The 56457-nt window shown below is 71.4% G+C and carries 54 protein-coding genes (2 of these 54 only partly in view); 31 read left to right on the forward strand and 23 right to left on the reverse strand.

The window, feature by feature from the left end:
• A protein-coding gene (locus C2L58_RS19455; RefSeq protein WP_103339006.1) for an ROK family protein crosses the window boundary here: on the reverse strand, nt 1–1087 show its 5' portion. The gene continues 137 nt to the left of window position 1, outside the view; the window shows 1087 of its 1224 coding nt (coding positions 1–1087); it begins with the start codon at nt 1085–1087; the stop codon falls past the left edge of the window.
• 89 nt (nt 1088–1176) lie between these two features.
• Here C2L58_RS19455 and C2L58_RS19460 point away from each other — a divergent pair, with 89 nt between their 5' ends.
• Together C2L58_RS19460 and C2L58_RS19465 are read left to right on the forward strand one after the other, a co-directional pair.
• Complete coding sequence (locus tag C2L58_RS19460) at nt 1177–1512, forward strand: ArsR/SmtB family transcription factor (RefSeq protein WP_103339421.1); 336 nt, start codon at nt 1177–1179, stop codon at nt 1510–1512.
• Nucleotide 1513: 1 nt separating this feature from the next.
• On the forward strand, nt 1514–1993 hold the full coding sequence (locus C2L58_RS19465) for an SRPBCC family protein (protein WP_103339007.1): 480 nt from the start codon (nt 1514–1516) through the stop codon (nt 1991–1993).
• Here C2L58_RS19465 and C2L58_RS19470 read toward each other — a convergent pair.
• Nucleotides 1962–2930 carry a helix-turn-helix transcriptional regulator gene (locus C2L58_RS19470; RefSeq protein WP_103339008.1) on the reverse strand — a complete coding sequence of 323 codons (969 nt, stop codon included), beginning with the start codon at nt 2928–2930 and terminating at the stop codon, nt 1962–1964. The genes C2L58_RS19465 and C2L58_RS19470 overlap by 32 nt on opposite strands.
• Before the next feature lie 53 nt (nt 2931–2983).
• Between C2L58_RS19470 and C2L58_RS19475 the strand changes: the two genes are divergently transcribed.
• The 5 genes from C2L58_RS19475 to C2L58_RS19495 are packed head-to-tail and all read left to right on the forward strand — an operon-like array spanning nt 2984 to nt 9742.
• A complete protein-coding gene (locus tag C2L58_RS19475) occupies nt 2984–4120 on the forward strand; it encodes an epoxide hydrolase family protein (protein WP_103339009.1) in 1137 nt (378 codons plus the stop codon).
• Nucleotides 4117–5187, forward strand: a complete 1071-nt coding sequence (locus C2L58_RS19480) for a winged helix DNA-binding domain-containing protein (RefSeq protein WP_103339010.1) — start codon at nt 4117–4119, stop codon at nt 5185–5187. Before C2L58_RS19475 ends, C2L58_RS19480 begins: the two co-directional genes overlap by 4 nt.
• Nucleotides 5188–5242: 55 nt before the next feature.
• On the forward strand, nt 5243–8248 hold the full coding sequence (locus tag C2L58_RS19485; RefSeq protein ID WP_103339011.1) for an ATP-binding protein: 3006 nt from the start codon (nt 5243–5245) through the stop codon (nt 8246–8248).
• Between the two features lie 31 nt (nt 8249–8279).
• Entirely contained in the window at nt 8280–9512 is a 1233-nt protein-coding gene (locus C2L58_RS19490; RefSeq protein ID WP_103339012.1) for an FAD-dependent monooxygenase, read from the forward strand.
• Between the two features lie 20 nt (nt 9513–9532).
• On the forward strand, nt 9533–9742 hold the full coding sequence (locus tag C2L58_RS19495) for a DUF2945 domain-containing protein (RefSeq protein WP_103339422.1): 210 nt from the start codon (nt 9533–9535) through the stop codon (nt 9740–9742).
• Nucleotides 9743–9751: 9 nt separating this feature from the next.
• Here C2L58_RS19495 and C2L58_RS19500 read toward each other — a convergent pair whose 3' ends face one another.
• Both C2L58_RS19500 and C2L58_RS19505 read right to left on the reverse strand, forming a co-directional pair.
• Nucleotides 9752–10201 carry an HIT family protein gene (locus C2L58_RS19500; protein WP_103339013.1) on the reverse strand — a complete coding sequence of 150 codons (450 nt, stop codon included), beginning with the start codon at nt 10199–10201 and terminating at the stop codon, nt 9752–9754.
• A 10-nt stretch (nt 10202–10211) separates the two neighbouring features.
• Nucleotides 10212–11330, reverse strand: coding sequence for a helix-turn-helix domain-containing protein (locus C2L58_RS19505; RefSeq protein ID WP_103339014.1), 1119 nt, complete (start codon nt 11328–11330; stop codon nt 10212–10214).
• Between the two features lie 177 nt (nt 11331–11507).
• Here C2L58_RS19505 and C2L58_RS19510 point away from each other — a divergent pair, with 177 nt between their 5' ends.
• Nucleotides 11508–12773 (forward strand): YncE family protein, encoded by a 1266-nt coding sequence (locus C2L58_RS19510; protein WP_103339015.1) that lies wholly within the window; start codon nt 11508–11510, stop codon nt 12771–12773.
• 3 nt (nt 12774–12776) lie between these two features.
• Here C2L58_RS19510 and C2L58_RS19515 read toward each other — a convergent pair whose 3' ends face one another.
• Nucleotides 12777–13190, reverse strand: a complete 414-nt coding sequence (locus tag C2L58_RS19515; protein WP_233225804.1) for a DUF5655 domain-containing protein — start codon at nt 13188–13190, stop codon at nt 12777–12779.
• A gap of 17 nt (nt 13191–13207) precedes the next feature.
• Entirely contained in the window at nt 13208–13684 is a 477-nt protein-coding gene (locus C2L58_RS19520; RefSeq protein ID WP_103339017.1) for a MarR family winged helix-turn-helix transcriptional regulator, read from the reverse strand.
• A 221-nt stretch (nt 13685–13905) separates the two neighbouring features.
• On the opposite strand from C2L58_RS19520, the gene C2L58_RS19525 reads away from it, so the two are divergent.
• A complete protein-coding gene (locus C2L58_RS19525; RefSeq protein WP_103339018.1) occupies nt 13906–14613 on the forward strand; it encodes a DUF4142 domain-containing protein in 708 nt (235 codons plus the stop codon).
• 72 nt (nt 14614–14685) lie between these two features.
• On the opposite strand, the gene C2L58_RS19530 is transcribed toward C2L58_RS19525, so the two are convergent.
• Complete coding sequence (locus C2L58_RS19530; protein WP_103339019.1) at nt 14686–15255, reverse strand: TetR/AcrR family transcriptional regulator; 570 nt, start codon at nt 15253–15255, stop codon at nt 14686–14688.
• A gap of 97 nt (nt 15256–15352) precedes the next feature.
• On the opposite strand from C2L58_RS19530, the gene C2L58_RS19535 reads away from it, so the two are divergent.
• Nucleotides 15353–16528 carry an FAD-dependent monooxygenase gene (locus tag C2L58_RS19535; protein WP_103339020.1) on the forward strand — a complete coding sequence of 392 codons (1176 nt, stop codon included), beginning with the start codon at nt 15353–15355 and terminating at the stop codon, nt 16526–16528.
• Between the two features lie 44 nt (nt 16529–16572).
• Here the strand turns inward: C2L58_RS19535 and C2L58_RS19540 are convergent, their stop codons facing one another.
• Complete coding sequence (locus C2L58_RS19540) at nt 16573–18360, reverse strand: sigma-54-dependent Fis family transcriptional regulator (RefSeq protein ID WP_103339021.1); 1788 nt, start codon at nt 18358–18360, stop codon at nt 16573–16575.
• 138 nt (nt 18361–18498) lie between these two features.
• Between C2L58_RS19540 and C2L58_RS19545 the strand changes: the two genes are divergently transcribed.
• The 9 genes from C2L58_RS19545 (at nt 18499) to groL (ending at nt 27638) form a co-directional block, all read left to right on the forward strand.
• On the forward strand, nt 18499–18738 hold the full coding sequence (locus C2L58_RS19545; protein ID WP_103339022.1) for a hypothetical protein: 240 nt from the start codon (nt 18499–18501) through the stop codon (nt 18736–18738).
• 105 nt (nt 18739–18843) lie between these two features.
• Entirely contained in the window at nt 18844–20493 is a 1650-nt protein-coding gene (locus tag C2L58_RS19550; RefSeq protein WP_103339023.1) for a methane monooxygenase, read from the forward strand.
• A 77-nt stretch (nt 20494–20570) separates the two neighbouring features.
• Nucleotides 20571–21599, forward strand: coding sequence for an NADH:ubiquinone reductase (Na(+)-transporting) subunit F (locus C2L58_RS19555; RefSeq protein ID WP_103339024.1), 1029 nt, complete (start codon nt 20571–20573; stop codon nt 21597–21599).
• An 8-nt stretch (nt 21600–21607) separates the two neighbouring features.
• The gene (locus C2L58_RS19560; RefSeq protein ID WP_103339025.1) at nt 21608–22777 is read left to right on the forward strand and encodes a toluene hydroxylase; all 1170 of its coding nucleotides are present in this window, start codon (nt 21608–21610) and stop codon (nt 22775–22777) included.
• Nucleotides 22774–23145 (forward strand): propane 2-monooxygenase effector subunit MimD, encoded by a 372-nt coding sequence (gene mimD, locus C2L58_RS19565; RefSeq protein WP_103339026.1) that lies wholly within the window; start codon nt 22774–22776, stop codon nt 23143–23145. The genes C2L58_RS19560 and mimD overlap by 4 nt, the downstream gene beginning before the upstream one ends.
• 38 nt (nt 23146–23183) lie before the next feature.
• A complete protein-coding gene (locus tag C2L58_RS19570) occupies nt 23184–24221 on the forward strand; it encodes an amidohydrolase family protein (protein ID WP_103339027.1) in 1038 nt (345 codons plus the stop codon).
• Nucleotides 24218–24913, forward strand: coding sequence for an iron-sulfur cluster assembly protein (locus C2L58_RS19575; RefSeq protein WP_103339028.1), 696 nt, complete (start codon nt 24218–24220; stop codon nt 24911–24913). The genes C2L58_RS19570 and C2L58_RS19575 overlap by 4 nt, the downstream gene beginning before the upstream one ends.
• Nucleotides 24910–25935: an NAD(P)-dependent alcohol dehydrogenase gene (locus C2L58_RS19580; protein ID WP_103339029.1), complete on the forward strand. Its 1026-nt coding sequence runs from the start codon at nt 24910–24912 to the stop codon at nt 25933–25935. Before C2L58_RS19575 ends, C2L58_RS19580 begins: the two co-directional genes overlap by 4 nt.
• 11 nt (nt 25936–25946) lie before the next feature.
• A complete protein-coding gene (gene groL, locus C2L58_RS19585) occupies nt 25947–27638 on the forward strand; it encodes a chaperonin GroEL (RefSeq protein ID WP_103339030.1) in 1692 nt (563 codons plus the stop codon).
• A gap of 76 nt (nt 27639–27714) precedes the next feature.
• Here the strand turns inward: groL and C2L58_RS19590 are convergent, their stop codons facing one another.
• Nucleotides 27715–28314 carry a hypothetical protein gene (locus C2L58_RS19590; RefSeq protein ID WP_103339031.1) on the reverse strand — a complete coding sequence of 200 codons (600 nt, stop codon included), beginning with the start codon at nt 28312–28314 and terminating at the stop codon, nt 27715–27717.
• Nucleotides 28315–28537: 223 nt separating this feature from the next.
• Between C2L58_RS19590 and C2L58_RS19595 the strand changes: the two genes are divergently transcribed.
• From C2L58_RS19595 to C2L58_RS49850, 3 genes are read left to right on the forward strand one after another with little or no spacing between them, the layout of a single operon-like run.
• Entirely contained in the window at nt 28538–29089 is a 552-nt protein-coding gene (locus tag C2L58_RS19595; protein ID WP_233225841.1) for a GNAT family N-acetyltransferase, read from the forward strand.
• On the forward strand, nt 28992–29543 hold the full coding sequence (locus C2L58_RS19600; RefSeq protein WP_441296308.1) for an LmrA/YxaF family transcription factor: 552 nt from the start codon (nt 28992–28994) through the stop codon (nt 29541–29543). The genes C2L58_RS19595 and C2L58_RS19600 overlap by 98 nt, the downstream gene beginning before the upstream one ends.
• A 1-nt stretch (nt 29544) precedes the next feature.
• Nucleotides 29545–29694: a hypothetical protein gene (locus C2L58_RS49850; protein WP_199191336.1), complete on the forward strand. Its 150-nt coding sequence runs from the start codon at nt 29545–29547 to the stop codon at nt 29692–29694.
• On the opposite strand, the gene C2L58_RS19610 is transcribed toward C2L58_RS49850, so the two are convergent.
• Entirely contained in the window at nt 29691–30821 is a 1131-nt protein-coding gene (locus tag C2L58_RS19610; RefSeq protein WP_103339423.1) for an epoxide hydrolase family protein, read from the reverse strand. The two genes, C2L58_RS49850 and C2L58_RS19610, sit on opposite strands and share 4 nt — an antisense overlap.
• A 62-nt stretch (nt 30822–30883) precedes the next feature.
• Between C2L58_RS19610 and C2L58_RS19615 the strand changes: the two genes are divergently transcribed.
• Nucleotides 30884–31840: a helix-turn-helix transcriptional regulator gene (locus tag C2L58_RS19615; RefSeq protein WP_103339033.1), complete on the forward strand. Its 957-nt coding sequence runs from the start codon at nt 30884–30886 to the stop codon at nt 31838–31840.
• Between the two features lie 25 nt (nt 31841–31865).
• Here the strand turns inward: C2L58_RS19615 and C2L58_RS19620 are convergent, their stop codons facing one another.
• From C2L58_RS19620 to C2L58_RS19630, 3 genes are read right to left on the reverse strand one after another with little or no spacing between them, the layout of a single operon-like run.
• A complete protein-coding gene (locus C2L58_RS19620) occupies nt 31866–32648 on the reverse strand; it encodes an SDR family NAD(P)-dependent oxidoreductase (protein ID WP_103339424.1) in 783 nt (260 codons plus the stop codon).
• A 22-nt stretch (nt 32649–32670) separates the two neighbouring features.
• Complete coding sequence (locus C2L58_RS19625) at nt 32671–33654, reverse strand: glutathione S-transferase family protein (protein WP_103339034.1); 984 nt, start codon at nt 33652–33654, stop codon at nt 32671–32673.
• Between the two features lie 8 nt (nt 33655–33662).
• Nucleotides 33663–34139: a MarR family winged helix-turn-helix transcriptional regulator gene (locus C2L58_RS19630; RefSeq protein ID WP_103339035.1), complete on the reverse strand. Its 477-nt coding sequence runs from the start codon at nt 34137–34139 to the stop codon at nt 33663–33665.
• Nucleotides 34140–34243: 104 nt separating this feature from the next.
• Here C2L58_RS19630 and C2L58_RS19635 point away from each other — a divergent pair, with 104 nt between their 5' ends.
• Nucleotides 34244–34801: a YceI family protein gene (locus C2L58_RS19635; protein ID WP_103339036.1), complete on the forward strand. Its 558-nt coding sequence runs from the start codon at nt 34244–34246 to the stop codon at nt 34799–34801.
• 21 nt (nt 34802–34822) lie between these two features.
• Here the strand turns inward: C2L58_RS19635 and C2L58_RS19640 are convergent, their stop codons facing one another.
• The gene (locus C2L58_RS19640; RefSeq protein WP_103339037.1) at nt 34823–35425 is read right to left on the reverse strand and encodes a TetR/AcrR family transcriptional regulator; all 603 of its coding nucleotides are present in this window, start codon (nt 35423–35425) and stop codon (nt 34823–34825) included.
• Between the two features lie 44 nt (nt 35426–35469).
• Here C2L58_RS19640 and C2L58_RS19645 point away from each other — a divergent pair, with 44 nt between their 5' ends.
• Nucleotides 35470–36408 (forward strand): pentapeptide repeat-containing protein, encoded by a 939-nt coding sequence (locus C2L58_RS19645; protein WP_103339038.1) that lies wholly within the window; start codon nt 35470–35472, stop codon nt 36406–36408.
• Here the strand turns inward: C2L58_RS19645 and C2L58_RS19650 are convergent.
• From C2L58_RS19650 to C2L58_RS19670, 5 genes are read right to left on the reverse strand one after another with little or no spacing between them, the layout of a single operon-like run.
• Entirely contained in the window at nt 36395–38398 is a 2004-nt protein-coding gene (locus tag C2L58_RS19650; RefSeq protein WP_103339039.1) for a glycoside hydrolase family 31 protein, read from the reverse strand. The two genes, C2L58_RS19645 and C2L58_RS19650, sit on opposite strands and share 14 nt — an antisense overlap.
• Nucleotides 38399–38417: 19 nt before the next feature.
• The gene (locus tag C2L58_RS19655) at nt 38418–39233 is read right to left on the reverse strand and encodes a carbohydrate ABC transporter permease (protein WP_103339040.1); all 816 of its coding nucleotides are present in this window, start codon (nt 39231–39233) and stop codon (nt 38418–38420) included.
• The gene (locus C2L58_RS19660; RefSeq protein ID WP_103339041.1) at nt 39230–40168 is read right to left on the reverse strand and encodes a carbohydrate ABC transporter permease; all 939 of its coding nucleotides are present in this window, start codon (nt 40166–40168) and stop codon (nt 39230–39232) included. The genes C2L58_RS19655 and C2L58_RS19660 overlap by 4 nt, the downstream gene beginning before the upstream one ends.
• Nucleotides 40165–41397, reverse strand: a complete 1233-nt coding sequence (locus tag C2L58_RS19665; RefSeq protein WP_103339042.1) for a sugar ABC transporter substrate-binding protein — start codon at nt 41395–41397, stop codon at nt 40165–40167. Before C2L58_RS19665 ends, C2L58_RS19660 begins: the two co-directional genes overlap by 4 nt.
• A 52-nt stretch (nt 41398–41449) precedes the next feature.
• Nucleotides 41450–42457 carry a LacI family DNA-binding transcriptional regulator gene (locus C2L58_RS19670; protein WP_103339043.1) on the reverse strand — a complete coding sequence of 336 codons (1008 nt, stop codon included), beginning with the start codon at nt 42455–42457 and terminating at the stop codon, nt 41450–41452.
• 346 nt (nt 42458–42803) lie between these two features.
• Between C2L58_RS19670 and C2L58_RS19675 the strand changes: the two genes are divergently transcribed.
• Nucleotides 42804–45731, forward strand: coding sequence for a glycoside hydrolase family 3 protein (locus tag C2L58_RS19675; protein ID WP_103339044.1), 2928 nt, complete (start codon nt 42804–42806; stop codon nt 45729–45731).
• A 58-nt stretch (nt 45732–45789) separates the two neighbouring features.
• Here the strand turns inward: C2L58_RS19675 and C2L58_RS19680 are convergent, their stop codons facing one another.
• The gene (locus C2L58_RS19680; protein ID WP_103339045.1) at nt 45790–46611 is read right to left on the reverse strand and encodes an SAM-dependent methyltransferase; all 822 of its coding nucleotides are present in this window, start codon (nt 46609–46611) and stop codon (nt 45790–45792) included.
• A 122-nt stretch (nt 46612–46733) separates the two neighbouring features.
• Between C2L58_RS19680 and C2L58_RS19685 the strand changes: the two genes are divergently transcribed.
• The 3 genes from C2L58_RS19685 to C2L58_RS19695 all read left to right on the forward strand — a co-directional run bounded on the left by C2L58_RS19685 (nt 46734) and on the right by C2L58_RS19695 (nt 51411).
• The gene (locus tag C2L58_RS19685) at nt 46734–48065 is read left to right on the forward strand and encodes a cytochrome P450 (RefSeq protein ID WP_103339046.1); all 1332 of its coding nucleotides are present in this window, start codon (nt 46734–46736) and stop codon (nt 48063–48065) included.
• Between the two features lie 61 nt (nt 48066–48126).
• A complete protein-coding gene (locus C2L58_RS19690; RefSeq protein WP_103339047.1) occupies nt 48127–49224 on the forward strand; it encodes an alpha/beta hydrolase in 1098 nt (365 codons plus the stop codon).
• Between the two features lie 84 nt (nt 49225–49308).
• Nucleotides 49309–51411 (forward strand): putative bifunctional diguanylate cyclase/phosphodiesterase, encoded by a 2103-nt coding sequence (locus C2L58_RS19695; RefSeq protein WP_103339048.1) that lies wholly within the window; start codon nt 49309–49311, stop codon nt 51409–51411.
• Between the two features lies 1 nt (nt 51412).
• Here C2L58_RS19695 and C2L58_RS19700 read toward each other — a convergent pair whose 3' ends face one another.
• Nucleotides 51413–52075 carry a nitroreductase family protein gene (locus C2L58_RS19700; RefSeq protein ID WP_103339049.1) on the reverse strand — a complete coding sequence of 221 codons (663 nt, stop codon included), beginning with the start codon at nt 52073–52075 and terminating at the stop codon, nt 51413–51415.
• A 221-nt stretch (nt 52076–52296) separates the two neighbouring features.
• Here C2L58_RS19700 and C2L58_RS19705 point away from each other — a divergent pair, with 221 nt between their 5' ends.
• Nucleotides 52297–52713, forward strand: coding sequence for a hypothetical protein (locus tag C2L58_RS19705; protein ID WP_103339050.1), 417 nt, complete (start codon nt 52297–52299; stop codon nt 52711–52713).
• Nucleotides 52714–52744: 31 nt separating this feature from the next.
• Nucleotides 52745–54847 (forward strand): (Fe-S)-binding protein, encoded by a 2103-nt coding sequence (locus C2L58_RS19710; RefSeq protein WP_103339051.1) that lies wholly within the window; start codon nt 52745–52747, stop codon nt 54845–54847.
• 53 nt (nt 54848–54900) lie between these two features.
• On the opposite strand, the gene C2L58_RS19715 is transcribed toward C2L58_RS19710, so the two are convergent.
• Nucleotides 54901–56214: an MFS transporter gene (locus tag C2L58_RS19715; protein ID WP_103339052.1), complete on the reverse strand. Its 1314-nt coding sequence runs from the start codon at nt 56212–56214 to the stop codon at nt 54901–54903.
• Nucleotides 56215–56355: 141 nt separating this feature from the next.
• Nucleotides 56356–56457, reverse strand: the 3' end of a protein-coding gene (locus tag C2L58_RS19720) for a TetR/AcrR family transcriptional regulator (protein ID WP_103339053.1). It continues 543 nt past the right edge of the window; only the last 102 of its 645 coding nucleotides appear in the window; its start codon lies off the right edge, out of view; the stop codon is at nt 56356–56358.

Here is a 56457-nt window from a genome sequence, read left to right on the forward strand (position 1 = left end):
GGCAGCGCGACCGGTCGCGGACCTCGTCCCGGATGATGGGAAGGCAGCCGGGTACCCGGGTTACACTGCGGTCGACCACCACGAGCACGGCCGGGTTGAGCACTTCGAGCAGGAGCGCCGCCGCCTGGCCGACGAGCCGCGCGCGTTCGTGGAACAACCGCGCCGCCGCGGAATGGCCGGATTCGGCGAGCGCGAGCAATTCCGGAAAGTCCGGGCGCTCGAGCAAACCGCATTCCACGGCCGCGCGAGCGAGCGTTCCTTCCGAGACGGCGGCTTCGAGGCAGCCGGTGCGCCCGCAGCGGCACGGCTCGGTGCTGCCGTCGACCGGCAGGTGCGCGACGGCGCCCGCGGCCGATCGCGGTCCGTGGTGCACGCCGGCGCCGGTGGCGAACGCGGCGTCGACGACGTTGCCGGTGAACAGCTGCACGACGCTGTCCCGGGCGCGCGGGTGCCCGAAGAGCCGTTCGGCGTGCACCAGCGCCCGCGCGTGCCCGTCGACCTCCACCGCCAGCCCGGTGCTGCCGGTCAGGAGGTCGCGGACCGGGACGTTCCGCCAGCCGAGCAGCGGGTGCTCGACGACGGTGCCGGACGCGCGGTCGACCCAGCCGCCGGTGGCGACGCCGAGCCCGAGCGGCTCGCGGTCCGGGGCGTGCCCGAGCAGCAGGTCGTCGAAGATCTCGGCCGCGCGCGCGAGCAGGTCCTCGGCGGCCAGGCCGTCGTGCGGTTCTTCGTGCTGGACCAGCACGTTCCCGCGCAGGTCGAGCAGGGCGACGGTGGCGTGGTGCACGGCCAGGTGCAGCGCGCCGGCGACGTGCCGCCCGGTGTCGAGGTCGACCGGCACGTGCGGCCGTCCGACGCGCCCGCGCGGTTCGGGCCCGGACTCGACGAGTTCGTGCAGCAGCCCGAGCCGGGCCAGCTCGGCGGTGTGCCCGGTGACCGCGGCCGCGGACAGCCCCGTCCGCCGCGCGATGGTGCTGCGCGCGATCGGCCCTCCGTCGAGCACCGCCCGCAGCACGGCGCTCGCGCTGGCGCTGCGCCGGGCGCCGCGCGCATCCGTCCTCTGTGGACTCCTCGCCCGGCTGGTCATCGCCCGATCGTGGCAGACGAACCGGCGCGCGCCCAGTATGCCCAGGATGCGGGCTTGACGCATACCCATATGGGAATATGATGTGCTGCGTGGCACGAGCAGCGACGACGGCGGACACCTTCAACGCGGTCGCCGAACCCCGGCGGCGGCAGATCCTCGACGTCCTGAGGGACGGCGAGCGGTCGGTCGGCGACCTCGTCGACCTGCTCGGCCTGGCCCAGCCCCAGGTCTCGAAGCACCTGCGGGTGCTGCGCGAGGTCGGTGCGGTGGACGTGCGCGGCGACGGCCGCCAGCGGCTCTACCGGCTCAACGGCGCCGCGCTCAAGCCCATCCACGATTGGGTCAAGCGCTACGAACGGACGTGGGCGGAGCGGTTCGACCTGATGGACGACGTCCTCGAGGAACTCAAGGAACAGGAGCAGTGACGTGGAGATCACCACCCCCGCCGACGACCGGATTCTCATCACGCGCGAATTCGACGCGCCGAAACACCTGGTCTACCGCGTGTGGACCACCCCGGAGCTGGTGCGCCGTTGGTGGAGCGGCCACCGCGGGACCACCACCGAGGTCGAACTGGACCTGCGGCCCGGCGGCCGCTGGCGGTACGTGCTGAAGACGAACGACGGCGCCGAGGTCGGCTTCCACGGCGAATACCGCGAGATCGTGCCGGACGAGCGGCTCGTCTACACGGAGGTGTTCGAGATGCCGGGGGTGGACCTCGATTCCGTGGACGGTCCGCTCAACACGGTCACCTTCACCGCCCTCGACGGCGACCGCACGCGCCTGGAACTGCTGACCGAGACCGGGAGCAAGGAACTGCGGGACATGATCCTGCAGTCCGGCATGGAGGTCGGCGCGCGGGAGCAGATGGTGATCATCCAGGAGCTGGCGGACTCCCTGCGGTAGCGGCCCGCAGGAACCGCTCGCCGGTCTTCGCCAGCGCCTCGGCGAGCTCCGGCGCGTCGAGCACTTCGAAGTCCACGTCGAGCATGCCCAGGTAGAGCCCGAGCATCTGCGCGTGGTCGGACCCGAGTTCGGCCACGCAACGGTCCGGGCCCTCGGCGATCAGGTCGACCGCGATCGGCAGCCGCGCCCGGACGTGGTCCACCGGCGCGTGCAGCCGCACCCGGGCGTGGAAGCGCCAGGTCGCCGTGCCCACGCTGCGCTGGACGAACTGCGCGACGTCACCCTCCGGCGGCTCCCGTGGGGCGAAGCGCGGGCCGTTCGGCACCCTCGGCGTCATCCGGTCGACGCGGAAGGTGCGCCAGTCGTCGCGGGCGGTGTCCCAGGCGACCAGGTACCAGCGGCGTCCCCAGGTGACCAGCCGGTGCGGTTCGACGTCGCGGCGGCTCGGCGTCCGCTGGTGGCTCGTGTAGTCGAAGCGCAGCCGCTCGCTCGCCCGGATCGCCGTCGCGATCGCGGTGAGCACGTCCGCGTCGACGGCCGGGCCGGCGCCGGGCACCGCGACCGTCGCGGCCTGCAGTGCCCGCACCCGGTGCCGCAGCCGCGACGGCAGCACCTGCTCCAGTTTGGCGAGCGCGCGCACCGACGTCTCGCCGATGCCGGCGACGCCCGTCGCGGTCCGCAACCCGACCGCGACGGCCACCGCTTCGTCGTCGTCCAGCAGCAGCGGCGGGAGCTGCGCGCCCGCGCCGAGGCGGTAGCCGCCTTGGACGCCGGGGGCGGCCTCGACCGGGTAGCCGAGCTCGCGCAGCTTGCCGATGTCGGTGCGGACGGTGCGCGCGGTGACGCCGAGCCGGCCGGCCAGGTCGGCGCCGGTCCAGTCGCGTCGCGTTTCGAGCAGCGACAGCAGCCGCAGGAGGCGGGCGGAGGTCTGCAACATTCTTCGAGCATCGCACGAAACGCGGAAGGAAATCTTCCGCAATGGCTCCTAGCGTGCTTCCCATGACGAACGAAATCCGCCCCTTCCGCATCGACATCCCGCAGGCCGAGCTGGCCGGCCTGCACCGGCGGCTGGCCTCGGCCCGGTTCGCCGAGCCCGTGCCCGGCGACGAGCCGGACTGGTCCCGTGGCATCCCCACCGACGTCGTCCGGGAGCTGGCCGGGTACTGGCGCGACGGCTTCGACTGGCGTGCCCAGGAAGCGGCGTTCAACGCGTTTCCGCAGTTCACTACCGAGATCGACGGCCAGGTCATCCACTTCCTGCACGTCCGCTCAGCGCAGCCCGACGCGGTGCCACTGCTGCTCACCCACGGCTATCCGAGCTCGGTCGCCGAATTCCTCGACGTCATCGGCCCGCTGACCGAGCCGGGCCCGGACGCCTTCCACGTCGTCGTCCCGTCGCTGCCCGGGTTCGGGTTCTCGACGCCGCTGAGCGGCCCCGGCTGGGAGCTGGCCCGCACGACGGACGCGTTCGCCGAGCTGATGACCCGCCTCGGCTACGACCGGTTCGCCGCGCAGGGCGGCGACATCGGCGCGGGCGTCACCGGGCGGCTCGCCGCGCTGTACCCGGACCGCGTCATCGGCACCCACGTCAACAGCGATCGCGGCACGATCGCGCTGGCCGGTGAGCAGCTGCCGCAGCCGGAGCACCTGTCCGAGACCGAACAGTCCGAATTGGACGCCGCCCGCGAAGCGTGGAAGGCGGGCCGGGGCTACCTCGACCTCCAGTCGCACAAGCCGGAGACGATCGCGGCCGCGCTCACCGATTCCCCGGTCGGGCAGCTGGCCTGGATCGCGGAGAAGTTCGAAGGGTGGACCGGCGGGAACGGAATCGACCGCGACCGGCTGTTGACCAACGTCAGTCTCTATTGGTTCACCCGCAGCGGCGCGAGCGCGGCCCGGTTCCTGTACGAAGCGGCCCACTCGGGACACGGCTGGCTGGCGCCGTCGGACGTCCCGGCCGGCTGGGCGGTGTTCAACAGCTCGCCGGTGGTCCGGCGGATCATGGACCCCGACGAAAAGATCGCGCACTGGTCCGACTTCGCTTCCGGCGGCCACTTCGCGGCGATGGAGGAGCCCGGGCTGCTCGTGGCCGACATCCGCGCGTTCTTCCGCGGGCTGCGGCCGTGAACGTCCGTGCGCTCAACCGGGCGCTGCTCGCGCGACAGCACCTCCTCGAGCGGACGGCCCAGCCGGTCGCCGCGGTGCTCGGGCACCTCGTCGGGATGCAGGCGCAGGCCCCGCTCGCACCGTACGTCGGGTTGTGGACGCGGATCCCGGGCTTCCGGCCGGACGAACTGGCCGCACTGATCACCGGGCGGGAGGCCGTGCGCGCGTCGCTGATGCGGGGGACGGTCCACCTCGTCCTCGCCGAGGACGCGCGGATCCTGCGGCCGCTGGTCCAGCGCGTCGTGGCGAGCGGCTACACCGGGCACTTCGGCCGCCGGATCGGCGACGCCGACCTCGGCGCGGCGGCGGCCGCCGGGCGGGCGTGGCTCGAGGAACGGCCGCGCACCCGGCGGCAGCTGCGGGACCTCCTCGCCGAACGCTGGCCGGACCACGACGCCGAAGCGCTCTCGTACGCGGTCGGCTACTTCGTCCCGACGGCCCAGCTCCCGCCCCGCGGCGTCTGGGGCGCGACCGGCCCGGCCACGCTCACCACCCTGGACGGCTGGCTCGGCCGTCCGTTGGCCGAAAAGCCGCCGATCGAGGACGTCGTGCGGCGCTACTTGCGCGCGTTCGGGCCGGCGTCGGTCGCCGACGTCCAGGCGTGGTCGGGGCTGACGAAGCTGCGGGAAGTCGTGGAGCCGATGGGCCTGCGGACGGTGCGCGCGGAGTCCGGCGAGCTGCTGTACGACGTCGAAGACGGCCTGCTCCCGGACCCGGACACCCCGGCGCCGGCGCGGTTCCTGCCGGAGTACGACAACGTCCTGCTGGCGCACGCCGACCGGGCCCGGGTGCTCCCACCCGGGCGGCGGGTCCCGCTGCCGCCCGGCAACGGCGCTTCGCGGGGAACGCTGCTGGTGGACGGCTTCTCCCGCGCGGACTGGCGACTGCACTCCGACCGACTGGAGGTCACCGCACACGACCGGCTCACGGCGGAGGAGCGGGCGGAGATCACGGCGGAAGGCGAGCGGCTGCTGCAGTTCCTCAACGCGGGAGACCGGTCTGCCGTGGCTGTCGTGAGTGGCAAGTAGGGTTCTAACCCGCTTTACCACTCACGACCGGGGGGCGTGGGCCAGAATCGTCGGCGTGCAGTTCGCCATCCTCGGGCCGGTCGAAGCCCACCGTCCCGACGGGACCCCGGTTGCCTTGGGCGGCCCGCAGCTGCGCGGGCTGCTCGCCCTCCTCGCGCTCGACGCCGGGCGGGTCATCAGTGCCGAGCGGCTGATCGACGGCCTGCACGGCGAGCACCCGCCCGAGGGCGCGGCCGAAGCCCTCCAGTCCCAGGTTTCGCGGCTGCGGCGAAGGCTGCGCGACGGCGGCGCGCCCGAGGGCCTGGTGGAATTCACCCCCGCCGGGTACCGGCTGGCCGTCGATCCCGCCGACGTCGATGCCCACCGGTTCGAGCTGCTCACCGCGCAAGCACGGGAAACCCCCGATCCCGCCACGAAGCTGTCGCTGTTCACCGAAGCGCTCGCGTTGTGGCGCGGCCCGGCCCTCGACGGGCTCGCCGACCCGCCCCGCGCGGCCCGCCTGGCGGAACTGCGGCTGGCCGCGACCGAGGACCGCGTCGAAGCCGGGCTCGCGCTCGGCCACCACGACCGGCTCGTCGCCGAGCTGCGGGAACTGACCGGCGAGCACCCGCTGCGCGAACGCCTGACCGCCCAGCTCGTGCGGGCCCTGCACGGCAGCGGCCGGTCCGCCGAAGCGCTGGCGGTGTTCGCGGAGGTGCGGGAGCGCCTGGCCGACGAACTCGGCGCCGACCCGTCGGCCGAGCTCGCGGACGCGCACACCGCGGTCCTGCGAGCCGCCGCGCCCGTCCCGGCCCGCCGGGTGCCGGTGCCGCTCACCGGGTTCGTCGGCCGCGCCGAGCTCGACCGGCTCACCGCGGCCCTGCGCGACGCCCGGCTCGTCACGCTCACCGGACCGGGCGGCGCGGGCAAGACCCGGCTCGCCGTCGAAGCCGCGGCCCGGGCGGCGGGCGAGGTGTGCTTCGTCGAACTCGCGACGACCACCGAGGTCCCGCGCACCGTCCTGGCCGCGCTGGGCCTGCGCGAACAGGGCGTGCTGACGCCCGGTGCGGCCGCTGACCCGGCCGACCGCCTGGTGGCCGGGCTCGCCGACCGGCCGCTGCTGCTGGTCCTCGACAACTGCGAACACGTCGTCGTCGAGGCCGCGCGGCTGGTCCGGCGCCTGCTGGGCGAGTGCCCCGGCCTGCGCGTGCTGGCCACCAGCCGGGAGGCACTGGGCCTGACCGGCGAGACCCTGGTGCCGGTCGGCACGCTGCCCGCCCGCGCCGCGGCCCGGCTGTTCACCGACCGGGCCGCGGCGGTCGCGCCCGGCGCGGCCCCCGACCCGGACGCGGTCACCCGCATCTGCGCCGCGCTCGACGGCCTCCCGCTGGCCATCGAGCTCGCGGCCGCCCGGCTGCGGTCGCTGTCCGCGGACGACGTCGCCGCCCGGCTCGGCGACCGGTTCCGGCTCCTCTCGCGCGGCGACCGGACCGCCGAGCCGCGGCATCGGACCCTGCGCGGCGTCGTCGAATGGAGCTGGGACCTGCTCGATCCGGAGGAGCGGCTGCTGGCCGGCCGGTTCGCGGTGTTCGCCGGCGGCGCCCGGCCGGAGGCGGTCGAGGCCGTCTGCGACGTCCCCGACGCCGACGCGGTGCTGACCGGCCTGGTCGAGAAGTCCTTCGTCGAGTTCGGCGGCGGCCGGTACCGGATGCTGGAGACCATCCGCGCGTTCTGCGCCGAGCAGGGCGACGACCGGCGCGCGGCGCACGCGCGGTACTTCCTGGACTTCGCGGTGGCCCGCGAGCCGAAGCTGCGTGGCGTGGACCAGCTGACGGCCCTGGCCGAGCTGACCGCCGAACACGCCGACCTGCACGCGGCCCTGCGCTGGAGTGCTGCCGAGGAGCCGGAGACCGCGCTGCGGCTCATCGCGGCGCTGTCCTGGTACTGGTGGCTGAGCGGCCGGCGGAGCGAGGTGACGCCGATCGCGGACACCGTGCTCGCCGCCGTCGGTCCCGAACCGCCGCCGGGACTGGCCGAGGAGTACGTCGTCTGCGTGATCCAGGCGTCGGACACCGACGTCGAGATCGAGCCGATCCTGCGGCGGCTCGACGGGCCGCTCGAGTACCCGTACCTCTTCCTGCTGTGGGCGTTTTCCCCGCGCACCAAGGCCGAGGACGGCGAACGGCTGGCCGCGCTGATCGGCCCGGACGCCTGGTCGCGGGCGTTCGCCCGGATCGGCGACGGCCTCGGCGCGCAGTACCGCGGCCGGATCGCCGAAGCCGAAGCGCACTTTTCGGCGGCGCTGGACGCCTTCCGCACCTTGGGCGACCGCTGGGGTGAAGCGAGCGCGCTGGAGAAACTCGCGGAGTTCGCGGACTGGCGCGGCGACCACGCGCGGTTCCGCGAGCTGATGGACGAGTCCGTCCGGCTGGCCGCCGAACTCGGCGCGGCCGAAGACGCCGCCGACCTGCTGTGCCGCCGCGCCGACGGCGTCCTGCGGCAAGGGGACGCCGAAGCCGCGAAGGCCGACTACGAAGCCGCCGCCGAGCAAGCGCGCGCCGCGGGCACTCCGGTGACCCTCGCCCGGGCCCGCGGCGGCCTGGGCGAGCTCGCCCGGCGAGCGGGCGACCTGGCCACGGCCCGGCGCTGGTACACCTCGGCGCTCGCCCTGGCCGCCGACCCGGTGACCGGCGGCGAGACGCGGATCCGCGTCCACACCGGCTTCGGCTGGACGGCGGCCGCCGAAGGCCACCTCGAGGAGGCGACCGAGCTGCACCAGGAAGCCCTGGCCACGGCGCTGGAACACGCGAACCTGCCCGGCGCGGCCCAGGCGATCGAAGGACTGGCCGGCGTCCTCGCCGGGCGCGACGAGGACGAGCGGGCCGCGTTCCTGCTCGGGGTGGCGGTCGGCCTGCGCGGTGCGCCGGTCAGCGGCGACCCCGATGTCGCGTCGGTGACGGACCGCGTCCGGGCGCGCCTCGGCGCCGGGGCCTATGCCGAGGCGTTCGGCCGCGGTCGCGAACTGCCGCCCGAACAGGCCGTCGAGGAGGCCGGTCAGCGGCGGTTCGCGCTCGGTTCGTGAACGGTCAACGGCGCGGGCGATCCTTCGGGGCATGACGAAGAACATCCTGATCTCCGGCGCCGGCATCGCCGGCCCCGCCCTCGCCTTCTGGCTGCACCGCCACGGCTTCGACGTCACCGTCGTCGAGCGCGCCCCGAGCCTGCGCGAAGGGGGCTACAAGGTCGACATCCGCGGTGTCGCGGTCGACGTCGTCCGCCGGATGGGCCTGCTGGAGCAGGTGCACGCGGCGAGCACCGACATGCGGGGCGCGGCGTTCGTGAACAAGCGCGGCAAGCAGCTGGCCACCCTCGACGCGGACACGTTCGGCTTCCGCCACGGCGACGACACCGAGATCCTGCGCGGCGACCTGTCCCACATCCTGTACGACGCCACGCGGTCGCACACCGAGTACGTCTTCGGCGACTGGATCACCGGCCTCGACCAGCGTCCCGACGGCGTCGAGGTGACGTTCGCCCACGGCGCGCCCCGCCGGTTCGACCTGGTGGTCGGCGCGGACGGCCTGCACTCCGGCGTCCGCGCGCTGGCGTTCGGGCCGGAGGAGGACTACCTGCGCCGTTTCGACGCCTACATCTCGATCTCGACGGTGCCCAACAGCTTCGAGCTGGACCGCTGGGAGCTGCTGCACTCGGCGGCGCCGGGCAAGATGGTGAACGTCTACAGCACCGCGCGGGCGGCCGACGCGAAGGCGGCGTTCTGGTTCACCGCACCCCCGCTGACCTACGACCGCCGCGACGTCGACGGCCAGAAGGCCCTGGTGGCGGACTGGTTCGCTGGCCTGGGCTGGGAAATCCCCGAGCTGCTGGAGGCGATGCGCGAAGCGGACGACTTCTACTTCGACCCGGTGTGCCAGATCGTGCTGGACAAGCTGTCGGCGGGCCGGGTGACGCTGCTCGGCGACGCGGGCTACTGCGCGTCACCGGCGTCGGGCCAGGGCACGAGCCTGGCGCTGGCGGGCGCCTACGTCTTGGCGGGCGAACTGGCCGCGGACTTCTCGGCAGGGCTGACACGGTACGAGGCGTTGATGCGGCCGTTCATCGAGAAGAACCAGGCGCTGGCGAAGACGGCGTTGCGCGGGATCATCCCGCAGTCCCGGGCGTTCGCGTGGTTCAACACCCGGATGATCAAGCTGATGCCGTACCTGCCGGGCCGCAACCGGGTGCTGGAGCAGATGTCCCGCCCGATCCGCGAAGCGGCGAACGCTTTGGAGCTGAAGGACTACGCGGCCGTCGGCCAGTCGTCCATCCGTGACGGGTACGCGCGGTGATCACGGGTACCCGCAGCACCATGACCAAGGAATTCAAGAAGGGCGACCGCGTCCGGTGGGACGCGGGCAACCAGAGCTCCGTCGGCACGGTCGAGGAAAAGCTCACCGAGGACACCCACGCCGGCAAGCGGGACGTCAAAGCCTCACCCGACAACCCGCAGTACCTGGTCCGCAGCGAGAAGTCCGGGAAGACCGCCGTGCACCACCCGGACAAGCTGCACAAGGCTTGAAAACAAGGCCTAACGCGCCGCGCGGACCTTCGCCGCGACCTCCGTCAGCTCCTCCTTCGTCCGCACCTGCCAGTCGGCGTTCATGACGAAGCCGTCGCCCGCGAAGCGGGGGATCACGTGCAGGTGGACGTGGGGGATCTCCTGGCCCGCCGCCTTGCCGTCGGCCAGGAACAGGTTGATCGCCTCGCACTGCAGGTCCGTGCGCCGCAACGCCGCCGCCAGCTCCTGGGCGATCGTGAACAGCCGCGCGCCGTCGGAAGCCGGGAGCGAAGCCAGGTCCGCGTGGTGGGCCCGGGGGAGGACCAGCAGGTGGCCGGTCGTCACCGGCCGCAGGTCGACGATCGCGACGAAGTCGTCGTCCTCGTGCACGAAGGCCGCCGGGGCCTGGCCGGAGCCGATCGCGCAGAAAACGCATTCTCCGGTCGACGTGGTCGCCGGCATGCGGCGGAGTTCAGCCATGCGGGTGACCCTATCGACCGTCGAGCCAGTGGTGCAGGGCCCACCACGACCGGATGGCGTCGAGCACGCGGCCGCCGCTGTTTTCGGCCAAGGCCAGCGGGGTGAGCTCGGCCAGCCGGTCGAGGCGGTACCGGACGGTGTTGGGGTGCAGGTGCAGTGCCTCGGCGGTGGTGCGCAGGCGCTGGCCGTGGTCGAGGTAGGCCAGCGCCGTCGCGGCCAGCTCGCGGTGGAACGCGTTGCCCGGGTCTAGTGCGCCGAGCACGCCGGCGGCGAGCAGGTCCGCCAGCAGCGGCTGGGCCGTCAGCGCGATTTCGCCCGCCAGGTCGGTGAGGTCGTGGTAGCCGGGGCCGGCGATCCGGGCCGCCGCCGTGCAGAGGCGGTGCACCTCCCGCAGCTCGGGCTGGGCGGCCGGGGGCGCGACGACCACCACGACGCCCTGGGCGAGCGCGACGGCGGCGGGCGGGCGGGCCGCCAGGCCGGTCAGCCTGCCCTCGACCAGCCCGTACACCCCGCCGAACTCCAGCAGCGCCTGTTCGAGGGTGCGCGCCCGCGCCGGGTCGCTGACGTCGGACACCACGCAGGAGTACCGGCCTCCGGGCCGCAGTCCCGCCTGCCGGAGCTCTTCCGGTGTGGGCGGGTGCCCGGCGAGCAGCAGGGTGCGCAGCAGCTGGGTCCGCGCGTCGCGGACCGTCCGGGACAGCTGGAGCTCGGCGGCGTGGTAGCCCTTGACGATGTGCCGTTCCAGCGCACCGGTGTAGCGCTCGGCGTCGAGGATGGTCTCGAGGATGACGTCGTCGGGCAGGCCCGCCGCCCGCGCGCGTTCGACGGCGAAGCGGGCCGCGAGCGTGCGGCCGGCCTGGACCCCGCGCAGCAGGTCGGCGAGCGGGACGCCCTGCGCGGCCCGGTCGGCGCCCAGCGCCTCGGCGGTGGTGTAGTCCGCGGTGTCGGGGTTCGTGGTGGCGCGCAGCGCGGCCGACAGCAGGAACCGGACGTGCCGCCGGTTCTCGGCTTCCGGCAGCCGCGCGACCTCGGGTGACTCGCTCCGCGCGGCCTTGACCAGCTCGTCGACCACGGCGTCGTCGGCGGCCATCGCGTCCAGCACCTGCCGGAGCAGCGGTGAGGCCGGCACGGCACCCTCCCGTTGTGGCAGGGCCACAACACCGCGTCCGCGATGTTGGGCGAGCGGCCCTACCGGAGCGGCTCAGGTGGCCGGTTATCGTGACGATACCGGACAGTAACCCCGTTCCTTCGCGAAATCCATCGAGCGAAGGCCACCACACCTCTTCAGTGCCGAAAGGTGTCTCCCGTGCGCAATTCCCCGGTCCGTCGGAACCGCTCGTACCTCTCCCGCCTGGCCTGCCTCACCGCGTCGGTCGCCCTGCTGGCGACCGGCGCCGCGGTGCCGGCGACCGGCGCCGCGGCCGCCCTGCGGGAGGTGATGTTCGTCGGCAACAACTGGGAAGGCACGGCGGACGTCATCCAGTCGCGCGGGTCGTTCGCCCGCATCGCGCGGGTGAACATCATCCCCGACAAGGACCAGCGCCTGACGGAGATCTACCTCAACCCGATCAAGCTGGCCTTCTTCCTCGGCATCCGCAACGGGCCCGGCGAAGGGCACGACCAGTTCGTCGACGACATGTACACGACACCGGACGGCGGTTCGGTGGTGGCGTCGCGGCCGAGTTTCGCCGACGTCGTCTCGATCAACCTGACCACCGGCCGGATCAACTGGCGCTTCCCGGTGTCGGGTTTCCGCTCCGACCACATGGCGGTCTCGCCGGACGGCCGCCGCGTCGCCGTCTCCGCCTCGACGTCGAACACCGTGCACGTGCTGGACATCGGCACCGGCCAGCAGGTGGGCTCCTTCGCGACCGGGGACAAGCCGCACGAGAACGTCTTCACCGACGGCGGCCGGTACCTCTGGAACATGTCGATCGGCGACGTGAACACCGACCTCGACGACCCGGGCTGGGACTTCACCAAGGGGGACCGGCACATCACCGTCGTCGACGCCGCGGCGTTCCGCCAGGTCAAGGTGATCGACATGCGCCAGCGGCTGGACGCCTTCGGCCGCAGTGACCTTTCGGACGCCGTGCGGCCGGTCGCGTTCACCCCGGACGAGTCGAAGCTGTACTTCCAGGTGTCGTTCTTCAACGGTTTCGCCGAGTACGACGTCGCCACCGACAAGATCACGCGGGTCAAGGAACTGCCGAAGAACCCGGCCACCAGCGACGACCGCAAGACCTTCGTCAACGATTCGCGCCACCACGGCATGTCGATGAACCCGGCCGGCACCAAGCTCTGCATCGCCGGGACCATGGACGACTACGCGACGGTCGTCGACCGCGCGTCCCTGCAGCAGGGCACGCTGGTGCCCGCGGTGAAGCCGTACTGGGCGACGGTGAGCGGCGACGGCAAGGCCTGCGTGATTTCGGAGGCCGGCGCCGACCTGGTCACCGCCATCGACTTCGCAACCGGGCAGAAGCTCGTTTCGGTGCCGGTCGGCGACCACCCGCAGCGGGTCCGCATCGGCCACGTGCCCGACGGCTGGACGGGACCCACGGGTTCCTGAACCTCAGGAGACGGCGAAGGCCGCGGTCAGCCAGCCGCGGACTTCGTCGTCCACATCGGACACCGCGCGCAGGCTCAGCTTGTGCCCGACACGCGGCCCGCTCGCCCAGCTCGCCGGGGCGATGCGGGCCGTTTCGACCGGGCTCGGCAGCCACAGGTACACCAGCACGTCCCGCGACCGCGGGCGCAGCTCCGCCAGTTTCCGGTCCCGCTTCAGGAACACCCCGACCTTGACGGCGTCTTCGTGGACGTCGCCGAGGGTGCGCAGGTGCTCGAGCACCGCGTCGTAGACCGAACGTTGCCACGGGGCCTTTCCGGCGAAGGTCTCCTCGACCGTGCAGCCGGGGACGCACGTGTGCCCCTGGCCGGCGCGGGCGAACTCGCGGTCGCAGCGCGGGCACGTCCACCGGGTCGCCATGCCGTCCAGGATGGCACTCACCGCGCGGCCGGGCCGGGCGCCGGGATGGTGGCGGCCGCGTGCACCAGCTGCCGGGCCGCCTCGCCCGCGGCCTCCCGCTGTGCCGGCGGCAGCTTGTCCAGCAGCGCCCCCAGCGCGGCCTGCCGCCGCTCGAGCATCCGCGCCACGATCTCGTGCCCGGTCCCGGTGACCTCCAGCGTGACGACGCTGCGGTTGCCGGGGCTGCGGCCGCGCGCCACGTGACCGAGGGCTTCCAGGCGGTCGGCCAGCCGCGTCACCGAGGACGCGTTGACGCCCATCGCCGCCGCCAGCTGCGAGCTCGGGACCCGGCCGAGGCGGTCGAGGATCAGCAGCAGCCGCGACTGCGGGAACGACACCTCCGGCGGGGCCGCGCGCGCGCATTCCCAGGCGATCCCCACCAGGACCACGGTGAGGCCGTCGAGAGCGGCCACGTCCGGGTCGGCGCCCGGGGCCGCGTTTTCGAGGGGTTGCATGGCGCAATACTTGCCAACCGCAAGAGGATCGGTCAAGATGGACATCCCCGGCGCTCGCCGGCGGTGTCCGGCCGGTCTGCCGCTGCTTCCCTTTTTTGTGGCCGAGTGCTGCTCGCTTCCCTGATTTCGTTGGTACGTAAGACATTCATAAGGATTTCGCTGAACCTCCGCGTGACGGCGTCCGTGTTCCCGGTACCGAACTGCCGTCAGAAGGAGGAAGCATGCCGGATCACCGTGGCATGACGAGCCGTGCCAAGGCCCGGACCGCGCTGGTCGTCGTGGCCACGCTCGCCGTGGTCGGCGTCGGCTCGGTCATGGTGCTGAACGCCGGCGCCCAGACCGCGCCCGGCTCGACGCAGGCGCAGGTCCCGGCGCACGACATGGCCGGTATGCAGATGGGGTCCGCCGCCCAGGCCGCGGCCACGAACGACGTGGCGGGCGCCGGGCCGGTCACCGAGCTCGACAAGACGTTCCTGGTCAAGGTCCGCCAGGCCGGGCTCTGGGAGATTCCCGCGGGCGACCTGGCGCAGACCCACGCCAGCAGCGAACAGGTGAGGCGCGCCGGGCTGCACCTGCTGGACGGGCACTCGCACCTCGACCAGCTCGTCCGCGAGGACGCGAAGATCCTCGGCGTGACGCTGCCGGACCAGGCCACCGCCGAACAGCAGGGCTGGGTCCGCCGGCTGACCGACGCCCAGGGCCTGGAGTTCGACAAGCTGTTCGCGAACCTGCTTCGCGCGTCGCACGGCAAGATCTTCGCGACCATCGCCGAAGTCCGCGCCGGCACGCAGAACGACGTCATCCGGCGGCACGCCACGCAGGCGAACCAGACCGTCCTCGACCACATGACGGTCCTGGAGGACACCGGGCTGGTCGATGCGAAGACGATCGCCGACGTCGCCGCGGCGGTGAACCCGCCGGCGAAGTAGCCGACGCGATCGGTCCTGGGGAAGGAGCGCCGCCCGCCGGGGAACCCCGGGTCCGGGCGGCTCTCGTCCGTTTCAGCCGCCTGCCAGGTAGCGCTGCACGGTCGGGGCGATCTGCTCGACGACGTCGGCCGGGGTCAGCGCGACCACCGGCGGCAGGCGCAGGACGTACCGGGTCAGCGCCAGGCCGAGCAGCTGGCTCACGACCAGCCCGGCACGCCGCGCGGCGTCGGCCGGGCTGCCGAACCGCAGCACCGCCGGCGTGACCTGGCCGGCGAACACCTGCCGGATCTTTTCGATCACGGCGTCGTCGGCGACCGCCGACCGCAGCAGCGTCAGCAGGATCTCTCCGGTCGGTGGGCCCTCCCACAGGGCGAGGAACTGCCGGACCAGCAGCTCGCCGACCGTGTCCGGGTCGGCCGCGCCCAGGTCCGGCAGGTCGAGCGCGACGTCCACGGCCGCCGCGAACAGGCCGTCCTTGCTGCCGTAGTAGCGCATCACCATCGACGGGTCGATGGCCGCGTCCGCGGCGATCGCGCGGATCGTCGCGCGCCGGAAGCCGTCGGCGGCGAACCGGCGGCGCGCGGCCTCGAGGATGGCCGCCCGGGTGGCGTCCGACCGGCGGGGGGAAGGCTCGTCAACCATGTCAACAAGTGTAGGCCAACACCTGTTGACATGCCACGCGGGACAGGCCTACGGTCGATGCCAACAGTTGTTGGCAAACCGATCCGAGGAGCCCGCCATGACCACCTCCCTGCCGGCCAGGACCGACGTGCTCGTCGTGGGCGCCGGCCCCGCCGGGCTGGCCGCCGCGATCACCCTCGCCGAGGCCGGGGTCGGCTTCGTGCTGCTCGACCGCCTGGCCGAAGGGGCGAACACCTCCCGGGCGTGCGTGGTGCACGCCAGAACCCTGGAGGTGCTGGCCGAACTCGGCGTCACCGAGCGGCTGAAGGAGGAGGGCGTCGTGGTCCCGAGGTTCACCGTCCGCGACGGCGCTTCGGTGCTCGCCACGGTGCCGTTCGGCGGGCTGCCCACCGCCTTCCCGTACACGCTGATGGTGCCGCAGGAGCGGACCGAAGCCGTGCTGCTGGCGCGGCTGCGCGAAGCCGGTGGCGACGTGCGCCGCCCGTACGGGGTCACCGCGCTCGCCGGGGACGACACCGGCGTCACGGTCACGGTCTCGGATGCCGACGGCACGCCGGGCACGGTCCGCGCGCGGTACGTGATCGGCGCCGACGGCATGCACAGCACCGTGCGCGAGCAGGCGGGCATCGCGTTCACCGGCTCCAGCTACGCCGAGTCCTTCGTGCTGGCCGACGTCCGGATGAACTGGCCGCTGGCCCGGGACGAAGTCAGCCTGCACCTGTCGCCGGAGGGCGTCACGGTGGTCGCCCCGCTGCCCGGCGCCCCCGACCGCTACCGCGTGGTCGCGACCGTCGCCGAAGCCCCGGAGCGGCCGGGGATCGCCGACGTGCAGTCCATTGTGGACGCGCGTGGCCCGGAGGGCGGCCGCACCCGCGTCACCGACGTGCTGTGGAGCTCCCGGTTCCGCGTGCACCACCGCGTGGCCGAGCACTACCGGGCCGGCCGGGTCCTCCTGGCGGGCGACGCGGCCCACGTGCACAGCCCGGCAGGCGGCCAGGGCATGAACACCGGCATCCAGGACGCGGTCGCGCTGGGCCGCCTGCTGGCGCGGGTCGTCGCCGGCGAGCCGGCCACGATCCTCGACGGCTACGAGACCACGCGCCGCCCGGTGGCGACGGAGGTGGTGGCGTTCACCGACCGCATGACGCGGATGGCCACCCTGCGCCCCCGCCCGGCGCGGCTGCTGCGCAACACGGTGCTGAAGGCGGCCTTCTCACTCCCGCCGGTGCGCGCGAAGCTGGCCTACCAGCTGGCGGAGCTCGCGGCCCGCTGAAGGGACTCGTGAGCGGTGGTGCGGATTCCCACCCACAGCACCGCTCACCGGGCCGGCGGCACGATGCCGTACTCGTGGATCTTGCGGTAGATCGTGGCCCGGGAGATGCCCAGCAGCTTCGCCGCCCTGACCTTGTTGCCGTCCGCGTCCTCCAGGCACCGCACGATGGCGTCGCGCTCGATCGACTCGAAGCGGTTCAGCGGCCGCCGGGTCACCGCGTGGAACTCCGCCGGGAGGTCGCCGGGGCGGATGGTGCCGGCGCGGCGGCGCTGGGCGACCTTGCGCAGCACCTGGTGGAGCTGGCCGGTGTTGCCCGGCCACTCCGCCCGCATCAGCAGGTGCAGGGCCGCGGCCGAGCACGTCAGCCGGCCGCCGTAGCCCAGCTTGCTCAAGACCAGCGGGACGAGTTCGGCGAGGTCTTCGACGTGGTGGCGCAGCGGCGGCACGCGCACCGTCCGGGGGAAGGACTTCAGCAGCTCGGCCAGCGCCGGTTCGGTCTCGGCCTCCGGCACGAGGGTGACCACCACCCACGGCGCGCTCGCGTCCTCGCGCAGGGTCCGCAGGACCGCGGCCAGCGCGGTGGCCGCCGGCGCTGCCAGCCGGTCGGCGTGCCGGATCACCAGCGTGCGGATCGGGGCTTCGGCGTGTTCGCGCGGCAGCGCGGCCCAGTCCGTGCCGGGCGCCGCCGCGTCGACGGTCAGCAGCCGCGCCGCCGGGTGGTGGCGCTGGTGCAGGCCCTTCGTCAAGGTCAGCTTGCCGGTCCCGGGCTCGCCTTCGAGCGCGACCCATTCGCCACGCTGGTGGCCACGGTCGAGGTCGTGCCCGCAGCGCTGCCACAGCGGCGCCGAGCCGACGACGCCCGGCAGGTACATCGGCAGCATCGGCGTCGGGACGGCCAAGGGCTCCTCGGCCTCGATCAGCTTCACCGACAGCACGCCGCCCGCGGTCTCGGATTCGCGCCGGCCCGCGACCCGCCGGCACAGCACCCGCACCCGCAGCCCGCTGGACAGGGACAGCGTCGCCGGGGTCCGGCGGCCCTCGGCCAGTGCTTCGGTGGCGTGGCCGAGCAGCACCGACTGGTCGGCCGGATCCAGCAGCTGCCGGGCCCGGTCGTTCATCATCACGATGTCTTCGTTGAACGCCAGCACGATGCCCGTCCACCGGCGGCAGGTCTGCAGGTAGGCCTGGAAGAGCATCATCTCCCGCAGGTCGCTGTGCCGCAGCAGGGCCTGGCGGATCTGCTCGGCCGTCGAGCGGGCCAGCGCGACGAGCAGGCCGCCCGCGTCCTTGTGCCAGCAGGTGAGGTCGACGGCGCCGACCTTCTTGCCCGAGATCGGGTGGTGGATCGGCACCCCCGCGCAGGCCAGGTTCTCCAGGTGCTCGGCGTAGTGCTCGTGCCCGAACACCGTCGTCGGGCGGCCGTCCTCCAGCGCGGTGCCGATGCCGTTCGTGCCGACGGACTGCTCGCCGTAGCTGAACCCGGGGACCAGTTCGACGCGCTCGAGGTGCCGGGCCAGGTCGGCGTCACCGGTCCGCTGGGTGAGCACGACACCGCCCGGGTCGGTGAGGATGAGGCTGATCGGCTGGCCCTCGAACTGCTCGCCCAGCTTGTGCAGCACCGGCTCGGCGCCGCGCATGAGCGGGATGTCGAGGTTCTGGTCGCCGAGGTAGAGCGGGTCGATCCGATCGGCTTCGACCTGGAACTCCCGCGAGCGGCGCCACGAGGCCAGGATCGTCGGGCGGACCGTGTCCGCGGGCACCGCTTCGGCGGTCAGGAACCGCACCCGGGTGCGGGCGAGCACGTCGTCGGCGACCAGGGCCGTCTCGTCCACGTGACCTCCAGTTTCCCCGCGGCCCACGTGGGTGCGGGCACACCCGTTGTGCCGCCCGTCCAGCCTAGGCGTGCGAGGGCCGGGCCGGTGTCTCAAATTGAGACGCTCCCGGTGGCGCGGCGGCGGTGCGATGGGGGCATGGCCGCCGAGACGTACAACCCCTGGACGATCGTCAACCTGGTCTTCACGCACCTGGCCGAGCAGGGCCTGCACCCGGAGCTCGGCTCGGCGGGCCACCCCGGTGAGCCCGCCGCCGCGCTGCTGCGCGCGTTCGGGATCGTCCCGACCGTCGAGGGCGACGCGCGCGTGCAGGCCGGGATCCACGACGAGCTGGCCGGGCTGCGCGCCCGGATGCTCGACCCCGGCGAAACGTCCTGAGCAGCGGTTCTGTCTCAGATTGAGACCCGCGTCCGGCGCGGATGCCCGCCTAATGGTGAGCGCAGGACGCCCTGGGCGGCGAGCTCAGGAGATAAGGAGTGATCCATGAGTCGCCAGAGTGTGGCGAAAGCCCACCAGAAGATCCAGGAACTGTCGTGGGAACCGGCCTACCACACCCCGGTTTCGCACTACGGCACCGACTACACCTTCCGGAAGGCCAAGAAGAAGGACCCGCTGAAGCAGGTCCTCCGCTCGTACTTCCCGATGCAGGAGGAAAAGGACCACCGGGTCTACGGCGCCGAGGACGGCGCGATCCGCGGCAACATGTTCCGCCAGGTCCAGGAACGCTGGCTGGAGTGGCAGAAGCTGTTCCTGTCGATCATCCCGCTGCCGGAGATCTCCGCGGCGCGGGCGATGCCGCTGCTGTTCCGCACGGTCCCGAACCCGGAACTGCACAACGGCCAGGCGATCCAGATGATCGACGAGGTCCGGCACTCGACGATCCAGCAGAACCTCAAGCGCCTCTACATGCAGAACTACATCGACCCGGCGGGCTTCAACTCGAGCCTGCGCAACTTCCAGAACGACTACTGCGGCACCATCGGCCGCCAGTTCGCCGAAGGCTTCATCACCGGTGACGCCATCACCGCGGCGAGCATCTACCTGACGATCGTCGCCGAAACGGCGTTCACGAACACGCTGTTCGTCGCCATGCCGGCCGAAGCCGCCGCGAACGGCGACTACCTGCTGCCCACGGTGTTCCACTCGGTCCAGTCCGACGAATCCCGCCACATCAGCAACGGCTACGCGACGCTGCTGATGGCGTTGTCCGACGAAAGCAACCACCAGCTGCTCGACCGCGATCTGCGGTACGCGTGGTGGAACAACCACGCCGTCGTCGACGCCGCGATCGGCACGTTCATCGAATACGGCACCAAGGACCGCCGCAAGGACCGCGAGAGCTACGCGGAAATGTGGCGCCGCTGGATCTACGACGACTACTACCGCAGCTACCTCGTCCCGCTCGAGAAGTACGGCCTGGTGATCCCGCACGACCTCATCGAGGAGGCGTGGAACCGGATCTGGAACAAGGGCTACGTCCACGAGGTCGCGCAGTTCTTCGCCACCGGGTGGCTCGCCAACTACTGGCGCATCGACCCGATGACCGACGAAGACTTCGAATGGTTCGAGTACAAGTACCCGGGCTGGTACGACAAGTACGGCAAGTGGTGGGAGAACTACAACCGCCTCGCCACGCCGAACGGGCACCACCCGATCGTCGCCGAAGACGTCGGCTACGTGTACCCGCACCGCTGCTGGACGTGCATGGTGCCGTGCCTCATCCGCGAGGACATGGTGGTCGACGAGGTCGACGGCCAGCACCGGACGTACTGCTCGGAGACCTGCCGCTGGACCGACGCCGAGGCGTTCCGGCCCACCTACCAGGGCCGCAGCACCCCGAACATGGGCCAGCTGGTCGGCGCCCGCGAGTGGGAGACGCTCTACCACGGCTGGAACTGGGCCGACGTCGTCTCCGACATGGGCTTTGTCCGCGACGACGGCAAGACCATGGTCGCCCAGCCGCACCTGGACCTGGACCCGAAGAAGATGTGGACGCTCGACCACCTGCGCCGGATGCCCGAGGTGCAGTCGCCGAACGTGCTGCTCAACCAGATGACCGCCGAGCAGCGCGCCGCCTTCGTGGCCGACTACAACCGCCAGGGCCCGGCCGGGCGCCCGGCGCCGCAGGCCTGACACCAACCGGTCGTGAGTGGTAAGGCGGGTTAGAACCCGCCTTACCACTCACGACCCCGCAGCGAGACGGGGCTGGGATGGCCGAAAAGCACCGCGTCCGGTTCGAGCCGGTCGGGATCGAGATCGACGTCGCCGAGGACCAGACGATCCTGCGGGCCGCCGCCGAGCAGGGCGTCATGCTCATGCACGGCTGCAAGGAAGGGCAGTGCGCGGCCTGCAAGTCGTTCCTCCTCGACGGCGACGACGTCGAACACGACCGCTATTCGACCTTCGCGCTGCCCGACTACGAAAAGGAGGAAGGCTTCACGCTGCTGTGCCGGGCCCACGCCTACGAAGACCTGACGATCGAGCTGCTCAACTACGACGAGGAGATGATCCAGTCCGGCCTGCCGATCCAGGAGGCGACCGCCGAGGTCGTGGCGAACGATCCGGTGACCCACGACTTGCGGCACCTGGTCGTCCGGCTGGACGGGGACCTGAAGTTCTTCCCCGGCCAGTACCTGGACTTCGCTATCCCGGGCACCGAGGAGACGCGGTCGTTCTCCATGGCCAGCACCTCGGCCCGCGACGGGTTGCTGGAGTTCGTCATCAAGATCTACCCCGACGGGCTGTTCTCCCGGTTCCTGGCCGACGGAGTCGCGGTCGGCGACCGGCTCCGGGTGACCGGCCCGTTCGGGGTGTTCACCCTCCGGGACAACCCGGGCAAGGACCTCGTCTTCGTCGGCGGCGGGGCGGGGATGGCGCCGATCCTGTCCCTGCTGCGGTCCATGGCCGAGCGCGGCTTGGACCGGAAGGCGACGTTCTACTACGGTGCCCGCCGCCGTCGCGACCTCTGCTTCGAGGCGGAACTGCGGGAGCTGGAAGCGAAACTGCCCGGCTTCCGGTACGTCCCCGCGCTGTCCGAGCCGGGCGACGACGACTGGACCGGCGAAACCGGCTTCGTCACCGACGTCCTGCGCCGCGCCGGGATCGACTTGACCGGCGCCGACGCCTACGTCTGCGGGCCGCCGCCGATGGTCGAAGCGGCGCTGGAGCTGCTGCCCGCGCTCGGCGTCGACGGCAAGCGCGTCTTCTACGACAAGTTCACCACCACGGGCGAAGGGTAAGGAAACCCATGACAGCCACCTCCGAACGCAGCGTGCCGAAGCCGGCGTTCACCGACGCCGAAGCGGGCGCGAAGGTCTTCCCGGACTCCACCGCCCGCCAGTACAACTACTTCACGCCGGCCAAGCGCAAGCAGAGCCACTACGAAGACGTCACCGTCGAGGTCCAGCCCGACCCGCGGCACTACCTGTCCCAGGGCTGGCTCTACGCCTTCGCCGACGGCAAGGCCGGGTACCCGCTGGAATGGACCGCGCTGAAGGCGTGGGGTTCGGACCGTCCGGTGCCCGAACGCGGCCCCGGCTCCGGCGGCCAGGGCTACGACTGGCCGGCGCACGGCTGGCACGAGTTCCGCGACCCCAACGAGGAGTGGGAGCTCACCCTGTACCGCTACAACGCGAACGTCGTCCGCCAGCTCAACCAGAACGTCGACGCCGCGCGCCAGGCCAAGGCGTTCGAGCAGTGGAACCGCAACTGGATCGACTTCGTCGCCAAGCACGTCGGCGCCTGGATGCACGTCGACCACGGCCTCGGCCTCTACCTGTTCGCCAACGCCAACCGCCGCGCCCCGACGAACATGCACAACAACGCCATCTCGGTGAACAGCATGCACCGCATCCGCGCGGCGCAGGACCTGGCGCTGTACAACCTGACGCTCACCGAGGAGATCGAGGGCTTCGACGGCACGGCCCATCTGGCCACCTGGAACGAGGACCCGGCGTGGCAGGGCGTGCGGGACACCGCCGAGCAGCTGACCGGGATCTGGGACTGGGGCGAGGCGATCTTCGCCGCGAACGTCGTCTTCGAGCCCCTCGTCGGCGAGCTGTTCCGCAGCAACCTGGTCCAGCAGGCCGCGCCGGCGAACGGTGACTTCGTCACCCCGACGCTGATCGGTGCCGAGGAGTTCGACTTCTCCGAACGCGACCTCCGCTACACCAAGCAGCTGTACCACCTGCTGATCAACGACAAGGAGTTCGCCGACCACAACAAGGCGCTGCTGCAGAAGTGGCTCGAGGACTGGGTGCCGAAGAGCATCGCCGCCGCCCGCGCCCTGCAGCCGCTGTGGTCGCAGCCCGACGCCAAGCCGATCCGGTTCGAGGACGGTCTCGACCGCGTGAAGAGCCGGTTCGCCGGCATCCTGTCCGAATTGGGCCTCAAGGCACCCGAGGAGCTGGGCCAGTGACTGTCTTCAAGACCGCGGAAAGCCCGTTCAAGACGAACAACACCGCGTCCAACATGTGCGGGTTCACCCTGATGAACAACCAGGTCGGCGCGATCGTCGCCGAGGTCATGGGCGCCAAGGACAACGTCACGATCACGCCGCTGCCCTCGATGATCCGGGTCGACGCGGTCGGCCGCATGGACGTCGTCTACGCCGAGGTCGACGAGGCCGCCGGCGAAGAAGAGGGCTGGTTCAACGCGGCCGAGTTCGAGGAGAGCATGTCCACCCACTACGGGCGGATGATCCACGAAGACGACCGCACGATCATGTTCGCCAACCCGGAAGACGCGGCCGAATACCTCGACTTCGACCTCAAGCCCGTTCGCTAGCAAGGCAAGCACTCGATCCCGCTCAGGAGGATCAACCGATGTACGAAAAAGACGGCGAAAAATACTTCGTGGTGGACGCCCACACCCACTTCTGGGACGCGAGCCCGGACAACTGGGTGGAGGGCCAGGAGGAATACGCCAAGGGCTGGATCGAGTGCTTCCACGCCTACCAGGGACTCGGCCCGAAGGAGACGCACTGGCCGATCGACCGGTTCCAGAAGTACTCCGAAGAGCTGATGATGCACGACCTGTTCGAGGTCGGGCACGTCGACACCGCCATCTTCCAGCCGACGAACCTGCGGCAGTGGTACAAGAACGGCTTCAACACCACCGAGGCGGACGCGGCGCTGGCCGAGAAGCATCCCGGCAAGTTCCTCGTCAACACCACCTTCGACCCGCGTGAAGGCGACGAAGGCCTGAAGGCCCTCGAGGAGCGGGTCAAGCGCTACGGCTGCAAGGGCGTCAAGCTCTACACGGCCGAGTGGCGCGGGGACTCCCGCGGCTGGAGCCTGAAGGACCCGGAAGCCTCGCGCTACCTCGAGAAGTGCGAGGAACTCGGCGTCAAGAACGTCCACATCCACAAGGGACCGACGATCTGGCCCCTCGACAAGGACGCCTTCGACGTGTCCGATGTGGACTACGCGGCGACGAACTTCCAGGGCCTGAACTTCATCGTCGAGCACGTCGGCCTGCCGCGCATCGAGGACTTCTGCTTCATGGCCACCCAGGAGCGGAACGTCTACGCGGGGCTCGCCGTCGTCGTCGGCGGCCTGATGCACGCCCGCCCGAAGTTCTTCGCGAAGGTCATGGGCGAGCTGATGTTCTGGCTCGGCGAGGACAAGCTGATCTTCGGGGCGGACTACGCGATCTGGGAACCGAAGTGGCAGGTCGAGGGCTTCGTCGACTGGAACATGCCCGCCGACGACGAGCTGTCGGACTTCCCGCCGCTGACCGTCGACCAGAAGAAGAAGATCCTCGGGCTGAACGCCGCCCGCCTCTACGACATCGACGTCCCCGAGGAGCTGAAGCTCGCCGACCCGAAGAACGTCGAGCCCGTCGGCGTGCCGAACTCATGACCGCCGTGGTGACCGGGGCCCGCGCCGCCGTGTGGGCGGCGCTGGGCACCGTCCGGGATCCCGAACTGGACGAGCCCCTCACCGACCTCGGGTTCGTGGCCCGCTGCGAGGTGAGCGACGCGGGCCACGCCGTCGTCCGGCTGCGGCTGCCGACGTACTTCTGCGCGCCCAACTTCGCGTTCCTGATGGTCGCGGACGCCTACGACGCCGTGGCCGGGGTGCCGGCCCTGACCGGGCTCGACATCCGGCTCGACGACCACTTCGCCTCCGACGTCATCAACCGCGGGGTGGCCGCGCGGCAGGGGTTCGTCGCGTCGTTCGAGGGCGAGGCCGCCGACGAGCTCGACACGCTGCGGTACGACTTCGTCCGCAAGGCCGTGCTGGCCGGCACCGACCGCGTCTGCCGGTCCCTGGGCCGGGACCCGCGATCGCTGACCCTCGGCGACGTCCCGCCGGGCCCGGACCTGGACCGGTTGCGGGCCCGCCGCCGCGAGCTGGGCCTGCCCGCCGGGGACGGCGACCCGCTGCTGCTCGACCCGGCGACCGGGAGAGCGGTAGCCCCGGCCGACGCGAAGCGGCATCTCGCTTTCGCCCGGCTGACGCGCACGAGCATGGAGGCCAACTCGGGCGTCTGCCGCGGCATGCTGCGCGCGCGGTACGCCCTGACCAGCGAAGAGGAGGGCACGGGATGAAGGCCGTGCGGCTGCAGAAGTACCACCGGCAACCGGTCATCGAAGAAGTGCCGGAGCCGCGCGCGACCGGACCCTTCGACGTCGTCGTCAAGATCGGCGGCGCCGGCGTGTGCCGCACCGACCTGCACATCATCGAGGAGCAGTGGGCCGAGAAGTCCGGCGTCGAGCTGCCGTACACGATCGGGCACGAAAACGCGGGCTGGGTGCACGAGGTCGGCCCGGCGGTGACGAACGTCGAGGTCGGCGACACGGTCATCCTGCACCCGACGCCGACGTGCGGGCTGTGCCACGCCTGCCGCGCCGGCGACGACATGCACTGCCCGAACGGCAGCTTCCCCGGCATCGACAGCGACGGCGGGATGGCGGAGTACCTGCTGACGTCGGCGCGGGCGTGCATCAAGCTCGACCCGTCGACGCAGCCCAGTGATGTCGCCGCGCTGGCCGATGCGGGCATCACCGCCTACCACGCGGTGCGCAAGGCCGTCCCGCACCTGTACCCGGGCACGACCTGCGTCGTCAACGGCGCCGGCGGCCTCGGGCACATCGGCATCCAGTCGCTTCGGGCGTTGACGGCCGCCCGGGTGATCGTGGTCGACCGCAACGCCGACGCCCTCGAACTGGCGTCGACCTTGGGAGCGGACGAGACCGTGCTGGCCGACGGCAAGCAGGTCGAGGCGGTGCTCGACCTGACCGGCGGCCACGGCGCCGAGGTCGTGCTCGACTTCGTCGCCGAGCAGGGCGCCCAGCAGGACGCCTTCGCGATGACCCGCCGCGCCGGGTCGCACTTCGTCATCGGCTACGGCTCGAACATCGAGATCCCGACGATCGACCTCATCTCCACCGAGCGCAACATCATCGGCAACCTCGTCGGCACCTACAACGACCTGGCCGAGCTGATGGTGCTGGCCCAGGCCGGGAAGGTCACCCTGCACACGAAGAAGTACCCCCTGGACGCGGCGCTCGACGCGCTGGCGGACCTCGACGCCGGACGCGTGCGCGGCCGGGCCATCCTCACCCCCTAGGAGCACCGCACATGGCGAAGGAACTGCGGTTCGGCGCGGACGCCCGCGACCTGCTGCTGGCGGGCGTCGACAAGCTGGCCGAAGCGGTCAAGTCGACGTTGGGCCCCAAGGGCCGCAACGTGATCATCGAGAAGATCACCGGCTCCCCGGTGGTCACCAACGACGGCGTCACCATCGCCCGCGAGATCCACCTGAAGAACCAGTTCGAGAACATGGGCGCGCAGCTGGTCAAGGAAGCGGCGATCAAGACCAACGACGTCGTCGGCGACGGCACCACCACGGCCACCGTGCTCGCCCAGGCGATCGTCCGCGAAGGCATGCGGGCGATCTCGGCCGGCGGCAACCCGGTGCTGGTCAAGCGCGGCATCGACCACGCGGTCGGCCTGCTGGTGGCGCACCTGGAGAAGCAGGCCCACCCGGTGGTGTCCGAACAGGACTACGCGCGGGTGGCGGCGATCTCGGCCAACGACGACGACGCCGTCGGCGCGGTGATCGCCAAGGCCCTGCACACCGTCGGCGACGGCGGGGTGGTGACGGTCGAGGAGTCACCGTCGATCGGGATGAGCGTCGAGTTCGTCGAAGGGTTCGAGTTCGACAACGGCTACCTTTCGCCGTACCTGGTCACCGACCCGGGCCGGCTGGAAGCGGTGCTCGACGACCCGTACATCCTGATGTGCGCGGAGAAGATCACCAAGGTGCAGCAGCTGATGCCGTTGCTGGACAAGGTGATGCGGGCGCCCCGGCCGCTGGTGGTGATCGGCGAGACGGTCGAGGGCACGGCGCTGTCCATGCTGGTGCACAACCACCTGAACGGCACCTTCCAGTCGGTCGCCGTCCGCGCGCCGGGCTTCGGCGACCGGCGGCTGCACAAGCTGGAGGACCTGGCCGCCATCGTCGGCGGCGCGGTGCTCTCGCGGCAGTCCGGGTTCACGATGGAGACGATGACCCTCGAGCACCTCGGCCGCGCCAAGCAGGTCCGGGTCACCGAGAACCGCACCACGATCGTCGGTGGCGCGGGTTCTTCGGACGCGGTCGACTTCCGGGTCGGGCAGCTGCGGGCCGAGCTGGAGCGCGCGCAGTTCGGCGTCGACGAAGACGTCCTGACCGAGCGGATCGGGGCGCTGACCGGCAAGGTGGCGGTCGTCCGCGTCGGCGCGGCCACCCCGGCGGAGCTGAAGGAGCTGCAGCACCGGGTCGAAGACGCGCTGTCGGCGACCCGGGCGGCGATGGCCGAGGGCATCGTGGCCGGCGGGGGCGCGGCGCTGCTCCACGCCGAGAAGGCGTTGGAGGGCCTCGGGCTGGAGGGAGACCAGGCGATCGGCGTCGAGATCGTCCGGCGGGCGCTGGCCGAACCGGCGTTCCTCATCGCCTACAACGCCGGCCACCCGGCCCACGAGATCGTCGCGCGCACCCGGGAACTCGGCGACGACGAGGGCTTCGACGCCCTGCACGACCGCTTCGGGGACATGATCGCCCTCGGGGTGGTCGACCCGCTGCGGGTGTGCCGGTCCGCCGTGCAGAACGGCGCTTCGGTGGCGGGCCTGCTGCTCACGACGAACTCGCTGATCGCCGAGGAGCAGACCCCGTGGGGCGGCAGCGCGGCCCTGATGACCGAGTTCGGCCCGCTGGACGAGGGCCTGCACCAGCCCTCACCCGACGCGAGCACGCCGCAGTCCCTCGGGATGGGCCCCTCCGTCGGCTGAGCTGTCCGTCCTTCAGCCCGCGGAGTGAGGAGGTCTCCCCGCCGGTGTCCTGAGCCCCGGCGGGGAGTCCTCCGGCTCAGGGAGCGAGCCCGTGCCGGGCCAGTTCGTGCCCGGCGAGCTTCTCGATGACGTCCCGGTCGCGCTCCCGCCAGCCGGTGGCCGGTTCGCCCACCGAAGCCAGGCGCCCCAAGGGCTGCGTGGCCAGGGCCCGCAGGGCCAGCAGGTCGAGCCCTTCGTCGCCGAGGGTCCGCAGCCGCGCGGCCGCCGTGGCGCGGCGGGTGTAGCGCCAGCGCAGCGGCAGCCACGTCACCAGGAGGGTCAGCACGGGCAGGGCGATGATGATCGCCGCCATCCACCAGGCCAGGTTCTCGACGGCTTCGATCTGCCAGCGGCCCGCGTCCGTCAGCTTGGTCCCGACGTTCGAGCCGCCGTGGAGGGCCTTCGCGAGCGCGTCGCCGACGAGCGGGATGCCGTCGGCGGAGTTCGCGGCGGAGTCGAAGGTGCCGCGCAGGCCGGTGCCGGCGTCGACGAGGCCGTCGCCGGGTGCCCGGAGTTTCATGACCTGGTCGTACACCGAATTCCCCAGCCACACCGCGAGGACGACGAGCAGCACGGCCAGGAGATCGCTGACGAGCTGGGCGGTACGGCGGATCGGCCGTTCGGCGTAGAGCTGCATCGGGGGAACGCCTTTCGCGGTGGGGGAGCGCGGCCACGGCAACGTACCCGCGTCCTCCCGGGGCGAACCGGGTCCGGTGGGCTATGACGGCGGTCATAGTGTGGTCCGCGTCGCGGTGTGCTCTCATGGGACTATGACCACTGTCATAGAGGTCGCGGACCGTTCGTGTGTGGCCGCCGTCGTCGCGGCTTGCTCGCCGGACAGCCTCCGGCGCCGGTTCATGATGGGCGGACCCGCCCGGCCGGCCGAGGTTTTCCAGCGTTACCAGCGGTTTCTGCTCGCCGGGCCGCCGGACGGCGCCGCGCTGCTCGCTTCCCGCGGCGGCCGCCCGGTGGGCCTGCTCAACTTCGTCTCCGAGACACCGGGGGAGGCGGAGATCGGGATCCTCGTCGCCGATGCGTGGCAGCGGCAGGGGATCGGCAGTGCGCTGAGCCGGTGGTTGTGGGCGTCCGGGCGCTGGGCGGGCTGGACCGTGCGAGCCACCGTCCAAGCCGGGAACACCGGCGCCGAGGCGCTCCTGCTGGGCCAGGGGTTCCGGCCGGTGCCGTCGTACGAACGCGGCGAACGCGACTTCGCGCTGGTCGTGCCGGACTGGGCTACCATGACGGACGTCATGAAGGAGGCGGTCGATGACCAGGACACCGCGCGAGCGGATGGTGCTCAGCGCCGCGCAGCTGGTGCGGATCCAGGGTGTCGGGGCGACCGGCATGCGGGACGTGGTCGCCCACGCCGAAGCGCCGCGGGGGTCCCTGCAGCACTACTTCCCCGGCGGTAAGGACCAGCTGATCGCCGAAGCCGTCACCTGGGCGGGCGACTACGCCGCCCGGCGCGTGACCCGCGCGGCGGCCAAGCTCGAAGACCCGACGCCGGGCAAGCTCTTCGCGGCCATGGCCGCCCAGTGGCAGGACGAGTTCACGACGTCGGGCTTCGACGCGGGCTGCCCGCTGGTCGCGACGGTCGCCGACACGGCAGCCACCAGCGACAGCCTGCGCGAAGCGGTGGGCAAGGCGTTCGAAGGCTGGCAGCGCCCGGTTGCCGCGACGCTCGAGCAGCTGGGCGTGCCACCGGCCCGCAGCGCGTCCCTGGCGGTGCTCATGCTCAGCGCGCTGGAGGGCGCGATCGTCTTGGCCCGCGCCCACCAGGACATCGCGCCGCTGGAGACGGTGGTCGCCGAGCTGCTGCCGTTGCTCGACGGCGCCGTGGACCGGCGCCGCCGCCGCGAAATCTGACGTGGCCCCTTACGACCCGATGTCGTTCCACCACACGACGAAGCGGCTGATCCTGCGGCCGCGCGTGCTCGGGAAGCTCGGGTTCGAAGCGCATCACTTGTCCACAGAGGACAGTGGCGTGGTCGTCTGGCTGACTCGCTCGCTGCCCTAAAGCTCCCGGAAGAATTCCCGGATGTCGCCCACCAGCACTTCCGGGGCCTGAAGGGACGCGAAGTGCCCGCCCGCGTCGTACTCCGACCACCGCGTCACCGTGTTGGACAGCTCGGCCAGGCCCCGGAGCGCGTGGTCACCCCGGAAGTTCGCCACCGCCGTCGGGACGCCGGACGGGGCCGGGCGCTCGCCCCAGCCGTCCTGGGCCGCTTCCAGGTACAGGCGCGCCGCCGAGCCCGCGGTGCCGGTGAGCCAGAAGATCGTCACGTTCGTGAGGACGGCGTCGCGGTCTACCGGGGCCTGGTGCGTGGTGGTGGGGTCCCAGTCGACGAACCACTCGAGATTCCACGCGAGCTGCCCGGCGGGGGAGTCGTTGAGCGCGTAGGCCAGGGTCTGCGGGCGGGTGGCCATCTGCGTGGCGTAGCCGGAGTGGGCGTACCACCAGGTTTCGTTTTCCCGTGCCCGCTTCCGGTCGTCTTCGGACAGCCGCTCGAAGTCGCCGGGAGCGGTCGGCACGCCGGCGTTGGCGACGGCGTTGACGTGCACGCCCAGCACCGCTTCGGGGGCGGCGCGGCCGAGTTCGGGGGAGACGATGCTGCCGAAGTCGCCACCCTGGGCGCCGTAGCGTTCGTAGCCGAGCCGCCGCATCAGCTCGGCCCACGCCCGGGCGGTTCGGCGGGTGTTCCAGCCGCGGTCGCCGGTGGGGCCGGAGAAGGCGAACCCGGGCACGGAGGGCGCGACGACGTGGAAGGCGTCCTTCGGGTCGCCGCCGTGGGCGCGCGGGTCGGTGAGCGGGCCGAGGACGTCAAGGAAGTCCGCGACGGTGCTCGGCCAGCCGTGGGTCATGATCAGCGGGGTGGCGTCGGGTTCGGGGGAGCGGACGTGCAGGAAGTGCACGCGCTGGCCGTCGATGGTGGTCGTGAACTGCGGGAACGCGTTGAGCCGGGCTTCCTGGGCTCGCCAGTCGAAGCCGGTGCGCCAGTAGTCGGCGAGCTCGCGGAGGTAGGGCTCGCTGACGCCGTAAGCCCACCCGGCGCCGGGCAGTTCGCCCGGCCAGCGGGTGCGGGCGAGCCGGTGGTGCAGCTCGTCGAGGTCGGCCTGCGGAACGTCGATGCGGAAGGGATCCATGTCCGGCACTCTGTCGCCCGTGTAGGACAGGATCGGTCCTCGATGTCCGGCAGACTTGCCCCATGCGCGAAACCCCCGGCCGGCTGCTCCGCTTGCTGTCGCTGCTCCAGATGCACCGCGACTGGTCCGGCACCGAACTGGCGGACCGCCTCGGCGTGACGACCCGGACGGTCCGCCGCGACGTCGGCCGCCTGCGCGAACTGGGCTACCCGGTGCACGCGGCGATGGGCCCCATCGGCGGCTACCGCCTCGGCGCGGGCGCGGAACTGCCCCCGCTGCTGCTGGACGACGACGAGGCGGTCGCGGTGGTGGTCGGCCTGCACGCCGGCGGCGTCTCGGGCCTGGCGGAGGCGTCGCTGCGGGCGCTGACGAAGGTGGAGCAGGTCCTGCCGTCCCGGCTGCGCCACCGCGTGGCGGCGCTGGAGGCGAGCTTGCTGGCCCTCCCGGTCCGCGGTCCGGTGGTGGCGGCGGAGGTGCTGACCGCGGTGTCGTCGGCGATCCGCGCGTCGGAGACACTGCGGTTCGACTACGTGAGCCACGACGGCCGCGAGTCCCGCCGCGCGGTCGAGCCGCACCGCCTGGTCTCGTGGGGCCGCCGCTGGTACCTGGTCGGCTGGGACACCGGCCGCGCGGACTGGCGGACGTTCCGCGCGGACCGCCTCACGCTGCGCACGCCGAACGGACCCCGCTTCACCCACCGCGAGCCTCCGGACGGCGACCTCACGGCGTACCTCAAGCGCACGATGGGCCGCGAGATGTGGCCCTTGCGCGCGGTCTTGAAGCTCCACGCGCCGGCCGAGGAGGTGGCCGGCCGCGTCGACGGCGAGGTGACCGCGCTGGATTCGAAGACCTGCCGGCTTGAGCTGGCTTCGGATTCGTGGGACATCGTGGCGTTCGTCGTGGGGATGCTGGACGTGCGGTTCGAGGTGGAGTCACCCCCGGAACTGACCGAGCGGCTCCGCGTGCTCTCGGCGCGGTACGACGCAGCAACCCAGCGGGGGAGTATCCCCGGACGGTAGCGGCCGCGGTGGCGAACCTTCGGGCCTAGGTGTGCGTGCCGCCGTCGATGCGGATTTCCGTTCCCGTGATGAACTTGCCGTCGTCGGAAGCCAGCATTGCCACCACTCCCGCCACCGTCTCCGGGCCCGCCACCGCGTTGCCCACCTCCGTCGTGAACTCCGTCGGGAGGATCGGCAGCAGCCGCCCGAACAGGGAAAAGTCCACGTTCTGGGGCAGCCGGCTCGCCGCCGAGTCCGTGATGCCGCTCTTCACGCTGCCCGGGGCGATGCTGACCGCGCGCAGGCCCTGCTTGCCGTACTCCAGGGCCAGCGAGTGCGTGAACGCCTGGATGCCGCCCTTGCTCGCGCTGTACGCCGCCATGTACGGGTGGGCGAACGAGGCCGAGGTCGAACTGAAGTTCACCACCACGCCGTCCGGCGATTCGAGCAGGGCCGGCAGAGCCGCGCGGGTCACCAGGAACGTGCCCGTCAGGTTCACCGTCAGCACCCGGTTCCACAGCTCCAGCGACGTCTCGTGCGTGTGCGACGCCAGCAGGATCCCGGCCGGGTTGACGACCACGTCCAGGCCGCCGAGCACGTCGACCGCCGACTGCACCCCGGAGGCCACCGATGCTTCGTCGGCCACGTCCATGACGTACGTCGTCAAGCCTTCGAGGTGCGCGGCCTGCTGGGTGCCGATCAGGCCGTCCTCGGAGACGTCGGTGCCGATGACGTGGGCCCCCTCCTCCATCAGGCGGAGCGTGGTGGCCCGGCCGATGCCGGAACCGGCGCCGGTGACCAGGACTCGGCGATCGCGCAGGCGTTCCATGGCGATCACCGTAGCCAAGAACTCAGAGCTCGGGCACCCGCTCGCCGGCCGGCGGCGGACCCGGTGGCGTCCCGTCGCCGAACGGGTGGCCACCCAGCTCCTCACGGCCGTGCGGGGTAAGCCAGCCGCTCGGGTCCGGGCCCAGCGGCACGATCCCGGTCGGGTTCACGTTCTTGTGCACCACGTAGTAGTGCTCCTTGATCTGCGCGAAGTCGATCGTGTCGCCGAACCCCGGCGTCTGGAACAGGTCGCGCGTGTACGCCCACAGCACCGGCAGCTCGGTCAGCTTCTGGCGGTTGCACTTGAAGTGGCCGTGGTACACCGCGTCGAACCGGACCAGGGTGGTGAAGAGCCGGATGTCCGCTTCGGTGATCGTGTCGCCGACCAGGTAGCGCTGGTTCGCGAGTCGCTCGGAAAGCCGGTCCAGCCGGGCGAACAGCTTCCGGTACGAGTGCTCGTACGCCTCCTGGGAGCGGGCGAACCCGCACTGGTACACCGCGTTGTTGACGTCGGTGAAGACCTTCTGCGCCACGTCGTCGATCTCGTCCCGCAGCTTCTCCGGGTACAGCTCGGGCGCGCCGGAACGGTGATACGCCGTCCACTCGGTCGACATGTCCAGCGTCATCTGCGCGAAGTCGTTGGTGACGACCTGGCCGCTCGGGACGTCGACGAACGCCGGGACCGTGATCCCGCGCGGGTACTCCGGGTCGCGCTTGAAGAACGCCTCCTGGAGCCGTTCGATGCCGAGGACCGGGTCGCGGCCGCCGGGGTCGAGGTCGAAGCTCCAGCTGCGCTCGTCGTGGACCGGGCCCGCGATCCCCATCGACAGCACCGGCTCGAGGCCGAGCAGCCGGCGCACGATCACCGCGCGGTTCGCCCACGGGCACGCCCGCGCCACCACCAGCCGGTAGCGGTCCGGCTCGACCGGCCAGCCGTCGCGGCCGTCGGCCGTGATGCGGTCCGGCAGGTAGTTCAGGTCGCGCTTGTACTCGCCCTTGTCGGTCATCGGCGTCCTCAGCAGTCGTCGGTCGGGGGAGCGGAATCCAGGGCCGCGGCCAGCCGGGCCAGCACCGGCCCGGCCGCGCGGATGTCCTCGGCGCTCAGGTGGTCGAACACCGAAGCCCGCACGCGGGCCAGGTGGCCCGGGTAGGCCGCCTCCAGTCTGGCCAATCCCGCCTCGGTCAGCACGGCGTTGGACGCGCGGCCGTCCTCCGCGCAGCGGCGCTTCTCGACCAGGCCGCGGCGGGTCAGGTCGTCGACGACCCGGCTGATCCGGCTCAGCGACAGCCCGGTGGTCGCGGCCAGCGCCGAGATGCGGAGCAGGCGATCGGGGGCCTCGGACAGCGCGACCAGCACCCCGTAGTCGGTGATCGCGAGCCCGGTCTCGGGCAGGAACTGGTCCTCGAGCGCGCGCGGCAGCGCGGTCATGATGCGCATCAGCGGCCGCCAGAACGCGGTTTCGTCGGCGTCGAGCGCGGATACATCACTCATAAGGCGACTCTACCGAAAGCTTGCTTGCGCAACCAGCCAAAGTGAGTACAGTGTCGTTGAACCCTCAATCACAGGGGGGTCCCTACGAGGAGAGAAGACCAGCGATGACCAGCGCGACCACCTACCCCCAGCTGACCGGCGAATACACCATCGACCCCGCGCACTCGCGGATCGGGTTCGTCGCCCGGCACGCCATGGTGACCAAGGTGCGCGGCAGCTTCAACGAGTTCACCGGCTCCGCCAGCATCGACGGCGACGCGCCGGAGAAGTCGTCTGCCCAGGTCACCATCCAGGCCCACAGCATCGACACCCGCAACGCCGACCGCGACGGGCACCTGAAGAGCAACGACTTCCTGGCGATGGACGAGTACCCGCAGATCACCTTCGCCTCGACCGAGATCAAGCAGACCGGCGAGACCAGCTTCGAGGTCACCGGTGACCTGACCGTCAAGGACGTCACCCGTTCGGTGACCATCCCGATCGAGTTCGAGGGCGCCGCGAAGGACCCGTTCGGCAACGACCGCATCGGCTTCGAAGGCTCCACCACGATCAGCCGCAAGGACTACGGCATCACCTGGAACGCCGCCCTCGAGACCGGTGGCGTGCTGGTGAGCGACAAGGTCACGCTGGAGTTCGAGATCTCCGCGATCAAGTCCGCCTGATCCGGGGAGCGGGAACCGGGCTCACCGGTTCCCGTTCGCCCGCAGGTTTTCGATGCCGACGTCGAGCGCCGCTTCGAGGTGATCGATGCGGCCGGTCGACAGCATCACCACCACGCCGCCCTGGATGCCGGCCAGCAGGGCGGCGGCCGCGCGCCCGGCGTCCAGGTCCGGGCCGACCTCGCCGTCCTTCTGCAGGTGGCGGATGCCGGCCTCGATCTCGTCCTGCCAGCGCCGCAGCAGTTCGGTCACCACCGCCTGCGCGCCCGGCGTCACGCGGCCGAGCTGGGAGAGCAGCACGTTGAGCGGGCAGTGCCGGCCACGGCTGTCGTAGTGCGAGACGACCGTGTCGCGCCACCGCCGCCACGCCGGCCACGACGTCAGGCTGCCCAGCTGGGGCTGCTGGACCGCCAGGACCTGGTCGGCCTCGTAGCGCGCGACCGCCAGCAGGAGCTCTTCCTTGCCGTCCGGGAAGTAGTGGAACAGCTGGCTCTTGCTGGTCCCCGTCCGGGCCCGGACGTCGTCGAGCGTCGTGACGGCGACCCCGCGCTCACGGATCTCCGCCGCGGCGCCTTCGACGATCCGCTGCCGCGTCGCGGCGCCCTTCGGGGTCAGCTTTGGACTCACAGGTCCACTTTAATTCGCTGGCCGGCCCCGGGAGAATTCCGGGTATGTCCACGGTGACGCCGTTGGCGATCCTGGCGCTGATCGGCGCCGTGTCCGGATCGGTCACGGCGTGGCTGCTCCTGCGCCGCGACCGGCCCGCCGAGGTGCTGATCCCGTCGGCGCCCCCGGAGCCCGTGCCCGGGGAAGTCGCTGCTCGGCTGGTGGCCGACGAGCGCGCCGCCCGGCTGGCCGCGCTGGCCTCCTTCGCCCGGCAGGCCGACGCCGACCCCGACCTGCGCCAGGAGTGCGTCGGCGAGATCCTCACCCAGTTCCGGTCCGGCCGGCCGGACCCGCCGGCCTGGCAGGCCGAACTGTGGCGGCTCCTGCTGCCGCACCTGCGCCCCGGGTCCCCGTGGTTCTGGCCGGGGATGGACCTCGAGCTGGACGGCTTGGTGCTGCACGCGGTCGACCTCCGTGGCTGCGAAGTCCGCGACGCGCGCTTCCACGCCGTGCGTTTCGTCGGCGACGCCCGCTTCGGCGAAGCGGTCTTCACCGGCTTGGTGAGCTTCGAGGGATCCTGCTTCGCCCGCCACGCCCTCTTCGGCAGCACACGGTTCGGGACGGGCGCCGACTTCGAGGACGCGACCTTCACCGGCACAGCCGACTTCACCGGCGTCACCGCCGGCGGCCCGATGTGGTTCGACGCCGCCCGGTTCTCGGCCCGCACGGACTTCCCCGCGGCGGCCTTCGGTGACGACGTCTCGTTCGAGGCGACCGGGTTCGCCGGCCGCACGCTCTTCTCCGGCAGCCGGTTCGCCGCCGGAGCTCACTTCACCCGAGCCCGCTTCGGCGGCCACGCGGACTTCACGGCCGCGACGGCGGGCGGGTTCGACTTCACCGGGGCCCAGGTCCGGTTGAACGCACGCGTCCTCCGGACCTGGCCGCCGGGCTGGGCACCCGGCGAACCCGAGCCGCGGCGGTGGGCCGGCCTCACTCGGCTCTGATCGGCAGGTCCGCCCCGTTTCGGAGGAACACCGGGATCCGCTCCGGCGGGGCCGCCGCCTCGACCCACTCGCCGCCTTCGTGCCGGCTGCCGGTCACCGCGTCCGTCCAGGACGCCCCGGCCGGCAGGTACACTCGGCGCGTGGTGACGCCCGGCTCGAGCACCGGCGCCACCAGCACGTCCGGCCCGAGGAGGAACTGGTCGTCCACGTCCCAGGCCGCCGGGTCCACCGGGAAGTCGACGAACACGGGCCGCATCGGGGGGATGCCCTGCTCGTGCGCGACCCGCATCTGCTCCATCAGGTACGGCCGCAGCCGCTCCCGCAGCCGCAGCGACGCCGTGATCGACTCATACGCCGAAGAACCGAACGACCAGACCTCGTTGGGGCCGCCGGTCATCTCCGGCCCGAACGCCGGGCGCGGGTCGCGGAAGCCGTGCAGGCGGAACAGCGGGCAGAACACCCCGTAGGAGAACCAGCGGACCATCAGCTCCCGGTACTCCGGCGAGTCCGGGTCGCCACCGTGGAAGCCGCCGATGTCCGTCGTCCACCAGGGGATTCCGGCCAGCGCCACGTTCAGCCCGGCCCGGACCTGCGCCCGCAGCGACGCCCACGTCGCCCCGACGTCACCCGACCAGAGCGCCGCCCCGAAGCGCTGGCTGCCCGCCCACGCCGAGCGGGACAGCAGCACCACTTCGTCGTCGCCCTCCGCGCGGATGCCGTCGTGGAACGTCTGCGCGTTGACCTGCGGGTAGAGGTTGAACACCTCCGCACCCGGGCCGGCGTGGAAGCCGAGGTTGTGGGGGTGGCCCGGCTGGATCTCCGGCTCGTCGCCGTCCAGCCACCACGCGCGCACGCCCAGGTCGTAGTAGTTCTCCTTGACCTTGCTCCAGACGAACCGCCGGGCCTCCGGGTTGGTCGCGTCGTAGAACGCCACCGGCATCTCGACGCCGAACCCCTTGTCCTTCCACGGCGCGTGCGCCGGGACGCCGCTCTCGGCGGCGACCAGCAGCCCCCGTTCCTGCAGCTCGCGGTAGTTCTCCGAGAGCGGGTTCACCGACGGCCACACCGAGACCATGAGCTTCACGCCGAGCTCGGACAGCTCGCACACCAGCCCGGCCGGGTCGGGCCACTCGGCCGGGTCGAACTTCCAGTCGCCGAGGTGCGTCCAGTGGAAGAAGTCCGCCACGATCACCGACAGCGGCAGCCCGCGGTCGTGGTACTCCCGCGCGACGGCGAGCAGCTCCTCCTGGGTGCGGTAGCGCAGCTTCGACTGCCAGAACCCGGCCGCCCACTCCGGCAGCATCGGCGCGTGGCCGGTCGCGTCGGCGTAGTGGCCGAGGATCTGGCGCGGACCGTCGCCGGTGGTGATCCAGTAGTCCAGCTGACGCGCGTCGTCGGCGACCCAGCGGGTGCCGTTCGCGGCCAGCTCGACCCGGCCGACGGCGGGACTGTTCCACAGGAACCCGTAGCCCCGGCTGGAAAGCAGGAACGGCACCGACACCTCGGCGTTGCGCTGCACCAGGTCGAGCACGAGGCCCTTCTGGTCGAGCCGGCCGTGCGTGTGCTGCCCGAGCCCGAAGAGCCGCTCGTCGTCGTAGGCGCTGAAGCGCTGTTCCAGCCGGCCGTAGCCGTTGCGCGAGGGCATGAACAGCCGCGCGCCGGGCCACCAGAAGTGCGCGCGCTGCTCGGCCAGGAGCTCCTCGCCGGTCTCGGTGCGGACGAACCGCAGCTGCGCGTCGATGCCGGTGTCGGTGTCGGCGATCTCGACGATCGCGGTGAGCGCGCCGTTGACGACCCGGCCGGTCCGCCCCTCGACCGAGGCGGTGGCGGCGGACGGCTTCGCGGGCAGCAGCGCCCCCGGGACGTCGTCGAGGATGCGGTGCCGGCCGGCCCGCACGCGCAGGCTGCCGTCGCCCCACGGCTCGATGCGCAGCACCTCGTGCCGCACGCTGACTTCGAGCGAGCGGCCGTCTTCGGTCGTGGCGATCACGAGGTCTCCTTGAGGGAAATCAGTCTTTGACGGCGCCGCTGGTCAGCCCGGCGACGACGTAGCGCTGGGCGACGACCAGCAGGACGGCCGCGGGGATCGCGGCGAGGACGGCGGTGGCCATGATCCCGTTCCAGTCGGCGGACTGGTTGCCGACGAACCGGTAGATGCCCACGGTGATGGGCTCGAACGACTGCCCGGTGGTCAGGGTGACGGCGAACAGGAAGTCCGCCCAGGCGAACAGGAACGAGAACAGCCCGGCGGTGACCAGCGCGTTGCGGCTGACCGGCAGGATGATCGAGGCGAAGGTGCGCCAGTACCCGGCACCGTCCACCCGGGACGCTTCGGTCAGCTCCTTCGGCACGGAGATCATGAACGCCCGCAGCAGCAGGATGGCGAACGGGATGGTCGCGGTGGAGTCGGCGAGCACCAGCCCGAGGTAGTTGTCGATCAGGCCGAGGTTGCTGAACACGGTGTAGAGCGCGTTGGCCATCACGATGCCCGGGATCATCTGCACGATGAGCAGCACGAACACCAGGCCTGCGCCGCCGCGCACCTTGAGCTGGGCCAGCGCGTACGACGCGGGTGCCGCCACCAGCAGCGACACGAGCACCGTGCCGAGCGCGACGACGACGCTGGAGAGCAGGTTCGGTCCCTGCGTCGAGACGGCCTTGCGGTAGCCGTCCAGCGTGCCGCCGGCGGGGAAGAACGCGGGGTCCGGGCGCAGCAGCGCGCCGCTGGGCTGCAGCGAGGCGTTGACCATCCAGTACAGCGGGAACAGCAGCACCGCGACGATCAGCACGCCGAGCACGGTCCGCGGCCAGTTCGCCGTCCTCATGCCGCCTCCGCCAGGGTCGCCTTCGCCGAACGCAGGTAGAGCAGCCCGAAGACCGTCGCCACCACGATGAGGACGTTGCCGACCGCGGCGCCCTGCCCGAACGCGAAGTCCTGGAAGGACAGCCGGTAGGACCACGTGGTGAGCGTCTGGGTCGAGCCGGCCGGACCGCCGCCGGTGACGACCATGATCACGTCGAACACCTTGATCGTGTAGACCAGCCCGAGCATGAGCACGATCCCGGTGACCGGCCGCAGCAGCGGCCAGGTGACGTGCCGGAACCGCTGCCACGCCCCGGCGCCGTCCAGCGCCGCGGCTTCGTAGAGCGACGCCGGGATCGCGCGCAGGCCGCCGTGCAGGATCACCAGGTTGAACGGGATGCCGATCCAGATGTTGGTGATGATCACCGCCGGCAGCGCCCAGCTCGTGCTGCTCAGCCACGGCACCGCGTCGAACCCGAGGAACCGCAGGCCCGCGTTGAGCACGCCGTGGTCCTGGTCGAACATCCACCGCCAGACCGCGCCGCTGACCACCAGCGGCAGCAGCCACGGCAGCAGGAGCAGCGACCGCAGCAGCGCGCTGCCGAGGAAGCGGCCGTTGAAGAACACCGCGAGCGCCAGGCCGATGCCGAACTGGAAGACGATCGACCCGGCGGTGAACAGCGCCGTGTTGAGCGCCGCCGTCGAGAACAGCGGGTTGTTCAGCACGGCCGAGTAGTTCTCGATGCCGACGAAAGGTGCTTCGCCGGTGTAGAACGACTTCACCGTGTAGTTCTGCGTGCTCATCACCAGGTTCGCGGCCAGCGGGTAGCCGAAGAACACGACGACGTAGGCCAGCGCCGGCAGCAGGAACGCCCACGCGGCGAACCGGTTGTCCCGGCGGGACTTCCGGCTCGCGCGGGATGCCGCCGAGACCGTCGGGGCGGCGGCGACCGTCACGAGCCGCTCGCCTGCTGGGCGGCCTTGAGGGCCTGGTCGACCGGCGTCTTCCCGGTCAGCGCCGCCTGGAGCGCGTCGGCCAGCGCCTGCGAGACCTTGGGGTACTTCTCGCCGAGTTCGGCGGTGCGGGAGCGGGCCGTGCCGACCTCGTCGACGAACGCCTGCATCGCCGGCTGCTCGGTGCCGAACTTCTGGGCGGTGGCCGTCTTCGACGGGATGTAGGCGTGCGCCTTGCTCCACTCGAGCATCGTCGGCTCGGAGAGGATGCAGGAGAGCACCTTGCCGGCGGCCTGCTGCGCGGGACCGCTGGTCACCGGCACGGTGCCGACCTCACCGCCGAGGGCGACCACCGGCTTGCCGCCGGCCTGGGGGACCGGGATCGGCACGACGCCGTAGTGCAGCGACTTCTGCTCGTCGAGCCGGGCGATGTTCCACGAACCGTTGATCATCATCGCCGTGTTGCCGCTGACGAACTGGTCGGCGACGTCGTTCTGGCTCCAGGTCACCACGGACTTCGACGCCGAACCGGAGTTCACCAGGCCGGTGACGTACTGCAGCGCCTGCGTCGCCTGCGGCGAGTCCAATTGCGACAGTTCGGCGCCGTTGCTCCAGAAGAACGGCAGGAACTGCCAGGTGCCCTCTTCCGAGGAGATGGCGGAGAAGGAGAGGCCGTACTTGCCGTCCTTGGTCAGCTTCGCCGCGGCGGCCTTCAGCTCGTCCCACGTCTTCGGCGGCTCGACGCCCGCGGCCTGCAGGAGGTCCTTGTTGTAGATCAGCGCGAGGCCGTTGACACCGGGGGCGACGCCGTACAGCTTGTCCTGGTAGGTGCCGGCCTTGGCGATGCCCGGGTAGTAGCCGTCGGTGGTGATGCCGTAGTCGGTCAGCGGGGTCAGCGCGCCGGTGGCGGCGACCTGCTGCAGCGTCGGGTTGTCGGTGAAGAGCAGGTTCGGCAGCGTCTTCGAGCTGGCGCCCTGCAGGACCTTCGGCAGCATCTGGCTGGTCGGCACCTTCTGGCGCTCGATCTTGATCCCGGTCTGCGTGGCGCAGGTGTCGAGGATCTTCTGCCAGGCGGCGGATCCCTGCTCGTCGGCGTAGTAGTCGAGCTCGGTGATGGACGTGGCGGCCGGAGCGCCGGCGCCGTTCGACGCGGACGGGGCCGGGCTGGGGCTGCAGGCGGCCAGCAACGCGGCGCTCGCGGTCAGCACGAGGGCGCGACAGGCTACGGACATGGTGATTCTCCTTCGGCGGCGGAGCAGAACCGGGACTGGTGGGGTGACGGCGCTAGGCGCGGGGCGCGGCGGTGCTCTCGCGCCGCGTCAGGCGGGGCCCGAGCAGCCGGACCTCCGGGGTGGTGTGGCCGGCGAGCCGGCGCATGGTCATTTCGACGGCCTGGGTACCGACCTCCTCGGCCGGGATGGCCACGTTGGTCAGCGAGACGACGTGCTGCTCGGCCATGCTGTCCGGGCACACGGCGATGACCGAGATGTCCTCGGGCACCCGCAGGCCGCGGTGGCGCAGGTCCGACAGCAGCCCGGGCAGCACGGCCTCGTTGTGCACGACCAGGCCGGTCAGGCCGGGATCGGCGGCGAGCAGCTCGTCGACGCAGGCGCTCACCGCTTCGTAGGAGTGGGCGCACGCGTGGGAGGCCGCACGCAGGTCACGGCTCTTCGTGGCTTCGTCGAAGCCACGCAGGAACCGCGTCGCGTAACTCGTGCCGCGCCGGTAGACGGCCGGGGACGGGCCGATCAGCGCGATCGAGCGGTGGCCGAGCTCGGCCAGGTGCGCGACGCAGGCCGACGCCGCCGCGGTGAAGTCGAGGTCGACGCAGCTCAGCCCGGCCGGGTGGTCGGGCACGCCGATGAGCACCACCGGCAGGTCGAGGGCCAGCAGCATGGGCACCCGCGGGTCGGCGGTTTCGATGTCCATCACCATCAGGGCGTCGGCGATGGCCGAGGACGCCACCCGCTGCAGCGCGGCGGGGCCCTCGTCCTTGGTGAGCAGCAGCAGGTCGTGGTCGTGCGCGCGGGCCGCGGTGACCGCCGAGGCGACGAACTCCATCACGACGGCGACGTTGAGGTCCGTGCGCAGCGGCACGACCAGCGCGAGCACGTTGGTCTTGCTGCTGGCCAGCGCCCGCGCGCCGGCGTGCGGGTGGTAGCCGAGCTTGCGGATGCTGTCCTCGACCAGCCGCCGGGTCTTCGGCGAAATCGAACGTTTGCCGCTGATCACGTACGACACCGTGCTGGGGGCGACCCCGGCCGCGTTGGCGACGTCGTTGATCGTGACCACGGGCGGCCTCCTGAGGCGAGCGAGCGATGCGGTGTCGAAGCGCATCGACGATGGCACGAAGGTAAGTGACACACGCCCGAAACACAAGCATCATTCGCCGTTCGCCCGCATTCGATTGAATTTCGACAACCGAGGTGTTCGTCGAAATTGTCGAACTGTCCTGTTGACGGCTGTTCTTGCAGCTCAGCAGGTGATTCCGGGGATTCGACCAGGGCGCCTGGGAGCGTTCCCAGGCACTCTTGACCTGATGCTCACCGGGCTGTAATAGTCGGCACGCTCCCACTCCCTTCGACGCGAATCTTCGTGCCGCGCCGTCGAAACGATTCGACGATTCCGGAGGCTGTCCGTGCGCCACTCCCTCTTCCGCCGTGCTCTCGTCCCGGCGGTGGCCGCGACCCTGCTGCTGGCCCCTTCGCCGGCGCTCGCGGCGGCCCCGCCCCCGTTCCGCGATCCGTCGCTGCCCCTGGCGACCCGGGTCGACGATCTGCTGTCCCGCCTCACGGCGGACGAGAAGATTTCGCTGCTGCACCAGTACGAACCGGCCATCCCGCGGCTCGGCATCGGGGTCTTCAAGACCGGCACCGAAGCCCTGCACGGCGTCGCCTGGTCGACCGATTACGACGACAAGGGCGCCGTCGTCAAGGCCGACGGCACGGTGTTCCCGCAGGCCATCGGCCTGGCCAGTACCTGGGACCCGGCGCTGGTGAAGCAGGTGGGCGCGGCCGTCGGGCAGGAGGCGCGCGGCTTCAACGCCCGCAACCCGACGCTGTGGGGGCTCAACCTGTGGGCCCCGGTGGTGAACCTGCTGCGCGACCCGCGGTGGGGCCGCAACGAAGAGGGCTACTCCGAGGACCCGCACCTCACCGGCGAGTTCGCGACCGCCTACGGCCGCGGCATCCAGGGTGACGACCCCCGGTACCTGCAGGCCGCCCCGACGCTCAAGCACTTCCTCGCCTACAACAACGAGGTCAACCGGGACACCAGCAACTCCTCGGTGCCGCCGAAGATCCTGCACGACTACGACGAGCAGGCGTTCAAGATCCCGCTGCAGGCGGGCGCGGCCAACGCCGTCATGCCGTCGTACAACCTGGTCAACGGCCGGCCCAACCACGTGAGCCCGGACCTCGACGGCAAGCTGCGGAAGTGGGCGCCGCAGGACATCGCCGTCGTCAGCGACGCCGGCGCGCCGTCCAACCTGGTCAACTCCGAGAAGTACTACGCCACCAAGGCCGAAGGGGACGCGGCGGCGATCAAGGCGGGGCTCGACAGCTTCACCGACAACGACACCGACGGCTCGATCACCGCCGCCGCGGTCAAGGAGGCACTGAGCAAGAGCCTGCTGACCATGGCCGACGTCGAAACCGCCGACCGCCACCTGCTTTCGCTGCGGTTCCGGCTCGGCGAGTTCGACCCGCCGGGACGCAACCCGTACGCGAAGATCACCCCGGCCGTCATCGGCTCGCCCGAGCACCAGGCCCTGGCGCGCAAGACCGCCGACGAGCAGCTGGTGCTGCTGCGCAACAACGGCAACGCGCTCCCGCTGAACGCCGCGCGGAACAAGAAGATCGCGGTCGTCGGCCCGCTCTCGAACACCCTGTACGAAGACTGGTACAGCGGCGCGATGCAGTACAAGGTCACGCCGGTGCAGGGCATCAAGGAACGGCTCGGCTCGGCCGGCACGGTCGCCTCGTCCGAAGGCGTCGACCGGATCGCGCTGAAGGACCTCGCCACCGGCAAGTACCTCACCGCGCCCGCCACCACCGGCAAGGTGACCGCGGGCGGGACCGTCGCGGGCACCGCGGAATCCTTCGACGTCTACGACTGGGGCGCGGGCAAGAACACGCTGCGCGCGGCCGCGAACGGCAAGTTCCTCAGCTACTCCGGCGGTGGGCTGGTCAACGACGTCGACCAGCCGGCCGGCTGGTTCGTGCAGCAGCAGCTGAAACTGGACGCGCAGCCGGACGGCAGCTACGTGCTCGAGTACGCCGGCAACGAGGTGAACGAGCCGTGGTTCGGCCCGGACAAGTTCGCCGTCGTCGGCGCCGACGGGGTCCTGACCATCTCCGCCCCGGACGCCGCGCACGCGACCAAGTTCGGCCGTGACGTGCTGACCAGCGGGGTCGGCAGCGCGGTCGCCGCGGCCGAGGACGCGGACACCGCCGTCGTCGTGGTCGGCAGCATGCCGTTCATCAACGGCCGCGAGGCGAACGATCGCACGAGCACCGAGCTCGCCCCGGCACAACGCTCGCTGATCGAAGCGGTGCAGAAGGCGAACCCGCACACCGTCGTCGTGGTGGAGAACAGCTACCCGACCACCGGCTGGGACACCGTGGGAGTGCCCGGCATCCTGTGGACCAGCCACGCCGGGCAGGAAACCGGGCACGCGGTGGCCGACGTGCTCTTCGGCGACAAGGACCCGGGCGGGCGGCTCACCCAGACCTGGTACGCCTCCGACGCCGGGCTGCCGAGCATCCTCGACTACGACATCGCCAAGACCGGGATGACCTACCAGTACTACCGCGGGAAGCCGCTGTTCCCGTTCGGCTACGGGCTGAGCTACACCAGCTTCCGCTACGACAACGTCCGGATTTCTCTTGCGAACGGGAAGGTGCAGGTCAGCGTCGACGTGACGAACACCGGCGCCCGCAGCGGGTCCGACGTCGTCCAGCTCTACTCGAAGAACTCCGGTGTGCAGCGGTTGCGGGACTTCTCGAAGCTGACTCTGGCGCCGAAGGAGACCCGCACGGTGCGGTTCGAGGTGCCCGTGGCGGACCTGGCGTCCTGGGACGTCTCCCGGGACCGGTCCGTGGTGGCGGCGGGGGTGTACGAGTTCTCGGTGGGCCGCAACGCCTTCGAACTCTCGGCACCGCAGCCGGTGTACGTGCCGGGGGAGCGGGCATTGCCGCGCGACCTGAGCCGGCCGACCCAGGCCCAGAACTTCGACGACTACTCCGGCACGACGTTGACGGACACGTCGAAGGTCTCGGGCACCTCGGTCGCCGGCGTGGCCGGCAGCTGGGTGGCTTACCGCAATGTGGCCTTGAACGGCCCGTCGCGGTTCTCGGCCTCGGTGTCCGCACCGGCGTCATCGCACGTCACGGTCCGCCTGGACTCGCCGACCGGCCGCGTGCTGGGTACCGCTTCGGTCGCGAGCACCGGTGACCACTACGCGTACGCGACGGTGACCGCGGCCCTGGCCAAGGCGAGCGGACGGCACGACGTCTACCTGACCTTCGACGGCCCGGTGAACGTGTCGACGTTCTCGCTGCGGTGACGGCTCGTGAGTGGTAAGGCGGGTTCTAACCCGCCTTACCACTCACGACCGGGGTAGCTCAGGGTCGGCGGCCCACACCGGCGTACGGGAGGGAGTTGACCGAAGGGTCGTCTGACATGTCGCCGACCCCCTGCGGGTTCCACATCGCGCAGCCGACCAGGCCCGGTTCGACGAGGTCGAAGCCCTCGAAGAACCGGAGCACCTGGTTGTGCGTGCGCGGGAACGGCTGGTTCTGCTGGTTCTGCCGGCTCGTGTAGACCTCGATCGCTTCGTCGAGGCCCGCCGATCCGGAGTCCGCCGCCACGTGCGTGACGGCGAGGAAGCTGCCCGGCGCGAGCCGTTCGCGGTAGCGGGCCAGGATGGCGGCCGGGTCCCAGGAATCGGGCACGAAGTGCAGCAGCAGCAACATGAACACGCCCGTCGGCTGCCCCGGATCGAGCAGCCGGCGGGCCGGCTCGGCGTCGAAGATGTCGTTGACGTCGCGCAGGTCGGCCTGCAGGACCGCGCAGTTGTCGTTGCCCTGCAGCAGCAGTTCGCTGTGGGCGACGGCGATCGGCTCGCGGTCGACGTACACCACCCGGCACGCCGGGTCGGCCTGCTGGACGACTTCGTGCAGGTTCCCGACGGTCGGGATGCCGGAGCCGATGTCGAGGAACTGCCGGACCCCGGCGTCGACCATGTACCGCGCGGCGCGGCGCAGGAAGGCGCGGTTGAGCCGGGCGGCGTCGCGGACGCCCGGCATGATCTTCAGGATCTGCTCGCCGAGCGCCCGGTCGGCGGCGAAGTTGTGGTCCCCGTCGAGCCAGAAGTCGTACACCCGGGCCGGGTTCGGCACCGTGGTGTCGATCTCCGGCGGTACCCAGCTCAGTTCTCCGGTCACGGGACCTCCCACCCTCGCGGACGCTGCGGGGACGGAGCTTAGCCCCTCATCCGTTCGTGTGGACTCGTGTTCCGGGCGCCCGGGGCGCGGCTAAGGTGGCCCGGTCACGAGGAGACGAGGCCATGCCGAACCCGCGTCCCGTGCCCGGCCGGGTGCCCCTGCTCGGGCACACGGTGCCCCTGCTGCGCGACCCGCTCGAGTTCTTCACTTCCCTGCCCGCGCACGGAGATGTCGTCAAGATCCGGCTCGGCCCGCTGCCGGTGCACGTGGTCACCACCCCGGAGCTGGCCTGGCAGGTGCTGGCCACCGACGCCGACAAGTTCGACAAGGGCCTGGTCTTCGACAAGATGCGCCCGCTCTTCGGCGACGGCCTGGCCACCTCGAACGGCGAGCTCAACCGCCGCCAGCGCCGGCTGGTGATGCCCGCCTTCGGCCGCACGCGGATCGCCGGCTACGCCGAACACACGATGACGAAGCTGGCCGGTGAGCTGGTGGATTCGTGGCGGCCCGGCGAAGTCGTCGAGTTCGACCGGCGGATGCAGGACCTGGTGCTGACCATCGCCGGGCAGACGCTGTTCTCCACCGCCCTCGGCGAGGAAGCACTCGCGGAGATCCGGCACTCGATCCCGGTCATGCTGAAGTACGTGCTGATCCGGGCGTTCTCCCCGAAGTTCGTCGAGAAGCTGCCGATCCCGCCGAACCGGCGGTTCGACGCCGCGGCCGCGCGCCTGCGCGAGGTGATCGGCGAGACCGTCGTCGCGGCCCGTGCGGACGGCGCCGACCACGGCGACCTGCTCTCGATGCTGCTGCTGGCCCGCGATGAGGAGACCGGCGAGGGCATGTCGGACCGCCAGGTGCACGACGAGGTCATCACGATCCTGACCACCGGCGCCGAGACCACCGCCGTCGCGCTGGCCTGGTTCTTCCACGAGCTCGGGCAGCACCCGGACGTCGAACGGCGTTTCCACGCCGAGGTCGACGAAGTCCTCGACGGCCGGCCCGCGCGCTTCGAGGACCTGCCTGATCTCGTTTACACGCACCGGATCGTCAACGAGATCGTCCGCCGCACCCCGCCGCTGATCCTCATGCGCCGCGCGCGGGAGGACGTCGAACTCGCCCGCGTGGCGATCCCGGCGGGCAGCGAGGTCGCCGTCAGCCAGCACACGCTGCACCGCGACCCGCGCTGGTTCCCCGACCCGGACCGGTTCGACCCGGACCGCTGGGAGCCCGGCCGCACCGCGGAACTGCCGAAGGGGGCCTACATCCCGTTCGGGGCGGGCGCCAGGCTGTGTCCGGGGCACGTGTTCGCGCCGACGGAGATCGGCATCGTGGCCGCGACCATCGGCGCGCGGTGGCGCCTGGTCCCGGTGCCGGGCAAGAAGGTGTACGCGCAGATCAAGGCCACGATGCAGCCGAACCGGCTGCCGATGACCGTGGTGCCCCGCCGGACCTGACGGTGCCGATTCCACTACCGGGTGTAGTGTTCCGGGGTCCTGAACGGAAGGCAGGTGGGGTTTGAGACGGCCGCTCAAGCTGACATCGGCGTTGTTCGCCTGCGGTGTCCTGTTCGCCTCGCTGACCGCGGCGGTGCCCGCGGAGGCCGCCGCGATCTCCTGCGGCGACACGGATCTGCCGGTCACCGGCCCCGGCCTGCCACCCCTGGTGCCGGGAGCACCCGCGGTCGTGCACGGCCGGCTGTGCCTGCCCGCCGGGGCGGCCCCGGACACCGTCCAGCTGCTCGTGCACGGCGGGACGTACAACAGCGCGTACTGGGACCTGCCCTACGAGCCGGCGCGCTACTCCTACCAGCGGGACATGGCCGCGCACGGCTACGCGACCTTCGCCGCCGACCAGCTCGGCGCCGGGCGCAGCAGCCGGCCGCTGAGCCTGCCGCTGTCGGTCTGGGCCGCGGCCGAGTCGATGCACGAGGTGGTCGGCCATCTCCGGGCCGGCCGCGCCGGCGGCGTCCCGTTCGCGAAGGTGGTCATCGTCGGGCACTCGGTCGGGTCGGGGGTCGTCGCCGTGGAGGCGTCGACCTACCACGACGTCGACGGCGTCGTCCTCACCGGCATCACGCACCTGCCCGCGCTGCCCGTGCTCGCCCTCGGCGCGGCGCTCGGGCTGCAGCCCGCGTTGCTCGACGGCCGGCTGGGCACCCTGGGCAGCGACCCGCTGTACTTCACGACGAGGCCGGGTGCGCGGGCCGGGCTGTTCTACGCCGCGGGCGACGCCGATCCCGCCGTGATCGCCGCCGACGAGGCGACGAAGGACCAGGTTTCGGTCCCCGGGATGGGCACCGTCGCGTTGTTCGGCATCGTGGTGCCCGCGACGTGGGGAATCACCGCACCGGTTTTCCAGGTGGTCGGTGAAAAGGACGTCCTTTTCTGCGGGGTGCTGGCGTTGCGCGACTGTTCCGACGCGGCGGTGCTACGGGCCCAGGAAGCGCCCTATTACGCCGACCCGTCGAAGGTGTCGACGTACGTGCTGCCCGGTGCGGGCCATTCCGTGGCGCTGCACGAAAACGCGAACGAATACCGCAGCGCGACCCGCTCCTGGCTGCGGGACCGCCTGGGGATTACTCCGCAGGGTTATCACTCGATCGGACGAAACTGAACCCGTGCGCCGCGCACAATTCCGGGCCAAGATATATCGATTGCCCCCAACAGTGATGGGCACTGAACCCTGGGACAGCCTGAGGTGACCGCTCCCCATCCCCGAGGCGACGCCCCGCGGAAGAAGCCGTCCGCCGATCGCGCGGCGAGACGGCTCGGCGCGCTCGCGCGCAAGTGGGGCTACCTGATCAGCACGACCGCCTACCTGCCGCACACGCCCGAGGAGATCGAGCGTGAGCTGGCCGGCCTGGCCGGGCGGCTGTTCGAAGCGGTGGCGAGCGATCCGCCGGATCTCGAGGCGGCCGCGAGCGCGGGCGGGCGGCTCGTCGAGCTGCGGTGCGTCGGCGCCGAAAGCCTGCGCCGCAGCCTGGAGGTGCTGGGCAAGGCGCTGCTGCGCGAACCGGAACTGCGTGCGGCCGACAGGCTGGCCGAGCGGGTCGTGGTCGTGCTCGGCGCCTTCAGCTCCGGCTACGGCGAGATGCTGCGCGAGGACATCCAGAAGCGGCAGGAGGGTCTGAGCCGCGCGCTGCTGAAGGTCGAGCAGGAGACGCGGCAGAAGCACGTCATCACCCGCGCGCAGTTCGAGGAGGTGTTCGCCGGCTCGGCCAGCGGCGTCGCGCTGACCGAACTCGACGGCCGGGTGCTGCGGGCCAACGCGGCGCTGGCCAAGACGCTCAACCGCACACCGGCGGAGATCGCCGCGATGACGCTGTTCGACCTGGTCCACCCCGAGGACGTCGAACAGCTGCGGGAGAGCTACCGCGAGCTGGTGGCCGGCCGGCTGCACCGGCTGCGGGCCGGCCGCCGCCTGGTCGGCACGGACGGCGAGCCGATGTGGGCGACGTTCGCCGCGTCGGTGATCCGGGACGCCCTCGGCGCGCCCCGGCAGCTGCTCACGATCGTCGACGACGACACCGAGGTGTCGCTGCTGCAGCGGCGGCTGAGCCACCAGGCCCTGCACGACGTCCTCACCGGGCTGCCGAACCGGCAGTTCTTCGGCACCCGCCTGGAGACCTTGCTGCGCGACGCGGATCCGGCGCGCGGGGTCACGCTGTTCCACCTCGACCTCGACGGCTTCTCGCAGATCAACGCCGGTCTCGGCCGGGAGCTCGGCGACCGGGTGCTGCGCGGGGTCGCGGCCAAGCTGAAGACGGTGTTCGAAGCGGAGAAGGCGCTCGTGGCCCGCCTCGGCGGCGACGAATTCGGCGTGCTGGTGCAGAACACGGCGGACACGCCGGGCGTGGTGACGCTCGTCCGCCGGATCACCCACGAGCTCGCCGAGGCGGAGTACGTCGACGGGCAGCACGGGGTCGCGGTGTCGGCCGCCATCGGCGTCGTCCACCGCCCGCCCCGCGACAGCACGCCCGCGGAGCTGCTTCAGGCGTCGGACCTGACGCTGCGGCGCGCCCAGCGGACGGGCAACCAGTGGGGCCTGTTCGACCGCGAGCTGGACCGGCGCGACCGGCACGGCTTCGGGCTGGCCGCGTCGATGGCGGGCGCGTGGGAGAACGGCGAGGTCGAGGCCCGCTACCGCGTGCTGGTGTCCGCGACGAGCGGTGCGGTCGAGGGCGTCGAGGCGCGGTTGCGCTGGAACCACCCGGCCGAGGGCGTGCTGCCGCACGAGACGTGCGTGCGGCTGGCCGCGGAGACCGGGCTGGCGCTGCCGCTGGGCACCTGGCTCCTGCGCACGGCGGCCGAGCGGCTGGCGGCGTCCGGGATCGGCGTGCCGCTGGTCGTCGAGCTCACGGCGCAGCAGGCGGCGGATCCCGAGCTGGTCGGCGAAATCCGCCGCATCCTGGCCGACACCGGCCTGGCCCCGGACCGCGTGCGCCCCGGCATCCCGGCCGCGGCCCTGACCGCGGAGACCGGAGACGCGGCGGACAACTTCAAGGTGCTGGGCGAAATCGGGGTCCGGGCGGAGATCCACGGCCTCGGGGACGTCACGTGCCTGACGGAGTTCCCGGCCCGCGCGGTCCGGATCGCGGCGAACCTGGCCGCCAAGCGGGAACACCCGCTGGTGGCCGCGCCGCTGTCGGCGCTGATCGACGCGGCCCACGCGGCCGGGGCGTCGGTGTCGGTCGCCGGGATCGCGACCCCGGCCGAAGCCACGTGGTGGCGGGACCGGGGCGCGGACCTGCTGTCGGGCCCGGCGTTCCCGGAGCCGCCGGACGGCTTGCCCGGCTGCTGACTCAGATGCGCACGAGCACCTCGTCGAGGGACTTGCGCCGCAGGTCCGGCACGACGCAGTCGTCGGCCGGGTAGCCGACCGGGATCACCGCGAACGCCGATTCGTTGCGGGGGCGGCCCAGCAGCTCCCCGAGGAACCGCATCGGCGACGGCGTGTGCGTCAGCGCCGCGAGGCCCGCCACCTGCAACGCCGTGAGCAGCATGCCGACCGCGATGCCGACCGACTCGTCGACGTAGTAGTGCTTGCGGACCCCGCCGTCGCCGTCGAGGGCGAACCGTTGCTGGAACACGACGATGAGGTACGGCGCGTCCGTCAGGTGGGGCTTGACCGCGTCCGTGCCGAGTGGCCGCAGCGCGTCGAGCCACGCCTCGCCGAGGCGGCCGTCGTAGGAAACCCGTTCCTCGGCTTCGGCGGCTTCGCGGAGCCGGCGGCGCACGGCCGGATCGGTGACGAGGACGAACGTCCACGGCTGCTGGTGGGCCCCGCTGGGTGCGGTCGAGGCGACCGCGATGGCGTCGAGCACCGCGCGTTCGGGCACCGGGTCGGGGGAGAACATCCGCACCGAACGCCGGGCCTCCATCCGCCGGCGCAGCGACGCGACCCGGGCGATGGCTTCGGCGTCGGGCAACCGGGCGGGCCGGTAGGGAACCGGGTGGTAGGTCATGCCCGGATTGTGGCGGGGGACACGGAGTGCGCAGCAGGGCCGAACGTACGATTCGCGGTGTTATGCGTCCGCTGTACGGACAGTAAGGTCATCCTTGCTGAACAAATTGCGCCGAATGGTCCAGGATAACTGCGCCATTCGGTCCTGTCGCGCGAAGTGATCTCCTCATTACCCTCCAGTAGCAGACAGTGGTGCCGATCACAGTGGTTCCAGGAGGCCTGATGGCGTCGCGCGTTCGGGGACCCGGTTCCGAAGACCGGCGCGAACTGCGGATGCGGCACCTCACCGGCTGCCTTCCCTGCACGCTCAAATGCGCGTATTGCGGGCTGCCGGTGCGGCTCGCCGGGCCGGGCGACCACCCCGGCTACGGCGTGGTCGAAGAAGTGACCGGCGATCTCGTGCTGCTGCACCGGTTCTGCCGCACCGCGCTCGGCCGCTGCGGGACGCGGGGGTGCGTGCTGCGGCGCGCCCACCTCGGCCGGGCGACCGAGCAGTACGAAACCGGCCGGCGGCCCGGGCGCTACCAGCGCCTCGGTGTCCGGCGCTCGCCCGACCTCGATCTGTACCGGAAGCACTGGCGGATCGCGAAGATGCGGTACGCGTGCAAGGCGTGCCGGTACTACACCGGCTCGCACTGAGCCGGTCCTTCCATCACGACGCGGAGGACTCGTGCTCGTTCGTCTCATCCTCGGCCTGCTCATGACCGTCGTCGGCCTCGCCGTCGCCGGCAAGCGCGTGGCCTTCCTGTACCGGCTGATCAAGGCGGGCCAGCCCGACGCCAAGCGGTCGGACGACCTCGGTGCCCGCGTCTTCGCGCAGGTGCGCGAGGTGTTCGGTCAGCGCAAGCTGCTGAAGTGGTCGGTGCCCGGCCTGGCGCACTTCTTCACGTTTTGGGGCTTCGTGATCCTGGCTTCGGTGTACCTCGAGGCGTACGGCGCGTTGTTCGACGAGAAGTTCGCGATCCCGTGGATCGGGCACTGGGCGGTGCTCGGCTTCCTGCAGGACTTCATCGCCGTCGCCGTGGCCGTCTCGCTCGGCGTGTTCGCGATCATCCGGATCCGGAACGCCCCCGAGCGCAAGGACCGGGCATCGCGGTTCTACGGCTCGCACACCGGCGGCGCGTGGCTGATCCTCGCCATGATCTTCAACGTCGTCTGGACGATGTTCTTCTTCCGCGGCGCCTCTTCGGCATCGGGTAATTTCCCGTACGACTCCGGCGCGTACGTCTCGCTCGGCGTCGGGAACCTCCTGGAGCCGCTCGGGCACTCGACGACCGAGGTGCTGGAGACGGTCGGCCTGCTCCTGCACATCGGCGTCATGCTGGTGTTCCTGTCGATCGTGCTCTACTCCAAGCACCTGCACATCTTCGTGGCGCCGATCAACGTCTCGGCCAAGCGGCTGCCGGACGCGCTCGGCCCGCTGCTGCCGATGGAGTCCGCGGGCAAGCCGATCGACTTCGAGGACCCGGGCGAGGACGACACGTTCGGCCGCGGCAAGATCGGCGACTTCACGTGGAAGGGCATGCTGGACTTCGCCACGTGCACCGAGTGCGGCCGCTGCCAGTCGCAGTGCCCGGCGTGGAACACCGGGAAGCCGTTGTCGCCCAAGCTCGTCATCATGAACCTGCGCGACAACCTGTTCGAGGAGGCGCCCTACATCCTCGCGGGCACCGAGCACGAGGAGGCGCGCCCGCTGGTCGGCCCGGAGGCCGACGGCGGCGTCATCGATCCGGACGTGCTCTGGTCGTGCACCACGTGCGGCGCGTGCGTCGAGCAGTGCCCGGTGGACATCGAGCACGTCGACCACATCGTCGACATGCGCCGCTACCAGGTGATGATCGAGTCGGCGTTCCCGACCGAGCTGGGCGGGCTGTTCAAGAACCTGGAGACCAAGGGCAACCCGTGGGGCCAGAACAACTCCGAGCGCCTCGCCTGGACCAAGGACCTGGGCTTCGACGTCCCGGTGTTCGACGGCGAGCTGGCCGAGGACGTCGAGTACGTCTACTGGGTCGGCTGCGCCGGCGCGTTCGACGACCAGGCGCGCAAGACCGTCCGCGCGACGGCCGAGCTCCTGCACATCGCGGGGGTGAAGTACGTGGTGCTGGGCAAGGAGGAGTCCTGCACCGGCGACCCGGCGCGCCGCGCGGGCAACGAGTTCCTCTTCCAGATGATGGCGCAGCAGACGGCCGAGACCCTGAACGCCGTGTTCGAGGGGCGCGAGCCGCGGCTGCGCAAGATCGTGACGACCTGCCCGCACTGCCTGAACACCCTCGGCCGCGAATACCCGGACCTGGACGGCCACTACGAGGTGGTCCACCACACCCAGCTCCTCAACCGCCTGGTCCGCGGCGGCCAGCTCACCCCGGTGAAGCCGGTCGAGGACGGCCCGAAGGTCACCTACCACGACCCCTGCTACCTCGGGCGCCACAACAAGGTCTACACACCACCGCGCGAACTGGTCGGCGCGACGGGCGCATCGCTGGCGGAAATGCCGCGCCACGCGGACCGCGCCCTGTGCTGCGGCGCGGGCGGCGCCCGCATGTGGATGGAGGAGCAGATCGGCAAGCGCATCAACTTGGAGCGGGTCGACGAGGCGATCGCCACGGACGCGGAGACGATCGTGACGGGCTGCCCGTTCTGCCGGGTGATGCTCACCGATGGGCTGGTTCAGCGGCAGAGTGAGCAGAAGGCGGAGAACGTCGACGTGCGCGATGTCGCCCAGCTGTTGCTGGAACGGGTGAAAGCCGCGGACACGCCGGTGCCGAAGGTCTGACCGAAGCCGCCGCACGGCTCTGCCCATCGGGCAGCCGTGCGGCGGATCTCGGGCTAACCGTCCACAGCGGACGCGACCACAGTGGACGGTTTCGCGGGTGCCGCGCCGCCGAGTTCGGCGGTCGGTACCCGGTGGGTCTCCCGGGCCGTCGCCGCGGCCAGGGTCGCCAGTACGCACACCGCCGCCGTGAAGATCGCGACGCCCAGCCAATCTCCCTTGCCCGAACCGATCGCCGCCACGACGCTGGGGGCGAAGCCCGCTACCGCGAAGCCGATCTGGGTGCCGATCGCCATGCCGGACAGGCGGACCCGGGCGCTGAACATCTCGCCGTACAGGGCCGGCCAGACTCCGTTGACGCCGGAGTACGCCACGCCGAACAACGCGATGCCGAGCACGAACAGCAAGGCGTACGAGCCGATCGAGATCGACCACAGGTACGGGAAGATCAGCACGCCACAGGCCAGGCAGCCGGTGATGAACACCGGTTTGCGGCCGATGCGGTCGGCGAGCCCGGCCAGGAGGGGGATCGCCGCCAGCGCGACGACGTTCGCGAGCACGCCGACCCAGAGCATCGGGGTGCGGGACAGGCCGATCGTGTTGACCGCGTAGCTCAGCGCGTAGACGGTGAAGATCGTGCTCACCGAGGCGATCGTCGCCGCGGCCACCACCCGCAGGACGTCCGCCCAGTGGTGGCGGAACAGGACCGCGACCGGCAGCTTCGCGACGTCGGTGCGTTCGAACACCGGCGTCTCGTCGAGCTTGCGCCGGATCACGAAGCCGACCACGACCACGAGCGCGCTGCCCCAGAACGGCACCCGCCAGCCCCAGGTCAGCAGGTCTTGCGCCGGCAGCGCGGCGACCGGCAGGAAGATCGCGGTGGCCAGGATCTGCCCGGCTTGCGTGCCGCTCAACGTGAAGCTGGTGAAGTAGGCGCGGCGGTGCTCCGGGGCGTGTTCCAGCGACATCGAGTTCGCGCCCGCCTGCTCGCCGGCCGCGGAAAGCCCTTGTAGCAGGCGGAGCACGACCAGCAGGACCGGAGCGAGGACGCCGACGCTCGCGTACGTCGGCAGGCAGCCGACGCAGAACGTCGCGAATCCCATGAGCAGCAGGGTGAAGACGAGCACGCGCTTGCGGCCGAACCGGTCGCCGACGTGGCCGAGGACGAACGCGCCGACCGGCCGCGCGAGGTAGCCGACGCCGAAGGTCGCCAGCGCCAGCAGGGTGCCGGTGGCGGGGGAGGAGGCGGGGAAGAACACCTTGCTGAACACGAGCGCGGCGGCGGTGCCGTAGATGAAGAAGTCGTAGTACTCGAGCGCGCTGCCGATCCAGGCGGCCAGCGCGGCCTTGCGGGGCATCGATCCGGTCACGGGGACTCTTCTCCTGACATCCGTGCTTCGTTGCGCAGAAGTTCGGCGGGGAAGCAATGTACGGTCTAGTTAGTTAATAGAGAGTGCGAGACCGGGGCGCCGGGTGTCAAGAGATCCTTTTTGCCGGGTGGGGCGCCGCGCTCAGCGCGCGGTCAGGTACTCGATCAGCAAGTCGCCGAGCATCGCGCGGTAGTGCTCGCGGCGGGCCGGGTCGAGCATGTCGCGGCCGAAGATCGCCTGGAA

It is taken from the genome of Amycolatopsis sp. CA-126428 (assembly GCF_002904335.1).
GTDB lineage: Bacteria > Actinomycetota > Actinomycetes > Mycobacteriales > Pseudonocardiaceae > Amycolatopsis.

Coding starts and splice junctions, on each gene's coding strand:
- C2L58_RS19470 (WP_103339008.1), bottom strand. CDS start 2,930: ATGTTGCAGACCTCCGCCCGCCTCCTGCGGCTGCTGTCGCTGCTCGAA.
- C2L58_RS19490 (WP_103339012.1), top strand. CDS start 8,280: ATGACGAAGAACATCCTGATCTCCGGCGCCGGCATCGCCGGCCCCGCC.
- C2L58_RS19495 (WP_103339422.1), top strand. CDS start 9,533: ATGACCAAGGAATTCAAGAAGGGCGACCGCGTCCGGTGGGACGCGGGC.
- C2L58_RS19500 (WP_103339013.1), bottom strand. CDS start 10,201: ATGGCTGAACTCCGCCGCATGCCGGCGACCACGTCGACCGGAGAATGC.
- C2L58_RS19515 (WP_233225804.1), bottom strand. CDS start 13,190: ATGGCGACCCGGTGGACGTGCCCGCGCTGCGACCGCGAGTTCGCCCGC.
- C2L58_RS19520 (WP_103339017.1), bottom strand. CDS start 13,684: ATGCAACCCCTCGAAAACGCGGCCCCGGGCGCCGACCCGGACGTGGCC.
- C2L58_RS19525 (WP_103339018.1), top strand. CDS start 13,906: ATGCCGGATCACCGTGGCATGACGAGCCGTGCCAAGGCCCGGACCGCG.
- C2L58_RS19530 (WP_103339019.1), bottom strand. CDS start 15,255: ATGGTTGACGAGCCTTCCCCCCGCCGGTCGGACGCCACCCGGGCGGCC.
- C2L58_RS19535 (WP_103339020.1), top strand. CDS start 15,353: ATGACCACCTCCCTGCCGGCCAGGACCGACGTGCTCGTCGTGGGCGCC.
- C2L58_RS19545 (WP_103339022.1), top strand. CDS start 18,499: ATGGCCGCCGAGACGTACAACCCCTGGACGATCGTCAACCTGGTCTTC.
- C2L58_RS19550 (WP_103339023.1), top strand. CDS start 18,844: ATGAGTCGCCAGAGTGTGGCGAAAGCCCACCAGAAGATCCAGGAACTG.
- C2L58_RS19555 (WP_103339024.1), top strand. CDS start 20,571: ATGGCCGAAAAGCACCGCGTCCGGTTCGAGCCGGTCGGGATCGAGATC.
- C2L58_RS19560 (WP_103339025.1), top strand. CDS start 21,608: ATGACAGCCACCTCCGAACGCAGCGTGCCGAAGCCGGCGTTCACCGAC.
- C2L58_RS19570 (WP_103339027.1), top strand. CDS start 23,184: ATGTACGAAAAAGACGGCGAAAAATACTTCGTGGTGGACGCCCACACC.
- C2L58_RS19575 (WP_103339028.1), top strand. CDS start 24,218: ATGACCGCCGTGGTGACCGGGGCCCGCGCCGCCGTGTGGGCGGCGCTG.
- C2L58_RS19580 (WP_103339029.1), top strand. CDS start 24,910: ATGAAGGCCGTGCGGCTGCAGAAGTACCACCGGCAACCGGTCATCGAA.
- groL (WP_103339030.1), top strand. CDS start 25,947: ATGGCGAAGGAACTGCGGTTCGGCGCGGACGCCCGCGACCTGCTGCTG.
- C2L58_RS19590 (WP_103339031.1), bottom strand. CDS start 28,314: ATGCAGCTCTACGCCGAACGGCCGATCCGCCGTACCGCCCAGCTCGTC.
- C2L58_RS19595 (WP_233225841.1), top strand. CDS start 28,538: ATGGGCGGACCCGCCCGGCCGGCCGAGGTTTTCCAGCGTTACCAGCGG.
- C2L58_RS19610 (WP_103339423.1), bottom strand. CDS start 30,821: ATGGATCCCTTCCGCATCGACGTTCCGCAGGCCGACCTCGACGAGCTG.
- C2L58_RS19615 (WP_103339033.1), top strand. CDS start 30,884: ATGCGCGAAACCCCCGGCCGGCTGCTCCGCTTGCTGTCGCTGCTCCAG.
- C2L58_RS19620 (WP_103339424.1), bottom strand. CDS start 32,648: ATGGAACGCCTGCGCGATCGCCGAGTCCTGGTCACCGGCGCCGGTTCC.
- C2L58_RS19625 (WP_103339034.1), bottom strand. CDS start 33,654: ATGACCGACAAGGGCGAGTACAAGCGCGACCTGAACTACCTGCCGGAC.
- C2L58_RS19630 (WP_103339035.1), bottom strand. CDS start 34,139: ATGAGTGATGTATCCGCGCTCGACGCCGACGAAACCGCGTTCTGGCGG.
- C2L58_RS19635 (WP_103339036.1), top strand. CDS start 34,244: ATGACCAGCGCGACCACCTACCCCCAGCTGACCGGCGAATACACCATC.
- C2L58_RS19645 (WP_103339038.1), top strand. CDS start 35,470: ATGTCCACGGTGACGCCGTTGGCGATCCTGGCGCTGATCGGCGCCGTG.
- C2L58_RS19655 (WP_103339040.1), bottom strand. CDS start 39,233: ATGAGGACGGCGAACTGGCCGCGGACCGTGCTCGGCGTGCTGATCGTC.
- C2L58_RS19665 (WP_103339042.1), bottom strand. CDS start 41,397: ATGTCCGTAGCCTGTCGCGCCCTCGTGCTGACCGCGAGCGCCGCGTTG.
- C2L58_RS19685 (WP_103339046.1), top strand. CDS start 46,734: ATGCCGAACCCGCGTCCCGTGCCCGGCCGGGTGCCCCTGCTCGGGCAC.
- C2L58_RS19700 (WP_103339049.1), bottom strand. CDS start 52,075: ATGACCTACCACCCGGTTCCCTACCGGCCCGCCCGGTTGCCCGACGCC.
- C2L58_RS19705 (WP_103339050.1), top strand. CDS start 52,297: ATGGCGTCGCGCGTTCGGGGACCCGGTTCCGAAGACCGGCGCGAACTG.